Consider the following 54,918-nt stretch of genomic DNA (forward strand, 5'->3'; position numbering starts at 1 on the left):
TGCGAGACTTCCTCGCTCCATTGCCTTATCGCATCGATGCTCTCGTCGAAAGCCGAGGCGATGCCGATCGCCGTTCCCTTGCGCCCGGCGATGCGCTCCAGTTCGTCAAGCTTCTTGAGGATGGCGTCCTTCTGCAACTGCCCATCAAGCGTCAGATCACCGAAGGCATGGGGCAATTCGATCGCCTTGGCGACGATCGCAGTCTTGGACTGCGCGGACGTCCCGTCATCGAGGAAAAGCAGCCCGCGTTTGGAAATGTCGCGCAGGACCGGCTCCAATACGCCGGCATCCGACAGATAGCGGCCGCCGAGATAGTTCATGATGCCGGTATAATTGGTAATCTCGCCCATGGCCTGGTGAAGGCGGCCGAGATTGTCCTTCGCTGACATCCTGGTCAGCAGGGTCCCCGGACCTGGATCGTTTGCCGGGTAATCGAATGGTTCAAAGGGTACCTGGATCAGGATTTCGTGGCCGGCGCGACGGGCTTCCTGCATCCAGCGCTGAAGGCTGTTGCCGCTGACCGCGAAGGCGAGCGTCACCGTCGGCGGCAGGTCGCGGATCGCCCGCTGGGTGCCCGTCTGGCTGAGGCCAAGACCGCCGACGACGATCGCGATTCGGGTTCCGCGTGCGCCGGACCAGGGCCGCGCATACTGATCCATCGGCCGCTGCCCGCCAGGTCCGACAATGGGCAGCCGGCCATGGGGCGAATCTTCCAGCAGCGCATCGTTGGGCTGGGCTGCCATACGCGGGTCCTGGCCGATCCGCTGGGTGCCGATCATCACCGGTCCGCTGCCGTCGCGTGATCGCGGCGTGTACTTGGTGACGACCGAGCCGTCATCGGTGAGCGTCCGCTCGATATTGGCCCCGGAACCGGGATCGGAACGAGGCATGCCGGCGGATTGCTGCGGTGCTGCATTCTGGCCGGATCTTGCGGGAGGTTGGACTTGTTCCGGCTTGGAGGCGGGCGGCGCGTTGGAAGCAGTTTGCTTCAGGGCATCATCACCGCGCATGGCGTAGAGCGAAAGCCCCAGGATGCCGGCAACTGAAAGCATCGCCAAAACAATCGCGAGAGAAAACCTTCGCTTCCGTCGCCGAGCGGCCGGCCGGTTCTGTCCGAGCGGTGCATGGAGATCGGTGCCCAAGGTCTGTTCCGCGTTTCTTCTGCAGATACGAAGAACCGGCCAGCGCGGCGTCTTTTCAACGCGTCACGCTGGCCGGCCCGATGATGTCTTTACTTCTTGATCGTTGCGGCTGCGGCCTTGTCCGGGCTCGGCGGGAAGGACGGATCCTTCTTCACGCCGCGGAAGAGATCGAGCGCATAGTTGAGCTGGATGTCGTCCTTGGCTTCCGGCGGCACGTAGGCTGCGGAACCGGAACCTTCGTCGGTTTCGGCAGCACCCTGGATGTGGCCGCGCAGGCTGGATTCACCCTCAGCCCTGATCTTGCCCTGCAGTTCGGGCGGCAGCGGCTGGTCGACCTTGATGTCCGGCTGGATGCCGGTGCCCTGGATCGACTTGCCCGACGGCGTGTAATAGAGCGCGGTGGTCAGACGCAGCGCGCCGGCATCGCCGAGCGGGATGATTGTCTGAACCGAACCCTTGCCGAAGGAGCGCGTGCCGAGAACCGTGGCGCGGCGCAGATCCTGGAGCGCACCGGCGACGATTTCCGAAGCAGAAGCCGAGCCGCCGTTGACGAGCACGATGACCGGCTTGCCGTCGGTCAAATCGCCCGGGCTGGCGTTGAAGCGGCGGGTCTCGTCGGCATTGCGGCCACGGGTCGAAACCACTTCGCCACGTTCCAGGAAGGCGTCGGAAACGTTGATTGCCTGGTCGAGCAGGCCGCCCGGGTTGAGGCGCAGATCGAGTACGTAGCCCTTCAGCTTGTCGGCCGGGACATCCGCCTTGATCTTCTTGATCGCCTTTTCGAGGTCGTCATAGGTCTTCTCGGTAAAGGAAATGACGCGGACATAACCGACATCGCCGCCTTCGACGCGGGACTTCACGGCGCGGACCGCGATGATGTCGCGTACCACGGTGATGTCGAGCGGCTTATCGGCGCCCTGGCGGATGATCGTCAGCTTGATCGGGGTGTTGACGCCGCCGCGCATCTTCTCGACGGCTTCTTCGAGCTTCAGGCCGCGCACCGGCGCGCCGTCGATCTCGGAGATGAAATCGCCTGCCAGAATGCCGGCCTTGGAAGCGGGCGTATCGTCGATCGGCGCGATGACCTTGACGAGTTCGTTCTCCATCGTCACTTCGATGCCGAGGCCGCCGAATTCGCCACGCGTCTGCGTGCGCATGTCTTCAGCATCCTTGGCATTCATGAAGCTCGAATGGGGATCGAGCGAGGTCAGCATGCCGTTGATGGCGTTCTCGACCAGCTTTTCCTCATCCGGCGGCGTCACGTACTGGGCGCGGACCCGTTCGAACACATCGCCGAAGATCGACAGTTCCCGGTAGGTCGAAGGGCCGGCGGCCTGCGCCGGCACACCGGCCGAATAAATCACGCTCATCGCGGTCGCACCCAAGAGTGCACCGACGATGACAAGAGAAGCCCTACGAATCATTTCGTGCCCTTCCAGTTTCTTTCGAGGTCCACCACGGTTTGGAATCGACCGGTGTGCCATCTTTTCGGAATTCAATGTAAAGCGTTGGACGGTCTGTTTCCAGCGCCAATGCAGTTGCGCTTGCCACTCTTTTCTCACCCATCACCGCAATGGGCTCGCCTGCGAAAACGAACTTGCCCTGCCGTGCATTCACAACGTCCATGCCGGTCAGAACCAGATGGTATCCGTCTCCGGCATTGAGGATGATCATCTGTCCGTAACTCCGGAAGGCTCCGGCGAAAACCACCAGGCCATCAGCCGGCGCCGTCACCACGGCACCCGCATTCGAAGCAACGGTTATGCCTCTCGCCGAATGCCCCGTCCCGTCGGAATCGCCGAACCACCGCAATACATCTCCGGCAACCGGAAGCTCCAGTTTCTGCCTGAGGCTTGAAAACGCGTATGCGGGCGCAATGCGGTTTTTGTCGGGCACGCCGCTCTGGGCAAGCTGCTTTGCCTTTTCACGCTCGGCGTCGGACATCATACGCTGGCGCTCTTCCTCGGCGCGTGCCCGGTCGATCGCCTCACGCACCGAGGCGATCTCGCCCTCGAACGACTGGATAAGGTTCTCGAGCGTGGTGGCGCGGCCGGCAAGCTCCTCGGAGCGGTGGCGCTCGGCGTCGAGATCGGCCGCGTTGCGCTTGTTCAGCTTTTCGTTTTCCGCGAGCAGGAGGGCCATGCGCCGGTCCTCTTCGAGGCTCGCGGCAATGGTGTTGGAGACGGTGGTCTTCTCGGTCATCGCCAAAGCCTGCAGAGAGGCCAGAGACTGGAGGTCGGCAACGAGCTTGTCCGCCTCGTGGCGCATGCCGGGAACGACGGCGCCGAGCAGGATCGCGCTGCGAACCGAGGCGAGCGCATCATCGGGCGTCACCAGAAGTGCCGGAGGAGGATTGCGGCCCATGCGCTGCAGGGCTGCGAGCACTTCGGCCAGCACGGCGCGGCGGCCGCGCAGGGAGGTGCGGATACCGTCTTCCTTGAGCTTCAGCCCGGTTATCTTCTTCTCGCTGTCGAGGATCCTGGTTTCCAGGCTTCTTCGGCGGGCGGCCGAATCGATCAGCGCCTGGCGGACATCGGCGGTGTTCTTCCTGATGTCGGCGATGTTCTTCTCGATCGCGGCGGCCCTGTCGCCGGAAATCTTTATGCTCTTGGTCAGAACTTCGAGCTCGCCGCGGGTTTCGTTGCGCCGGCGCTGCAGGTCGGCAGTCGGATCGACTGCGGCGGCCGGCGCTGCCTGAGGGGAAACGTTCTGGGCGCGGGCGGTATTGGAGATCTGGAAGGGCGGGACCAGCGCGAAACCGAGGGCCGCCGCCAGAAGCAGCGCGCGCCGGTACGATGTGATCCTGATTGTCCGCATTCCCGCTCCGCTATTCGCCGGATCGAGAAAACTTAAGCTGATTTGCCCGACGAGGCCACAAACAACATCGTGTTTGAAGGTAAACGATCGTTTAAGCTCTGTGATAGGGATGGCCCGAAAGAATGGTAACGGCGCGGTAGAGCTGTTCGGCGATCAGGATGCGCACCAGTTGGTGCGGCCAGGTCATGGAACCGAGGTTGAGCACCATATCGGCCCGCTCACGGAGTTCGGGGTCGAGACCGTCGGCTCCGCCGATCGCCAGCATCATGTCGCGTTTGCCGTTGTCGCGGTATCGGCCGATCATGCCGGCAAAGGCTTCGCTGTCGAGCGCCTTGCCGCGTTCGTCGAGAAGAATGAGGACTGCGCCTTCGGCAAGCGCCTTTTCGAGCGCGGCCGCTTCCTCGCGCTTGCGCGTGTCGGCATTCGCCGCTCGGCTCTCCTGGACCTCGATCAGCTTCGACAATTCCAGACCCACCGCCGGGCCAGCCTTGGCAAAGCGGTCGAGATAACGGGACGCAAGATCCTTTTCCGGTCCGGTCTTCAGCCGTCCCACGGCGAAAAGGCTTATTCGCATGTCCTGATCCGTTGAATTTTACGGCCGAAAATCCCTTCCGGCGGCGGGTTGGCACCCAGCCGCATGATTTCGACCTCAGTCCGACGGTTCAGGAGTTGCCCGAACGCGTCAGTGCAGCAGCGTGCCTTCCTCGATATCCGGCGTCGCCCACATCTTTTCGATGTTGTAGAACGCGCGGATTTCCGGACGGAACACGTGGACGATGATGTCGCCGGTGTCAATGAGCACCCAGTCACCCGTCTCCTGTCCTTCGACGCGGGCGGTTCCAAGCCCCTCGTCCTTCAGATCGGAAATCAGGTGATCGCTGATGGCCATGACATGCCGGTTCGATCGTCCGGAGACAACGACCATGTAGTCTCCGAGCGCTGATTTTCCAGCAATGTTGATGGTGACGATGTCTTCAGCTTTGGAGTCCTCGAGACTTGCGAGGACCAGTTCGAGAGCACGGGCGGCAGCATCGGCGCCACGTTCCAGGCTCTGCGGGAGAACGGAGGCCGTCCTGCCCTTGGCGTGTACTGTTGTCAGGGTTTGTCCTTTCATCCGGGTAACAGCAACAGGCACTTGAAGCGAATCCGATTCACGCTCGGCCGCTGCATTTAAGGTGGCATCGAATTCTTAATCTTTCAAGAGAGCGTCCTAAAAGGTGATAGAAAGATGTAGACCCTTTTCGTCGCATTGGTGGCCCGCGTTAATCGGATTTCTGTCCGTTTGCGGCGCGGATCGCCGTCGAACTGAGGGCCGAACGCGGCCCGTGGATGAAGGTCCAGGCCGGTGCGCGTCGTTTCCAGAGCGTGCCCGCGTCATCTTCGTCCACACGGGCGTAATCGAAAGTGCGGGCCATTTTCGACGACAGGAACGAGAGTGTCGCTCCCGGCCGATCGATGACGGCGATCGGGAAGGTCGAGGCGATCGTCTGCCATTTCTGCCAGTGGTGGAAGGTCTTCAGGCTGTCGGCGCCCATCACCCAGACGAAATGCACAAGCGGGTTCCTGGCCTTCACGAAGGCCAGCGTATCGGCGGTATAGGATCCGCCGAGCGTCTTTTCGAAAGCGGTGATCTTGATGCGTGGATCGTCGATCAGCTTCTCGCTCATCGCGAGCCGGTCGTCGAGCGAAGCAAGTTCGGAGCGGCTTTTCAGCGGGTTGCCGGGGGTCACCATCCACCAGAGCTGGTCGAGACCGAGCCGGCGAAGCGCGATCTCGGCGACCAGAAGGTGACCCTCATGCGGGGGATTGAACGAACCGCCGAACAGGCCGACGGCCATGCCCCGTTCGGCATGCGGCATGACCAGATATCGGCGGTCGATCGTTTCTTCCGTCACGCGCGATCAGGGCCGGATCTGGCCGGTGCCGTGCACCCGGTATTTGAACGAGGTCAGCTGCTCCACGCCCACGGGACCGCGGGCATGCATCTTGCCGGTCGAGATGCCGATCTCGCCGCCCATGCCGAACTCGCCGCCATCGGCGAACTGGGTGGAGGCGTTGTGCAGCAGGATCGCCGAATCGAGCTCGTTGAAGAAACGAGACACGACTTCCGGATCCTGGGCGATCACCGCCTCCGTGTGGTTGGACGAATAGGTGTTTATGTGGCGGATGGCGCCGGAAATGCCGTCGACGATCGCAACCGAGATCACCGCGTCGAGATATTCGGTGCGCCAGTCCTCTTCCGTCGCAGGCTTGAAGCCGGGAAACACCTTGAGAACGGCGGCGGAAGCGCGGATTTCGCAACCGGCTTCCGTCAGCGCTTCGAGGATCGGCATCAGATGCGTGCCGATCCCGGCGCTGTCGATCAGCAAGGTTTCGGCCGCGCCACAGACGCCGGTACGGCGCATCTTGGCGTTGACGATGATCTTTTTCGCCATTTCGAGGTCTGCGGAGGCATCCACGTAGATATGGCAGAGGCCTTCGAGATGGGCGAAAACCGGCACGCGTGCCTCGTTCTGGACACGCGCGACGAGGCTCTTGCCGCCGCGCGGCACGATGACGTCAATCGCGCCGTTAAGGCCAGACAGCATGGCGCCGACGGCGGCGCGGTCGGTGGTGGGCACGATCTGGATCGCGTGTTCCGGCAGCCCCGCAGCTTTCAGGCCGGCCACGAGGCAATCGTGGATCGTTTCTGATGACCGGGCCGAATCCGATCCGCCGCGCAGGATCACGGCATTGCCGGCCTTGAGGCAGAGTGCCCCTGCATCGGCGGTGACATTCGGGCGGCTTTCATAGATGACGCCGATGACGCCGAGCGGCGTGCGGACGCGTTCGATATGGAGGCCGTTCGGGCGGTCCCAGGCGGCGATGACTTCGCCGACCGGATCCTTGAACTCGGCGATCTCGCGCAGAGCCTGCGCCATGCCGGCGATCGACTTTTCGGTCAGCGTCAGCCGGTCGATGAACGACGGCAGCAGGCCCTTGCCCTCGACGCCCTTCAGGTCGGCGGCATTGGCGGCAAGGATCCTGTCTTCTGCGGCAAGGATCGCATCCGCCATGGCGTTCAGCGCCTTGTTCTTCGCTTCGGTCGAGGCCGTCGCAAGCTGGCGGGCCGCCGACTTGGCGTTCCGGCCAATTTGGTCCATCACAGCGGCGACGTCGCCCGTTTTCGCAACCATATCAAGCATGGGCGGCATCCTCCTTGCGATCTTCTTTTTTGGCTTTCCGCTTCGCTGGCCCGGTCATCACAAGGTCGTCGCGATGGACCATGGCGGCGCGGCCGGCATAACCGAGGATCGCCTCGATTTCGCCGGACTTGCGTCCGGTGATCTGACGGGCTTCTTCGGCGTCGTAGCTCACCAGACCTCGGGCGATTTCACGCCCATCATGACCGACGATCGCGACCGTATCGCCACGATGGAAATTGCCTTCGATGCGGCGCACCCCGGCAGGTAAAAGGCTTTTACCGGTGCCGAGCGCGTTTTCGGCGCCCTCATCGACGAAGAGTTCGCCGGCCGGCTGAAGCTGCCCGGCAATCCATGTCTTTCGTGCAGTGACCGGCGTTCCCGACGGTGCGAACCAAGAGGAGCGGGTGCCCTGCTCGATGGCGCGCAAAGGGTGATCCGTCTTGCCGGAGGCGATGATCATCGCGCAACCAGCGCCGGTGGCGATCTTGCCGGCGTCGATCTTCGTGCGCATGCCTCCGCGCGACAGTTCGGACGCCGCGCCGCCGGCCATCGCCTCTATCTCCGGCGTGATCGCGGGGACGAGTTCCAGGAATTTTGCGTCGGGGTCGAGATGCGGCGGGGCGGTGTAGAGGCCGTCGATATCGGACAGGAGCACGAGCAGATCGGCGCTGGTCATGGTGGCGACGCGGGCGGCAAGGCGATCGTTATCGCCATAGCGGATTTCGGTCGTGGCGACCGTATCGTTCTCGTTGATGATCGGCACGGCGCCGATCTTCAGAAGCTGGTTGATGGTGGCGCGGGCATTCAGGTAACGGCGGCGCTCTTCCGTGTCGCCCAGCGTCAGCAGGATCTGGCCAGCCACGATGCCATCGCGGGAAAGACTTTCCGACCAGGCACGGGCAAGTGCGATCTGCCCGACGGCCGCAGCCGCCTGGCTCTCTTCGAGCTTCAGCGCGCCCGAGGGCAGGTCGAGTACGGTGCGGCCCATGGCGATCGCGCCCGAAGACACGACGAGCACGTCGATGCCTCTCGCCTTCAATGCGGCGATATCGGCGCAGATGGCGTCGAGCCATTGCGACTTCAGGCCCGTCTTGCGGTCGACGAGCAGCGCCGAGCCGATCTTGATGACGATGCGGCGATGGCTGGCGAGCGGTTTGCGGACTGCCGTCATGCGTCCTCGTCCTCATCGAAATCCTGGATGGGGGTGGAGCGATCGGGCAGCGCGGTCTCGTTGACGCCGCTTGCCTCGACGATCACGTCGCGCAGCGCGCGCAGGACCTCGGTCATACCCTTGCCGGTAACGGCGGAGATCAGGAACGGGGTCTGGCCGCTGGCCTTTTCCAATTCCTTCGCCTTTTTCTTCAGCTCCTTGTCGTCGAGCACGTCGATCTGCGACAGCGCCACGATGACCGGTTTGTCGATCAGGCCGCCGCCATAGGCTTCGAGCTCGTGCTTCACCGTCTTGTAGGACTTGCCGACCTTTTCCTCGACGGCGGAAACCAGATGCAGCAGCACGCGGGTGCGCTCGACATGGCCCAAAAACCGGTCGCCGATGCCGACGCCCTCATGGGCACCTTCGATCAGGCCCGGAATATCGGCCAGCACGAATTCCCGGCCGTCGATCGTGGCGACGCCGAGATTGGGATGCAGCGTCGTGAACGGGTAGTTGGCAATCTTCGGACGGGCGCGGGTGACGCTCGCCAGGAAGGTCGACTTGCCGGCATTCGGCATTCCGACGAGGCCGGCATCGGCAATCAGCTTCAGCCGCAGCCAGATGGTCTTTTCCTCGCCTTCGAGACCTGGGTTGGCCCAGTTCGGCGCCTGGTTGGTCGCACTCTTGAAATGAGTGTTGCCGAAACCGCCATTGCCGCCCTTGGCGAGCCGGAACCTCTGGCCTTCGCGGGTCAGGTCGATGATCAGCGTTTCGTTGTCTTCCTCGAAGATCTGGGTGCCGACCGGCACTTTCAACGTCACGTCGCCGCCATTGGCGCCGGTGCGGTTGCGGCCCATGCCATGGGTGCCGGTCTGGCCCTTGAAATGCTGCTGGAAGCGGAAATCGATGAGCGTATTGAGACCATTGACGGCCTCCACCCAGACATCGCCGCCACGCCCGCCGTCACCGCCATCAGGTCCGCCGAACTCGACGAACTTTTCCCGCCGGAACGAGACCGCGCCCGCGCCGCCGTCGCCGGAGCGGATATAGACTTTTGCCTCGTCGAGAAATTTCATCTTGTCGCCGTCAGTCTTGTGTTAGTCGGGAGGCCTGTCGCTTTAGGTAAGGCGCTCAGTGCATGTCGATAGGGGTTTCGATATCGTCGGTTGGGGCGGAGGTCAAAGAATATCATGAAGTTCGTCAGCTATAACATTCAATACGGGATCGGCATGGATGGTGTGTTCGATCCCGAACGCATCGCCGCCAGTATCGATGGCGCCGATGTGATCGCGCTTCAGGAGGTGACGCGCGGTTTTCCCAGGAATGGTCATGTCGATCTCGTAGCCCGTTTCTCGGATCTCTTTCCGGAGCATTTCCACGTCTACGGCGCGCCCTGCGACCTGTTGCTCGACGTTTCGGTCGAGAACGGCCGCCGGGTCGAGCGCCGCTCGCAGTTCGGCAACATGATCCTGTCGCGCTGGCCGATCCTTGCCACCCGCCATCTTCTCCTGCCGCGCAGCCGGACCGTCGAGATGCTCAACCTGCAGCGCGGGACGCTGGAAGCGGTCATCCTCGCCCCCGGCGGGCCGCTCAGGGTCTATTCCGTCCATCTCGATCACGTTTCTCCGGACGAACGGCTCGGCCAGATCCGCTTTCTGAAGGAGCGGGTGATGAATTTCGTCTCCGAGGGCGGTTCGCTGACCGGTGCCGCCGAAGAGGGGTTTCCCGATCTGCCGCTGCCGGAGGATTTCCTGCTGATGGGTGATTTCAACATGGAGCCGGAATCGACGGAATATATCGCCCTGGCCGGCCAGCGGGACCGTTATTACGGCCGCACCCTGCGCGCCAACGAACCCGTCGACGTGCTGGAACGCCTCGGATCGCTGACGCCGGAAAGCTATACCTGGGCGAAGCCGCCGGGTTCCGGGCCGATAAGGATGCATCTCGATCATTGCTTCGTGAATGCGGGACTGGTGCCGCGGCTGAAAAACGCCTGGATCGACAATGAGGCGTTTGGTTCCGACCATTTTCCGCTATGGGTCGAGGTCGAGTAAGGGGCCGGCGGAGTCTCCTCCGCCGGATATTTGTTATCGGGGCATCACGGTCGCGCCGGCCGACGGAAGTCCTCCGGCAAAAGCATGGTCTCGATATGCGGCACCATGCGGTTGCGGGACGTGCTGAAGAGCTGGTTCGCATCGACGATGGTGAAGCCGAGCTTCTTCTGAACGTTCAACGAGGCGAGGTTGTCCGCGAAGGCGCCGGAAAACACCTGCGCCTCCGGCATGCGCCGGAAGAAACGCTCCAGCGTCCCGGCCACCGCTTCCGTCATATAACCCCGATCCCAGTAGAGCCGGTTGAGCCAATACCCAAGATGCCACTGGCTCCGTCGCGGCTCCAGGCAGACGGCGCCGATATGGGTGTCGTCACCGGTGGTGATCGCCAGCGTCCAGTCCGGCAGGATGCCGGACGCATGCGGGACGAGCCAGTCCAGCGCGTCCTGGCGGTCATAGGGCTGCGGCACCCGCGCCAGCATGCGGCTGACCTTGAAATCGCCGAGCGATTCGGCAATCGCCGTCGCATCGGTGATCCTGTGCGGGCGAAGCACCAGCCTTTCCGTGGTGATGACCGGGCAGGGACCCGGCATCGTCGCGGTCGTGTCGGTCTTCTGGAGAACGGCGGCGTTCATCGCAATTCTCCCCAGCTTCTCAAGGACATCCAGGTCTTGCGGTCGAGCCGGAACCATTCAACGGCGACCATGCCGCCGAGCGCCAGGCAATCGATCATGCCGGTGCCTTGGAACTGGAAACCGCATTTCTGGATCACCCGCCTCGACGCGATATTGGTCACCCGGCAACGGGCATCGATATGGTCGATGTTGTTGCGGGTGCGGAAGGCCATGTCGATCAGCGCATGGGCGGCTTCCGTGGCGTAGCCCCGGTTCCAATGGGGTTCGCCCAGCCAATAGCCGAGTTCGAGCGTTCTTTCGTCCTGTTGCGGTTCGAGCGCGCAGCAACCGAGAAAGGCGCCGTTGTCTCCTCGCGTGATGGCGTAGACGCATTTGCCAATCTCGCCGGCCTTCGTGCGTCGCACGAAGTCGGCTGCGTCCTTAGCCGTATAGGGATGCGGCATACGCGACACCATGGTCGCGATATTCGCATTGTTGGCGAGATGGGCAAGTGCGTCGATGTCTTCTTCGTGGGGCGTGCGCAGAACTAACCTCTGCGACAGTAAGACGGGGCAATCGCTTCTCGACCGGTCGGGTCTTAACCGATCCTCTGGCGGCCGGGATTGGCTCGCCCTCAGTAATTCGCCTTGCATGTTCAGTCCTCCTGTTGGGGAAAAGAAAAAGGGAAGATGGTGGTGTCCCATCTTCCCTTTTTTCTGACTGAACCTTTGGGCGCTCAGCCGGGTCGATGTGACACCGGCTGCTTAAAACGCTTGCCGGCTTTATTCTGCTGCTTCGGCTTTCGGCATTACGGACACGAACACGCGACCATTGGCCTTGGTTCGGTAATTCACATTGCCGGCGGTCAGTGCAAAAATGGTGTGGTCGGTACCGATGCCGACATTGGCGCCCGGATGCCACTGCGTGCCGCGCTGGCGAACGATGATGTTGCCCGGAATGACGGCTTCGCCGCCGAACTTCTTCACGCCAAGGCGCTTGGAATTCGAATCGCGACCGTTGCGCGACGAACCGCCAGCTTTTTTATGTGCCATTGGAGTTCTCCTTTAACCTTCGAAACCCGTTGTTAAGCCAGGATGTCCGTGATGCGGACAACCGTGTGATGCTGACGATGGCCGCGAATCCGCTTGGAATTCTGACGGCGACGCTTCTTGAAGGAAAGAACCTTCTTGCCGCGGTTATGCTCGACAACTTCGGCCTTGACCGTCGCACCCGAAACGAAGGGGGCGCCGAACTTGGCATCGGCGCCAACGCCGACAACCAGGATTTCGTTGAATTCTACGACTGAACCAGCTTCGGCTTCCAGCTTTTCGATGGTGAGCACGTCGTTGGCTGCCACGCGGTACTGCTTACCGCCGGTCTTGATGACTGCGAACATTTTTTATCCTTTCATGTTCGTTTCCGGCTCTGCCTTCATAAAAGGCGGCCGTCTTTTTATCAGTCGGGCTCTAGCAGGGTTTCGAAAGAGGTGATCTTTTGAACTTGTCTGCCGGTGGAATTCGCGTGGCTGTTCCAACAACCTCCACACAAACAAAGAGGCATGGATACTTTTCCACGCCTGATCGCGAGCGGACATACGCGAGCGACAAAAAACTGTCAAGACGAAAGGATATAAAGACTTGATATTCGCCCCTTGCCAGCCCCATGTTTGCCCGCTATGAGAACGCCCGCGCTGACCAACGCGTCACACGTCTTTAAGCGGAGAGGTGGCTGAGTGGTCGAAAGCACCGCACTCGAAATGCGGCATACGGGCAACCGTATCGTGGGTTCGAATCCCACCCTCTCCGCCATTATGAACCTGGGTTGCCAGGGTTTCCTTGAATCTCATCCTTATGAACTTATTCGTCTTAGTAGGTTCCGGCCGGAATGACGGCAGGGCTTGTCTATCTGTTAGCCATTTTTCCTGACATGTTCGGTTCCAGAACCAACTCGGGCCTAATGCCTCACTGCAACCGTTCTATTTCGCCGGCGTCCAAGCTGCGCACCAAACCTACAGCCGTTGGAGCAGTTCCGTCTTTTTCGCCGTGAATTCGTTGTCGGAAAGTATGCCTTTCGAATGCAGATCAGCGAGTCGTTCGATCTTGCTGAAGATGTCGTCCGGGTCGGAGGCTGCCGGCGCGGAGGGGGCGTTCGTGTTCGGGGAGGCCATCGAGGAAGCCGCGACGTGTTCGCTCTGGCGTGCCGGCGCTTCCTGCTCCTCTTTGGGTGTCGGGGCGTGGTCGACGGCTGACACAATTTCGAGGTCCGATACGCGGACAATGCCGTGCTGAGAGGTGAAGGTCAGCGACTGGTCGCCGCTCTGCTGCTGGGAAAAGCCGCCGATACTGTGATCCTTTGTATCGTAAACCGTGATCTGCCCGTTTACGTCGATGGCGAGGCGGCGGCTCCCGGGAAAGAAGGCGTAGCGAAGGTTGTTCTGGGCGCCCGCCGATGCGGGCTGGCCGAGATATTGCGGCCACGAACTGCTATGCGAACTTGCCTGGTAGAAGAAGCTGCTTCCGTTTCCCTGGCTCTGAGATTGATAGGGCCTATCGACCTTCGGGCCGGAAAGTTCACCTGACCGGATATAAGCGGCGATCTCCGAGCAAAGCATATCCACACGGTGCTTGAGGCCATTGTTGAACATGTCGCCGATCATGATCATGCCGCCGCTTGACCATTGGCCCATGCCGCCAAGCTCGGGGTGGTTGAACTGGGCCTGGCTCGCATGGCCGGCGATCAAGGCCATCGCAAGGTGCTCGACGACGCCCGAGCTGAACCCGTGCCGCTGGGACAGGCCTTCGATAATGCTCTGTTCCTGGGGATCTCTGGTCACAAGCTGCTCTCCACTGGCCGGGTTTCCCTTATGACACCTGCGTGGCCTGGAAGATAGGCACACTATGCTCAGTGCGGGCGCAGACCGTTGCCGGGGCATGGAGCACGCGGAACACTGGCCGTTGACCGAATGTTGATCTGGTGAAATTTCTCGATCGTATTACAGCTACAGGCAAATGCGCCGGCGAGGAACTTTTTGGATGTACCGGCATTCTTCATTTTCGGCCGGAAGACGAGGCGGGTATGCGATCAGTGAGGATGACCGAAGAGTTATGGCAGCACCTGCTTTCGCTTCGCGAGGGCTCACTGCGCCAGGTCGCGCTCTCCGCCGATGGCGACGGTTCCGGTCTCTCGCTCTACAGGCCGATTGCGGCCCGCGGTGGGCCGCTGGTTCTGGCCCAGGTCGGCCAGTCTCTGGATGGCCGCGTCGCGACGCCGACCGGCGACGCCCAGGATGTGTCGGGCTGCGACGGGATTGCCCATCTGCACCGGTGCCGGGCGCTGGTGGATGCGGTGGTCGTCGGGGTCGGGACGGTCGTTGCCGACGACCCCAGTCTTTCGGTTCGTGCCGTCAGCGGCAAAAGCCCCGTGCGCGTCGTGGTGGATTGCAATGGCCGCATGCCGGAGCGAGCCAAGATGTTGCACGACGGGGGGACGCCCGTGCTCGTCTTGCAGGCTGACGACATTCCGCTCCGCAACGACCGGCACCGGATCATCCGGCTGCCGCGCCAGGCGGATGGGGGGCTCTCGCCGCGGGATATTCTCGAGGCGCTCGCGGAACGCGGCCTCACCACGGTGCTCATCGAAGGAGGCGCAACCACCATTTCCCGCTTCGTCGATGCCCAGATGATCGACCGGCTGCATATCTCGATCGCACCGATCATCATAGGCTCGGGGCCTGCCGGCATTCGCCTTTCGCCGATCGACCGGTTGTCGGAGGCTCGCCGCCCCGAGGTTCAGGTCTACAATATCGGCACGGATATCGTGTTCGACTGCAATTTCCGCGTTGAATCGCAGCAGGTGACCGTTTCAGCGGATCGCGAGGATGTCCTGATGGCCGACCTCGCATAGGCTGCCTTCGCGGTCGACCATTTTCCGCCGGAAATCGGCCCAGTCACGGATTTCGCTCTCGTCGAGCTGGCCGTATTCATAGACCGCACGCACCACACCGTCGAGAAACAGAAGCTGCAGGTCCCGATGGTCGGCAGCCATCGTCCATGGGCTTTCGGCGGTCCTCACCGTATAGCCGTTCTCCCCGAGGCAATCCGCCAGCGTCTCCCACGCCCCGGGGCCAAGCGAAGAACCCAGCCCCTTGTCGCTCAACTGGTGGGCGTTGAAACTCGCAAGCACAGCCTCGTCCAGCGGATGCGGTTTCGACCAGCGCATCCGGCCGTCATAGTTGAGCGCCGCATAGAGGCTGGCGCGCCTCTGCGCGATATGGGCGACGAAACGACGAATGAACTGCTCCGAACAGAGATCGAAGAGCGCAGATGCGGTCACGAGATTGACATCGGCGAGCGGCAGCACTCCGATCTCGTTGAGGTCGCCCTGGATGAGTTCGACAGCATCGCCATGCAACCGGCGGGCTTCGTCCAGCAGCCGGTGGTCGTGGTCGAAAAGCCGAAAGTGAGCCGGCTTTCCAAGTTTCGGGGAGAGCACGCGGAAGGTCGAGCCGGTGCCGCAACCGATATCGAGGATGGTTGCTGCCGAGGCGTTTTCGAGGGATTGGATCGCCGCTGCCAGCAAATCCGCATTCCGTGCCCCAGCATCCACGGGTTCGCGCAGCGCCAGCCAATGCTTGTCGAAGCTGCTCAAGGTACCGTTTCCAGAAAGTCGGAGATGATGACGGCGGTGTCCCGCCAGGAGGGAAGCTTGGCACCGGCGATCGCCGCGGCGTCGGCCATAGAAATACGGGTTTCGGGCTCCTCCAGCAGCCGTCGCAGAGCGGCTGCGAAAGCGTCCGGATCGTCCGGCGGCACGAGAAAGCCGGCGCTTTCCGGCACGACGTCCGGCACGGCCCCCGCCGCGCAGCCGACGATCGGCAGCCCTTGCGCGAGCGCTTCGGCAAACACCATGCCATAACCTTCATAACGGCTTGCCAGTGCAAAGATGTCTGCCCTGGCGAATTCGGAGCGTGTGTCGTCGATCTGCCCGGCGAGTTCGATGCGGTCACCGAGCCCGGATCGTGCGACCTGGCTTTCGAGTTCTGCTGCGATGCCGGGATCGAGCACTTTGCTGCCGACGATGCGGCAGGTCCATGGCAGATCGCGCAGCTTTTCGAGCGAAGAAATCAGTACGTCGTGCCCCTTGCGGTGGGTCAACGTGCCGATGCTGAGAATCAGAGGCGGATCGCCGCCACCGGCGGCCAGCGGCGCCGGGTCCATTCCCGGAATGGCGACTGCGATCCTTTCTGCGGGGACGGCGTAATTGGCGGCGAGTTCGGTGGCCGTCATATGCGAGGTGACGATAACGCCGCGGGTCTGCGCCAGAGCCGCCTTCTCCCGGGCGGCCGCTGCTGCTTGCCGTTCGTTGTCGAGCCCCGTCTCCAGCGCCAGCGGGTGATGCACGAGTGCCATGATCCTCAGGCGTTTCGCTTCGCGCCCGGCCCATTCGTCCATGGCGCCGAAGGCCAGTCCGTCGATCAGGACGAGGCTGTCGTCAGCAAGTTCGGAGAGCCTCCGTCCGGCATCGTCCAGCTCTCTTGTGTTCGGGTTCGGAAAGCCGTCGCCGAGGGAGATCAGTTCGACATTCCAGCCGAGATCGCGCAGGGCCGCGACGGCACGCCGGTCGTAGCCGTAGCCGCCCGTGCGGGTTTCAAGCTCGCCGGGATAGGCAAAGACGAGATCGCGGCTCACAGCTCGGCCTCGAACCAGCCGCGGGCGGTGTGCGATTCGTGCAGCATGACCCGCAGTTTGCGGATGCGGGCACCACCTTTACCGAGCCGGCCGTTCCGGACGGCATCGGCGATGCAGTCGAATATGTGTTTGGCGAGGAATTCCGTGGTCGTCACCTTGCCGGCGAAGATCTCCAGCGTGTCGAGGTTCTGGTAGTTGAGGGGCGCCAGCACTTCCTTCAGCACCTCGGTCGCAAGCCCGATGTCCACGGCAAGGCCGTTCTCGTCCAGATCGCTGGTGAAGAAGGCGGCGTCGACCACGAAGGTTGCTCCGTGCATGCCCTGGGCGGGGCCGAAGACCGGGCGGGCAAGACTATGCGCGATCATGATGTGATCGCGGACTTCGACGGCGAACATGCGGGATTCCTTCAATACTTGATGCGATGACAGAGCGTGGCGGCCGAGCCGATAATCCCGGCATAATCGGCGGCGATGGTTTCGAACGGTGTTTCGCCCGAAATCAGGTGGTCGAGCCGGTCGTCGGCGAGAAGCTGGAGCGCCTTGCGCATGCGTCGCCTCGTGTCCCAGCGGGCGCGTCGCCCAAGCGGCAGGGAGGCCACCTGTGAGCTGACGATGGAAAGCCGCTTGGCGTGGAAAGCGCCGCCGAGCGGAATCTCCACGTGCTTTTCGCCATACCAACTCGCTTCGACGATGCGCGCCTCGATACCGGCATGATCAAGCGCCGTTGCCAGGGCGTCTGCCGAAGCGGAGGCGTTGATCAGCACGTCGCAGTCATGGGGCACATGATCGGGAGATGAAAAACGGAGGCCGAGAACCTTGGCGGTTCCGGCGCGCTTCGGTTCTATATCCGAGATCACCACGTCCGTGCCGATGATCCGTGAGGCGAGATAGGCAACCAGAAGCCCGATCACGCCGGCCCCGAACACCGTAACCCGGTCGCCGGGTTGGATGCCTGCGTCCCAGGTGATGTTGAGCGCGGTTTCCATGTTGGCCGCGAGCACGGCGCGGTGTGGAGGCAAATCTTCCGGGAGCGGATGGGCGGCGGAAACGGGCATGCGAAAACGGTCCTGATGGGGATGCAGGCAGAAGACCGATTTGCCGGCGAGCTGCTCAGGCCCTTCTTCGACCACGCCGACGGCGGCATAGCCATATTTCACCGGGAAGGGGAACTGGCCGGCCTGGTGCGGTGCGCGCATGCGCTCGTATTCGCTTTCCGGTACCTGCCCGGAATACACCAATGATTCGGTGCCGCGGCTGATGCCGCTATAGAGCGTTCGGACGACAACCTCGCCCTCGCAGGCCGCCGGCAGCTTCTCCTGCCGAAGCGCGCAACGGCCTGCCTCCTCGATCCAGAGGGCTCGTCCCTCCTTCTGCGCCGCCGCACGCGGAGCTGTCTCACGCCTTGTCACGCCTCACACCTTTCACGCCATAACAATCCAGACCTAGAGGCTTCGACGATGACGGCAAGGGAGCCGTCCGGCGAGAGGGCGATATGGCCATCACGTTTATTTGACGGCGGTTTGGCGGATCCGGCCTTTGCTGCCCACCGTATTCTTCTCCATGTAGTGCCTGTGAGGAGAGCGTCATGAATATTTCATATCATCCCTTGGACGAGGAAGGCACGTCCGATGGCTGACTGGATGAATGCCGGGCCGCTGGATCGCCAGGCGGCACGCAGGGCTCACCGGTTGCTCTCCCTGGATGCCTATGCGGTCACCATGACCGTCGCGGCCGCGCTGGTTGCGGCCATGCATTTCCTCGGCGACTGGCTCGGCATCGATACGGCCGCGGCCTGCTGCGCCTTCATCATCTATGCGGTGATTTCCGCCATTGCGCTCGGCAATCTGCACGCGCACGGGCACGGCCGTTTCGGCGCGGCCAATATCGTGACGACAATCCGCGCCGCGCTCACGTCGGTTTTGGGCGGGATGGTGCTGGCATCGCCGCAATTCGGCATGGGTTTCGATCAGAGCGCCTTGTGGATGCTGGGGTTCGTAGTCGCTTTCGCGCTTGTTCTGGATGGTGTCGACGGCTTCCTCGCCCGGCAGGCGGGTACGTCTTCCCGGTTCGGCGCGCGATTCGACATGGAGGTCGATGCGTTGCTGATCCTCTTCCTGTCGCTCGCAGCCGTCACGCTCGGCAAGGCCGGACCTTGGGTCCTGGCGATCGGCTTGATGCGGTATGCGTATGTGGCCGCGCAGGCGGTCTTTCCGGCTCTCAAGGGCGAACTGCCTCATTCGATGCGCCGCAAGACCATCTGCGTCGTTCAGGGCGTGGCGCTCTGTCTGATGTTGTTTCCGGTCATTGCCTCGCCGGTCTCCACCGTGCTTGCAGCAGCGGCCCTCGCCTCGCTGACCTATTCCTTCGCCGTCGATGTGATCTTCCTGGTGAGTGCGAGCAGGAGCCATCATGCCGCGGCCTGATTTTTCCGCTTCCCTGGGCCTGACGCGCTCGCTGCTGATCTATTACGGCCAGCCCTGGCGGCGTTCCTCGCTGAAGCGGTTCTATGCCGGCCTCGTCCGCAAAGGCGATCTCGTTTTCGATATCGGTGCGCATGCCGGTAGCCGCAGCCGGACGCTTCTGTCGCTCGGCGCAAGGATCGTCGCGCTGGAGCCGCAGCCGTTATTTGCCGATTTCATTGCCAGATCCTTCGCCGGCGAAGAATTGACGCTGCTGCGCAAGGCGGTCGGCAGGGAGCCCGGCAGCGTCGATCTGCATATTTCCAGCCGCCACCCGACCGTGACCAGCATATCCTCGTCCTGGATTTCGAAGGTGGAGAAGACTTCCGGTTTCCGCAACGTCACCTGGGACCGGGTCCAGCGCGTGGAGATGACGACGCTCGATGCGCTGATCGGAGAATATGGCCAACCGGCCTTCTGCAAGATCGATGTGGAGGGGGCCGAAGCGGATATCGTCGCCGGGCTGCGTCATCCCATCCCGCTGATCGCCTTCGAATATATCCCGGCGACGATGGAAATCGCCGAGGAGGCGATCGGCCATTTGCGAAAAGTCGGCCCCTATCGTTTCAACCGGGTCGAGGGCGAGCGGCATCGGTTTGTCCATGACGAATGGATAACCGCCGACGCGATGCTGGCCGAGATTGCGGGCCTTGCCGATCACACGTCCTCCGGCGATATCTACGCGCGGCTGGAGGCTTGACGGTTCAACGGTTCCGTCTGCTGAAAAGCGCCGCGAGGATGAACACCAGGCCGGGTGCTGCGCCGACGAGCGCCAGGATGCCATAGAGGATGCCGGCGGCCACGCCATCGGACGCAGCGTAACCGAAGAGCGGCCAGAGCGCCGCTGCCGCCGCCTCCCTGGCGCCCCAGCCGGCAATCGTCGCCGGGATCAGCATCATCAGCAGACAGAGCGGAATCGCGGTGACCGCCGCAAGCGCCGGCAACGGCGCCCCGACGGCCGCTGACGCAAGCATGAACATGGCGATATAACTTGCGACGATGACGACGCTGAACAGCGTCTGCGCGATCCAGGCCCGGTCCCGCAGGAAGACCTGCGCCAGGGCTGCCTTCAACCGCCCGAGCTGAGGCTGGATGCGGCGCGGCGGGAAACGGAGCGCCAGCAGAAACATGATGGCGAGGCTTGCGACCGCGAGTGCGAAGCCGGAGAGAAGGTGGCGCAGGTCTTCCGGGATCGCTGCACCGCCCAGAAGCGGCCAGAGCATGACGCCGAAGGTCGCAATGAGGAAAAACACACCCTGTCCGGCGATCCGCTCGAAGAGCACGGCCTGGGCCGGCACTTTCCACCCATCATCACCGTGAGCCCGGTTGCGAACGGCGCGAACGGCATCACCTGCTACTCCCCCCGGCAGAAGCTGGTTGAGCAGGGTTCCGAGATAATAATCGCCGATCGCCTGGCCCACACCCAGATGCTGGCGAAGCCGCGCCGCCGTGAATCGCCAGCGGAGCGCGGAGAGGACGATCTGTATCTGCACCAGAAGCAGCCCTGCCGCCACATAGACCGGATTGGCCGAAACCAGGCCTGCGGCAATCCGCTCTGGATCGAAGCGCAGGATCACGGCAATGAGAAGTGCCAGGGCCGCAGATAAGCCTATAAGTTTCAGAAGACGCATGGGCCGAAGGTTTTGCAGGAACGGTAGCGCATGAACGAGTATCGGCCTTTTCGCCAGAGTGACGCCCTCAGAATAGGGCATATCGCGCAGCGCAAGGCAAATGGATCGCCAGGTCCGGGGATCACGATTTCGCTTGCCATCATGGTCGCGATTCTGGCCCTGCCTTCCAATTTCAGCGAATTCCCGGAGCTGCGGTTTCCGCTGGAGATTGTCGGGATCGCGCTGCTGGCATCGGTGTTTACGGGGATCGGTTTTTCTCTTCTGCGCTGGGCCGTCACCCTAGCGCTTGCCGCGATGCTGTTCCTGAAGCTTGCGGATATCGGCACCGGCGCTGCCTTCCAGCGGCCGTTCAATCCCTATCTGGATCTCAAGATACTTACCGACGGCTGGAATCTGCTGAGCGGAGCCATCGGCGTCACGGAGGCGGTCGGGGTCATCTGCACCGGTCTTCTCGCCTGGCTGGTCATCGCGGCCATTCTCTATTGGTCGCTTGACGGCTTCCGGCGGCTCTCAGGGGGAGCCCGGCGTAAATCCGTTCTTGTCAGCGGTGCGGTGCTATCGGTCGGACTGGTGGCGCTTTTGGTTCAGAATCCTGATCGCCGCAATCTCGGCATCGAGGCGCATGCCGCTTCCTATTTCGTCAATCGCGTCACCATGGTGGAGGAGTCGATTGCCGATCTTGCCCGGTTCGAAGACGAGTTGAAACAGGATCCGGTTTCCGCCGGCCCGCATTTCCCGGCGCTTGCCGGCACGGACATCGTGCTGGTCTTCGTCGAATCCTATGGCCGCAGCGCGATCGAGGACCCGCGTTACGCGGTGCGCACCGGCAGCCGGCTGGCCTCGGTCGAAAAGGAGATCGAGGCCGCGGGCCTGGAGGCACGCAGCGGTTGGCTCACCTCGCCAACGGTTGGCGGCATCAGCTGGCTGGCGCATGGCACGCTGCTCTCTGGCCTCTGGGTCAACAATCAGGGGCGCTACGACCGGATGATCACCAGCGAGCGGAGGAGCCTCAACAACCTCTTCCGTTCCTCCGGCTGGCGTACCACGGCGGTCATGCCGGCGATCACGCTCGACTGGCCGGAGGCCGGGTATTTCGGCTACGACAGCATCCATGCGGCCGCGGGGCTCGGATATCGCGGCAAGCCCTTCAACTGGGTGACGATGCCGGATCAGTTCACGCTCGAAGCCTTCGAGAGGCTGGAACGTCCGGTGGGGCATAAGCCGGTCATGGCGGAAATGGCGCTGATCTCCAGCCACGCGCCGTGGACGCCGCTCCCGTCATTGGTCGACTGGGACCGGATCGGCGACGGCACGATCTTTAATCCGCAGGCGGAAAGCGGCGATCCGCCTTCAGTTGTCTGGGCCGATCCCGACCGCGTCCGGTCGCAATACATCGCCTCGATCGACTACACGCTCGAAACGCTCGGCTCCTACATGGCGCGCTATGGGAAAAACACGCTGTTCATCCTGCTCGGCGACCACCAGCCGGCGTCTATCATTACCGGCGAAGGAGCCTCGCGCGACGTGCCGATGCATATCGTCACTGGCAACCCGGACCTCCTGAAACGCCTCGACGGCTGGAACTGGCAGAAGGGCATGATCCCGCAGCAGGCCATGCCGGTCTATCGCATGGACGAATTCCGCCGGAAGCTGGCCGAGAGTTTCGATTAATCCGCCGCGTCAGGCTGAGTCATCTCATCACGAATGGGTGCCGAGATAGCTCTCCATCAGCGCCGGATTGACCGCCATTTCGCTTGCCGGGCCGGAAAGTCGGACCTCGCCGAGCTCGACCAGATAACCCTCGTCGGCAATTTCGAGCGCGGCGCGGGCATTCTGCTCGACGAGCAGGATGGAGACGCCGGTCTTCCTGAGTTCCGAGACGATGTTGAGGATGTCGATGACGATCTTCGGTGCGAGGCCGAGGCTCGGCTCGTCGAGCAGAAGCAGGCGTGGCCGGCTCATCAGGGCGCGGGCGAGTGCCAGCATCTGCCGTTCGCCGCCGGAAAGCGTTCCGGCCAGCTGCTTGCGGCGTTCGGCCAGGCGCGGGAAACGCGTGTAGACGTCCTCGCGCGTCTCGGTGCGCTCGGCGGCACTGCGCAGGAAGCCGCCGAGTTCGATATTGTCCTCGACCGACATGGTGGAGAACAGTTCGCGCTTTTCGGGCACGAGGCAGAGACCGGCGGCAACGCGGCCTTCGACAGAGCGCGGCACCGGTGCACCGTCGTAGACGATCGTGCCGGAGGAGGGGACGATCCCCATAATGGCGTTGAGCAGCGTCGATTTGCCGGCGCCGTTGGCGCCGATCACCGTGACGATGCTGCCGGGCTTCATGGAAAGCGATATGCCGTGCAGCACCTCGGCGCGGCCGTAGGAAACGTGGATGCCGGAGAGTTCGAGCAGGTTCCCGCTCATGCGACACCTCCCAGATAGGCGGCGACGACCGCCGGATGTTTGCGCACATCGACCGGCTTGCCCTCGGCGATCAGGGTGCCGAAATCGAGTACCACGAGATGATCGACGAGCCCCATGACGAAGCCCATGTCATGTTCGACGAGGAGCACGCTGACGCCCTCCTCGCGCAGTTTCCTGAGGAGATTGGCGAGTTCCTGCTTTTCGCCGTGACGCAGGCCTGCCGCGGGTTCGTCCAGAAGCAGCACGGCAGGGTCGGCAGACAGGGCGCGGGCGATTTCGAGGATGCGGATCTGGCCGAGCGCCAGGTCACCGGCCGGCCGGTCGCGATAGGCGCCGAGGCCGACGCGTTCGACCTGGAAGGCAGCTTCGGCGAGCAATGTCGCCTCCTGCCTCCGCTCTAGCCGCAGGAAACTCCTGAAGACGCCGGCCGAGCCGCGCAGATGTGCGCCGAGCGCGACGTTTTCCAGTACCGACATGTCCGGCAGGATCTTTGCGTGCTGAAAGGTGCGGGCGATGCCGTGTTTGGCGACTTCGCGCGGGCTGTCGCCGGTCATCGGCTGGCCTTCGTAGAACACCGAGCCGCTGGTCAATGATGCGAGGCCGGTGATGAGATTGAAGGTCGTACTCTTGCCGGCACCATTCGGCCCGATCAGGCCGACAACCTGCCCGGCGCGCACTTCGAAGCTGACATCGTTGACCGCCACCAGGCCGCCGAAGGCTTTTCGTGCCTTTTCCACCTTGATCAGCGACGAGCCGGCCGGCGCGAGCGTACGTTTGGCAAGCTTGTCGTCGGAGGTCGGGAGGGGCCGCGCAGGCCGCTTCGGCAGGAGCTTCAATACGAAGGGCCAGAGACCCTCATGGGCAAGCTGTAGGGTCACCACCAGCAGGATGCCGAAAACGACCATTTCGAAATTGGCGGCCGTGCCGATCAGATCGGGCAGGAACCGCTGCAGCAGATCCTTCAGGATGAGCACGATGCTGGCGCCGAAGATCGCCCCCCAGACATGGCCGGAACCGCCGACCACGGCCATCAGCAGGTATTCGATGCCCATGCTGAGACCAAAGGGTGTCGGGTTCACGGAGCGCTGCATATGGGCGTAGAGCCAACCGGAGAGTGCAGCCACGATGCCGGCAAAAACGAAGACGGTGAGCTTGGCGCGGACGGTATTGACGCCGAAGGCTTCCGCCGCCTGCCCGCCGCCCCGAAGCGCCCGTATGCCGCGGCCGATCCGGGAATCGAGCAGGTTCTTCGCGCCGATCGCGACGGCGATCACGAAGAACCAGATGAGGTAGTAGATCGACCCGTCGCTCAGGAAAGGGTAGCCGGCGACTTCGATCGGCGGGATGCCTGAAATGCCGTCATAGCGGCCGAGAAGATCGATCTTGCCGAACAGGTAATAGAGCGCAAGGCCCCAGGCGATCGTGCCGAGCGGCAGGAAATGGCCCGAAAGGCGCACGGTGATGAGGCCGAGCGGCAGGGCAGTCGCCGCACCGACGATCAGCGACAATGGCAGGGTCAGCCACGGCGACAAACCGTAGTTCGTGCTCAGCACGGCCGTCGTATAGGCGCCGAAACCGCAGAAGGCAGCCTGGCCGAACGAGGTGAGACCGCCGACGCCGGTCAGCAGCACCAGGCCGATCGTCACCAGCGAGGCGAGGCCGATATTGTTGAGGATCGTCAGCCAGAAGGGCGGCACCGGCAGGAGGGGAATGATCGCCAGGAAAACGATGCCGGCGAGGCCGGGCAGCAAACGCTCGATCTTCATTGCTCACTCCTCCTCGTGGAAGCCGCCGCTCAACGACAGCCAGATCAGAACGGGAATGATGAGCCCGAAGACGATGACTTCCTTGTAGCTGCTGGCGAAGAAGGAAGAGAAAGATTCGACCAGGCCGACGCCGATCGCGGCGATCGCGGTGATCGGGAAGCTCGCAAGCCCGCCGATGATCGCCGCCACGAAGCCCTTGAGGCCGATCAGGAAGCCGGTGTCGTAATAGATCGTGGTGATCGGGCCGATCAGTACCCCGGAAACGGCCCCGATCGCTGCGGCCAGCGTGAAGGCGGTGACGCCGGTCAGATGGGTGCGGACGCCGACCAGCCGTGCACCGAGCCGGTTGACGGCGGTCGCACGCAGCGCCTTGCCGAGCAGGGTTCGTTCGAAGAACATGTAGAGACCGATGATAATCGCGATCGTCGCGCCGTAGATGCAGAGGCTCTGGGCGCTCACCATCAAGGCTCCGATCGTGTAGTTGTCGTCCGCGAGTGGCTCGGCGCGCAGGCCTTCGGCGCCGAAGAAGACCAGACCAAGCCCCATCATGGCGAGATGCACGCCAACCGAGGCAATCAGCAGGACGAGCACGGAAGCGTCGGCAAGCGGCCGGTAGGCGATCCGATAGACGTAGACACCCATGGGCGTGATGATCAGAATGGTGAGCAAAGCCTTTGCGACGGAAGGAAGCTCAAGCGGCGCGAGCACGATGGTGGCGCCATAGATCACGCCTGGAAGCACCAGGTTGAGGGCGAGGCTGCGCAAAAAGGTACCGACATCGGTGCCGCGGCGCATGCTCCAGAGATCGAACAGGAAAGCAATCGCTCCGAAGCAGGCGAGAAGCGAGGTGGTGGCTGGCACCTTTCCGCCGTCGAGAAGCGCCAGCGTCAGCGCGCCATAGGCGACGAATTCGCCCTGGGGAATGAAGATCACCCGCGTGACCGAGAAGAGCAGGACCAGCGCCAGGCCGAGCAGCGCGTAGATTGCGCCGTTGGTGACACCATCCTGGATCAGAAAGGTCGCAATCATCGCGTCCAAAGAATTTCCCCCGATAACAGAAAAGACGCTGCAAAAAGGCCCGGCGCGGACGCCGGGCCTCGTTTATTTGCCGGCTTACTTGGTGATCTCGAACTTGCCGTTCTTGGCCGTGAACAGCACGACGGCGCGGTCGTCGAGGCCGAGGTGATCGTCGGCCTTGAAGTTAAAGACGCCCTGGCTTGCCGGGAACGGACCGCCGGTCTCGATGGCGTCTCGGAGAGCTGCGCGGAATTCCGGCGTGCCGGGCTTCGCTTTCTTCAGCGCGACTGGGATGGCCTTCTTGAGGATGGCCATGGCATCGTTGATATGCGGGCCAAACTGGGTGCGGGTGCCGGGACCGAACTTCTTTTCGTAGGCCGTCACGTAGGCCATGCCTTCCGGCTTAGTCTCCGCGGTATCGGGCAGGGCTTCCGGCGCCATGGCCGGGCCGGAGGCGAAGATCGTGTTGTCGGCAGCCTTGCCGGCGATGCGCAGGAAGTCGAAGGTCACGGCGCCATGGGTCTGGTAGATCTTGCCGGCGAAGCCGCGTTCGCGCAGACCGATCTGCGGCAGTGCGGCGCCGGTGCCGGAGGCTCCGACGAAGACGGCATCCGGACGGGCGGCCACGAGTTTCAGCACCTGGCCGGAAACGGAAGTGTCGGGACGGGCATAACGCTCGTCGGCGACAACCTTCAGACCGTATTGTTCGCCGATCCCCTTGAACTGGCCCATCCAAAGGTCGCCATAGCTATCGGAGAAGCCGATATAACCGACCGTCTTGACGCCATCGGCCTTCATCTTGGCAAACAGGTTCCTGGCGATCAGGCCGGCATCCTGCGGCATCACAAAGGTCCACTTGCCTTTGGAAATGGTCGGCGGAACCGGCGAGCAGGAGAGATGCGGCGTGCTGGTCTCACCGGCAACACCGGCGACGGCGATCGAAGCGGGCGTCAGCGCGGAGCCGACGATGACATCGACCTTATCGTCGTTGACGAAGCGGCGGGCATTGGTGGTGGCAACCGAGGGGTCGCCGGCATCATCGAGAACGATGACCTTCAGCTTTTCGCCGCCCACTTCGGCCGGCCACAATTCGACGGAGTTCTTCAGCGGAATGCCGAGTGCCGCACCCGGGCCGGTCGACGATATGGTCACGCCGATCGTCACGTCAGCCAGGGCAGAGCTTGCAAATAAGGACAAGGACAGGACGGCAACAGGCGCCATTCCAGCAAAAAACCGGTTCTTCATAGGATCCTCCCAGGACAAAAGCGGGCGATCTCCTCCCGCCCTGCCATTTGTTTACAGGGAGATTGTTTCTTTGTAAACAATTCTGATAATGGTTATGTAAAGCTTACGAACGCCGGTTCGAATGCGGCCGGGATCCGCAAGCCTTATTCGGCATCGCTTCCTAACAGCCGCGCCAAACCGGCTGTTCCGTTCAGTTCCACCATATCACGGGCCAACCTGGCGCGACGTTCGATCAGTTCGAGCATGTCCATGAATGCTGCGGTCTTTTCGGGCGGCAGATCGCCGAACATGTGTTTCTCGAGGGCGTCGATGCCGGCGACCATCTTTTCATAGACCGCCGTTCCCGCTGCTGTCAGCTGGATCTGGGCCCATCGCGCATCACGGGCGTCGGCCCGGCGATCGATCAGGTCGCGGTCGACCAGTTCGCGGATCGCGCGCGACACCATCGCCTTGTCGATGGTGGTGAGCTTGCCGATTTCCATCGGCGAGATCGATTGATAGGTACCGATCGCGGACATGACCCTCCAGATGTTCAGCTTGAAACCGTTGGCCTCGCAAAGGAGGCTGACGAGCTTCATCATTTCCGCGTTGCTGCGCGCGAGCCGGTAGGGCACGACCTTGGAGAGCTTTCGGGGGGACGTGGGCCGTTCTTCCGTCATCCGATCAGGTCACCAGCGCCCGCTGCCTATATTCGGCGGTGTCCCAGAGGCGATTGGTCATGATGTCTTCGAGAATGTCCACCGCTCCCAATACCTCGGCCTCGCCGATATAGAGCGGTGTGAAGCCGAAACGGATGGCGTTCGGAGCGCGGAAATCGCCGATCACGCCGCGCGCGATCAGCGCCTGCATGATCGCGTAGCCTTCCTCGTGCAGGAAGGAAATCTGGCTGCCGCGCTTTGTCCCATCCCGCGGGGAGCCGAGCTTCAGCATCGGGCAGCGCTTTTCGACCTCCGCGACGAACAGATCGCAGAGTTTTATCGACTGGCGGCGCAGGTCCGCCATGTCGACGCCATCCCAGGCATCGAGAGCTGCGTCGAGCGCTGCAAGCCCGATAATCGGCGGCGTGCCGACCCGCATGCGGTCGATACCGCTGCCCGGCCGATAACCGAGATCGAAGGCGAAGGGCTGTTCGTGCCCCAGCCAGCCGGACAGCGCCGGCCGCACCTTGTCCGCATGGCGCGGAGCGACATAGATGAAGGCCGGCGCGCCTGGCCCGCCGTTCAGATACTTGTAAGTGCAGCCGACCGCGAAATCCGCGCCGGCACCGGAAAGATCGACCGGCAGGGCGCCGGCCGTATGGGCAAGATCCCAGACGGTGATCGCGCCGACGGCATGCGCCTTTTCGGTCAGCGCCTTCATGTCGTGCAGACGACCGGTACGATAGTCCACCTCCGTCAGCATGACCACGGCAACGGTTTCGTCGATCGCGGCTTCGACCTCTTCCGGCTCGGCGATCTTCAGCTCATGGCCCTTGCCGAGCGAGCCGATCAGGCCCTGCGCCATATAGAGATCGGATGGAAAGTTGCCGCTGTCGGAGAGCACGACCTTGCGTTCCGGCACCAGTTCCAATGCCGAGGCGAGCGCCTGATAGACCTTGATCGACAGCGTGTCGCCCATGACGACCGTGCCTTCCGCCGCCCCGATCAGCCTGGCCACCCGGTCGCCGATTCGGCGCGGCATCATCATCCATCCGGCCTTGTTCCAGCCCTTGATCAGCAGCTCGCCCCATTCGTCGGTCATCAGTTTTCCGACACGCTCCTTGGCAGCAAGCGGCAGCGGTCCGAGTGAATTGCCGTCGAGATAGATCACGCCTTCCGGCAGATAGAAGAGCGAGCGGGTCTTTTCGAAATCCGTCACCGGAACACCTTGCTGTTCGAAACCGAGTTTGAGGGGAGCCTAGCCCCCAAGCAACGCAGACTAGAAGCTCGCGAGAGACACGCAAGACGGATTTACGGCTTATGGGATTGTTTCGGAGGAGATATCCGGTCTTGCGGGCGGTGAATTGCCGCCGTAACCTTAAGCCCGAGGTTCATTCACCGGGCGATCTTTGGCGGGCTCATGAGCGGTATCACCGACCTTTCCACCTTGCTTGCGAGCCTTGAGCCGGTGCTTATCGACGGCGAGTTCGTCTACGCGACCGTGCAGTCCGAGAACCTGCACGACTATCTGGCGCTGAAGCCCATCGGAATGTTCTTGGAAACGGAAGGCCTCACGCTGATCCTGCCGAGAGATGTTGCCGACAGCGCGGAACTAACCTCAAGCGCACCGCTTCGCTGCATCACCATGATGGTGCATTCCTCGTTGGAAGCGGTCGGCATGACCGCCGCGATGGCGGCGGCGCTGACCAAAGAGGGCATCAGCGCCAATGTCGTCGCGGCCTATTACCACGACCACATCTTCGTGCCGGCGGCGGATGCGGAACGGGCGGTTGATGCTCTCAGGTTGCTTTCTGCCCGTTAGCCGCGGGCAATCGCGTGGAAAAAGGCGCCGCTGACGAGGCCGCGCCTGCCGCCGGTCGGACCGATCGGCTTGCCGCCACCGTCGGCGATCGTTGCAAACGGCTGGTCGGTTCCCGGCGAAACAACACTGGCATAGTGGAACTCATGGCCGCGGATCGTATCGCCCTTCCGGCCGAGCGGGCTGTTCTCGGCGATCTCCGCCTGACGGTAACCGAGGTTCATCCGGCGTTTGGCGAAACTGGTGCGGTGGGAGAGCAGCCCGGTCATGGCGTGCGTCACGCCGTCGGCATCCTCCAGCGTCTCGCCGAGAACCATGTAGCCGCCGCACTCGCCGTGAACGGGTTTTGTTTCCGCAAATCGCGTCAGGCCGGTCTTGAAGTTCTCGGCTGCCGCAAGCCGTCCCGCGTGCAGTTCGGGGTACCCGCCAGGCAGCCAACAGACGTCGCAGCCAACTGCCGGTGCTTCATCGGCCAGTGGCGAGAAGGGAACGATCTCCGCGCCGGCGGAGCGCCATTCGCGCATCAGATGCGGATAGAGGAAGGTAAAGGCGGCATCCTGCGCCAGTGCGATCCGCTGGCCGGGAGGACGCAGTGATTTTTCCGTCGAGCCGCTGGGAATATTGAAGGGCTTTGCGGCGGCGTAGATCGCATCGAGGTCGAGCGAGGCTTCCATGGCGTCGGCCAGGCGCTCGATATGGGCGTCCATTTCCGGATGTTCGCTCGCCTGGACGAGGCCGAGGTGCCGTTCGGGCAGAACCAGCGAGGGATCACGCAGGACGGTGCCGACGACGGGAAGCCCTGCCGCCTGGATGGCATCGCCGCACAGTTTCTTGTGCCGTTCGCTGCCGGCCCGGTTAAGCACGCAGGCGGCGATTTTCACGGTCGGATCATAATGGGCAAAACCGTAGGCGATCGCGCCGGCGGTCTGGGATTGGCCGGAAACGTCCAGCACCAGCAGCACGGGCAGGCGGAACAGCCGGGCGAGGTCGGAGGCCGCGCCGGAACGGTTTTCCTCGCTGACGATACCGTCGAACAGGCCCATGGCGCTTTCGATCAAAAGCAGTTCCGCATCTTCCGCCTGGCCGCGCGCCAGATGCCGAAGCAGGTCCGGAGCCATCGCCCAGCTGTCGAGGTTGAGGCCCGGCCGATGCGTCGCAGCCTCGTGGAAGCCGGGATCGATATAGTCCGGGCCGGTCTTGATGCCGCGCACCTTGACGCCGCGGCGCGCGAAGGCGCGCAGCAGGCCGATCGTGACGCTGGTCTTGCCGGAGCCGGAGCGCGGCGCACCGATGATGAGCGCGCGGGCCGTCATGGCTTGCTACCGGTCAACACGGCCTGCATGGAAACGATCCGGCCGATGACGATCAGAGCGGGCGCGGCGAATTTCTGCCGCTCGACTTCCACTTCCACGGTTGCGAGCGTTGCGGTGAGCGAGCGTTCGTCCGGCGTCGTTGCCGCCATGAGCACCGCGACCGGCGTTTCCGGCGATAGCCCGCCTTCGATCAGCAGCCTGGCGATCGTGCCGATCGTGCTGACGCCCATGTAGACGACGATCGGCTCGCCGGTTTTCGCCAGTGCCTTCCAGTCCAGGTCGCCGGGGCTGCCGGCCGCATGGCCGGTCGCAAGCGTGATCGCTCGGCTCATCCCGCGCATCGTCGCGGGAATGTTGGCGGACGCGAGGGCCGCCAGGGCCGAGGTCATGCCCGGCAGGATGCGAAAAGGAATGTTCTCTTTAACGAGCGCCTCCGCTTCCTCGCCGCCGCGTCCGAACACGAAGGGATCGCCGCCCTTCAGCCGCAGAACACGCCTGCCCTTGCGGGCGAGCTCGATCAGCAGTCCGGTAATGTCATCCTGGGCGACAGACGGCTTTCCGCCGCGTTTTCCGACGAAGATAAGCTCGGCGGTCGTCGCGAGCGACAGCACGCCGTCGGAGACCAGCGCGTCATGGACGATCACGTCCGCCTTGCGAAGCGCGTCGGCGACTTCCAGCGTCAGGTACCGCGGATGGCCGGGGCCGGCGCCGGCAAGCCAGACATGGCCGGGCTCGAAGACGGGTGCTGCGACGATGGTTTCGATGCTTTCATTCATATGCGGACCTTTGACCGGTGACGCTCGGCCCCGGTCGGGCTATAGAAACGGCCATGGAAGTGGATGGCAAGAACCTTCGTCGTGGCTGGACCACGGGAACCTGCGCGGCGGCGGCGAGCAAGGCGGCCTGTCTTGCCCTCCTTTCCGGAAAATTCCCCGACCTGATCGAGGTGACTTTGCCCGGCGGGCAGACGCCGTCTTTCGCGCTCGCCGTCGAAGAAACCGGCGACGGGTTTGCAAGAGCCGGTATCGTCAAGGATGCCGGCGATGACCCCGACGTCACGCATGGGGCGCTGATCAAGAGCACCGTCCGGCGTGGTGCGACTGGCAGCGGCATTATTTTCAAGGCCGGCGAAGGCGTCGGCACAGTTACCCGCGCCGGCCTGCCCTTGCCCGTCGGCGAACCGGCCATCAATCCGGTGCCGCGCAAAATGATTGCTCAGGCGATCGCCGAGGTTGCGGGCAAAGAGGCGGATTTCGAGGTCGAGATTTCCGTCGCCGATGGCGAGAAGATCGCCGAGAAGACGCTGAACGGCCGGCTCGGAATCCTGGGCGGCATATCGATCCTCGGCACGACGGGGATCGTCATTCCCTTTTCCTGCTCGGCCTGGATCCATTCCATCTGGCGCGGCATCGACGTGGCGCGTGCCGCCGGACTCACCCATGTAGCGGGCGCCACCGGCAATACGTCCGAAAAGGCAGTGCAGGCGCATCATGGATTGCATGAGATCGCGCTGATCGACATGGGCGATTTCGTCGGCGGCATGCTGAAATACCTGCGCGACCATCCGGTGCCAAGGGTGACGATCGCCGGTGGCGTCGCCAAGATGACCAAGCTCGCGCAGGGCATGCTCGACGTGCATTCCAAGCGCGGGCTTGCCGATCTCGAAGCCCTCGCCAAGCTGGCGGGGGAGGCCGGGGCGAGCGACGAGCTCGTGGCGCAGATTGCCGGCGCCAACACGGTATCCCAGGCCTTTGGGCTTGCGGGCGAAAACGGCCTGGCCTTGGGTGATCGGATTGCGGCGCTCGCCTGGAAGACCGCCGCCAAGGCGCTCAAACATCCCGGAATCGCGCTGGAAATCCTGGTTTACGATCGCGAGGGCCGGTTGGTCGGCCAGACCGGGTTTACGCCGTCCGATCATTCGGACTCCCTGTCGCCGGTCTGAGGCCAACCCGGACGGAAGCGTCGCACGTAATCGGCATTGTAGAGCTGGCTCTCGACGAAATCGGCAGCACCCAGGCCCTTGCCGACAAAGATCAGCGCCGTACGTTCGGCCGGCTCCGCGGCGAGCTTTACCTCGATATCGGCAAGCGTGCCGCGGATGATCCGTTCTTCTGGCCAGGAAGCGCGCACCACGATCGCGACGGGGCAATCCGCGCCATAAAACGGTGTCAGTTCCGTCACGATACGGCCCAGCGCATGGATGGCGAGGTGGATCGCCAGCGTCGCGCCGGTCGCGCCAAAGGCGGCCAGCGTCTCACCCTCCGGCATTTTCGAGGCCCGGCCGGAAACGCGGGTCAGCACCAGGCTCTGTGCCACTTCCGGAATGGTCAGCTCCTGTCTCAGAGCAGCGGCAGCGGCGGCGAAGGAGGGCACGCCGGGGGTCAGCGTGTAGTCGATGCCATGCTTCTCCAGCCGGCGGATCTGTTCGGCAACCGCGCTCCAGACGGAAAGATCGCCGGAATGCAGCCGCGCGACATCCTTGCCCGCCTGATGTGCCGCCACATATTCCGCCTCGATATCGTCAAGCGACAGCGAACCGGTATCGACGATCCGCGCGTCCCTCGGGCAATAGTCGAGCAGTTCCTTCGGCATGATCGAGCCGGCGTAAAGGCAGACCGGCGAGCGGGCGAGGATATCGCGGCCGCGCACGGTGATGAGGTCGGCGGCGCCCGGTCCGGCGCCGATGAAATGCACGGTCATGTGTGATCCTTCGAGCGTGCCAGCGCGCAGGTGGCGCCATCGGCGACCAGTCGCGCCACGACGAGTTCAGAAGCCTCGCCGGCAGCCGCAAGTGCCGCGGCTTCGGAAAGGCTCGGCGTGGCGGTTTGCGCGAGGCTGTGTTTCGAAACTGTTCTGGTGCGGCCTTCTGCCTGCTTCAGCGCGGCCTCATCAACAATCTGCAAGGGCAGGCGCAGCCGCTCCGCAAGTTTGATCATTCCCGGCTCATGCCGCTTGATCTCGCCGGTCGCCAGAACCGAGACGGATCCAGGCGAAATATTGGCTTCAGCGCAGGCGGCAGCCAGTGCTGAAAGCAGCGCTTCGGCAGATGTCCCCTTGCGACAGCCGAGGCCTGCGGCAATCATGGCTTTACTCCAGGTTTCGTCCAGCTCCACTGGGTGACCGGCATGGCCGGCCTCCAGCCCGACATGCCGCCGATCGGTGCCGCGCGCGAGACCTCCATGCGGATCAGTTCCCCGCCGAGCTTTGAATGGGCCGCCAAAAGAACCGCCTCCATTTCCAGCGTCACGGCATTGGCGACCAGCCGCCCGCCGGGCTTCAGCGCCTCCAGGGCCGTCTCGAAAACGCCGGGCTCGCTGCCGCCGCCGCCGATGAAGATTGCATCCGGCGGCGGCAGGCCGGCAAGCGCCGCCGGTGCTTCACCTTCGACGATGCGCAGGCCTGGCACGCCGAATGCCGAGGCATTCCGCCCGATCCGTGCTGCCCGCTGCAGATTGGCCTCGATCGCAATCGCCTTGAGGGAAGGATCGGCCAGCATCCATTCGATGCCGATCGAACCCGATCCGGCGCCGATATCCCACAGCAGTTCACCGCGGTGCGGAGCCAGTGCCGAGAGCGTCAGCGCCCGGATTTCGCGCTTGGTGATCTGCCCGTCATGTTCGAACAGCGTATCGTCCAGCCCGACAGTGCGCGGAAGGATAAAGGCTCCGGCTTCGGCCTTTACGTCGATGGCGACGACATTCAGCACATCGATATCCGGTAGCGCGAACTCATCTGCTCGCTGCGAGCGGATACGTTCCGCCGCGCCGCCCAGAGATTCCAGGACGGTTATTCGAGACGGCCCGAAACCGGTGCGGGACAGAAGCTCCGCCAGTGCCGCCGGCCCGTTCTCATCGGATGTCAGCGCGATGATCCGCCGGCCCGGATGAAGCGACGGCCGAATGAGATCGAGCGGCCGACCATGCAATGACACCGTTTCGATGTCCTGCAGCGGCCAGCCAAGCCTTGAGGCTGCCAGCGAAAAGGCCGAGGGGGCAGGATAGGCGATATATTCTTCAGGCGCCACATGGCGGGACAGCGTCGCACCGACGCCGAAGAAGAACGGATCGCCGGAGGCGAATACGCAGACCTTCTGGCCGCGCAGCGCCACCACATCGCGCATCGTCGCGTCAAACGGTGTCGGCCAAGGCCGGGCCTCGCCGGTGATCAGGGTGGCTGCCAGTTCCAGATGCCGTCTGCCGCCGAACACCACGGCCGCAGCAGCAATCGCCGCGCGCGCATTGTCGCCAAGGCCCGCCACGCCATCCTCGCCGATGCCGACGATGGACAGCCAGCGGCTTTGGTTTAAAGGTTTCTGGTCTGATTCAGGAGGCATCTTGCAACGCTCCATTCTTATCCTCGGCGGTACGGCGGAAGCTCGCGCGCTGGCCGGAAAGCTCGCGGGCGATCCGCGGTTTACCGTCGAGCTGTCGCTTGCCGGCCGCACCCGCGCGCCGGCCGAACAACCCGTGCCGGTGCGTGTCGGCGGTTTTGGCGGTGCCGAAGGGCTTGCTGCCTACCTCAGGCAAAAAGGCGTCTCGATCCTGATCGATGCGACGCATCCCTACGCAGCTCAGATTTCCCGCAATGCGGCCGAAGCTGCCGAGATTTCCGGCGTCCCGCTTGTCGCCCTGCGACGGCCCGCCTGGCTGTGGCAGCCCGGTGATCGCTGGATCGAAGTCGATAGTGTCGCCAATGCCGTCAATGCTCTGGGCGAGGTCCCACGAAAAGCATTCCTGACGCTCGGCCGGCAGGAGCTTCTGCCTTTCGAAGCCGCGCCCCAGCACCACTATCTGGTCCGCAGCGTCGATCCGGTCGAACCGCCGCTTTCTGTACCTAGCGCGGTCTATCTCACCGCGCGCGGTCCGTTCGGACAGGCGGACGAGGCCCGGCTTTTGCTGGATCATGGCATCGAGGTGATCGTCGCCAAGAACAGCGGCGGGCCGGCGAGTTACGGCAAGATCGCCGCTGCGCGCGATCTTGGCATCGAGGTCGTCCTGATCCGCCGCCCGGACCTGCCCGAAGTGCCGTCCGTCGAGACCGTCCAGGAGATGCTCACCTGGCTCGATCATGCGCCGGTGCCCTTGAAATAACGCGGGGAATAGACGATCGGGCGCTGGTTCAGCCGCTCGATCAGCCGGGTCTCCATCGTGCCGACGATCACGCAGGTCGCCATGTCGGCCATCTCGCCTGCCGCCTCGGCGAGCGACACGATTCGGATAACCTCATCCGGCCGGCCTGCCGCGCGGCCGAAGATCACGGGCACGGTGCCGGGCAGATGGGCGCGCAGAATGTCGAAGGCCTCGCCGAGCTGATGCGGGCGGGCCTTGCTGACCGGATTGTAGAAAGCCATCACAAACCCGGCCGTCGCTGCGGCGACCAGGCGTTTCTCGATCACATCCCAGGGCTTCAGATTATTCGACAGCGAGATGGCGCAGAAATCATGGCCGAGCGGCGCGCCGGCCCTGGCCGCGACGGCCAGCATGGCGGTAATGCCGGGGACGACCGAAAAATCGATCTCGCGCCATTCCGCCGGGCCCTCGTCGATCGCCTCGCAGACCGCGGCCGCCATGGCGAAAACGCCTGGGTCACCGCCCGAGACGACGCAGACCTTGCCTCCGCTTGCCGCCATTTCCAGCGCGGCGCGGGCGCGCGCCAGTTCTTCGCGGTTGTCGGATGCGTGCCGACGCTGATCGGGGCGCAGGTTTAGCCGGTCGATATACGGAAAATAGCCGAAAAAATCCTCCGCAGCCGTCACGGCTGCCAGAGCCTCGGGCGTCATCTGATCCGGGTTGCCGGGGCCGAGGCCAACGACCGAGATCGAGCCGCTCATGGCCGTGCCTTCCAGCCGGGCACGAGGACGATCGAAAAATAGGGTGCAGGGCTTTCGTCGCGCTCTTCCAGACGTTGCGCCATGCCGTTTGCCATCGTGCCGCGCTCCACGTAGAGCGATCCGGACAGCTTGCCGACCGAGGCCAGCGCCCGACGGATCTTCGGCAGGTTGCGGCCGACCTTCATGATCACCGCGCCATCGGTATTTCCGAGCCGCTCCGCCAGCTTTTCTTCGGACAACGTACCGGGCAGAACGCTCAGGATATCGTCGCCCTGGACCAGCGGCATTCCGGTCATCGACCAGCAGCCGGACATGGCAGTGACGCCGGCGACGACGTCAGCCTGGTAACGATCCGCCAGCCGCACATGCAGGTGCATGTAGGATCCGTAGAACAGCGGATCGCCTTCGCTCAGGACAGCGACGTGTCTGCCCGCATCGAGATGGGTTGCGATCGTTTCCGCAGACCGATCGAAGAAGTCGGCGATCGGGCCGCGATAATCGGCCTCGTCCTTGTGGGTCTCGACCGTGACCGGATAGACCAGCGGCAGTTCGAGCGTGCCCGGCCGGATATGGGCTTCGACGATGGCGCGACCGTTGCCGCTCGAGCCCTTCTTGCAGAAGAAGGCGATCACATCCGCCTCGTTTATGGCGCGCACCGCCTTCAGCGTCAGCAGTTCCGGATCGCCGGGTCCGGTGCCGACGCCAGTGAGCCTGCCCTTGATGAGTGCGGCGTTCACAGTCCAGCCCTCGCCAGCGCGTTGACGCAGGCAGCCGTCATCGCCGAGCCGCCCATGCGGCCGCGCACGATCGCGAAAGGAATGCCGAGCGTCGATTCCATCAGCGCTTCCTTGGATTCCGCCGCGCCGACGAAGCCGACCGGCATGCCGATGATCGCGGCCGGACGCGGCGCGCCGGCATCCAGCATTTCGAGCAGGCGGAACAGCGCAGTCGGCGCGTTGCCGATCGCGACGACTGCGCCTTCCATCTCGTCCCAGAGATCCAGCGCGGCAGCCGAGCGGGTGTTGCCGAGCGTCCTTGCGAGCTCGATCGTGCGGCTGTCGCGCAGTGTGCAGATCACCTGGTTGTGGGCCGGCAGGCGGGCGCGGGTAATGCCGTGCGACACCATCTCGGCATCGCAATAGATCGGCTTGCCGGCATGCAGCGCGCCGCGCGCCTGCGCGACGAAATCCCTGGAAAACCGGAAATGCTGAGCCGCCTCGACCAGCCCGCAGGCATGGATCATGCGGATCGCGACCTCAGCCTGTTCCGACGAAAAAGGCGAGAGGTCCGCTTCCTCACGGATGATCGCGAAGGACTTTTCGTAGATCGCGTCGCCTTCGCGAATGTAATCGTAACTGTTCATGATCTTCCTGACGTAACGGCCGCAGCAAGCCGGCGTGGTCCCAGACGGGCAAGGCAGGCGGCGGAATTTTCGCCGGCGCGCCTTTCGTCTCGGACAAGATCGGCGATGCGGCGAAGGGAGTTGTTGGTATCGGCAAACGCGACCGAGGCAAAGGGCTTGTCTGCCGCTTTTCCCTGGGCGATGAGCGAAAGGCCGGCGGCCGTCCCGCAGAGTGCAAGCGCTGACGGCTCCGGATGGGCGCAGCCCTTGGGGCAGCCGGTCACGTGCAGCTTGAACGAGCCGTCCAGCAGATCGCCGCAATCTTCCGCCGCTTTGGCGCTGAGTTCATGGGTGGCGACGGTCGCGGAACTGCAAGCGGGACTTCCGGGACAAGCGGCAATGGCCGAACGCGGATCGCTCGGCGAGGTGATGAAGCCGTTGTTGCCGGCAAAAGCGGCCAGCGCCTCGCAGGCGGTTTGGCCGGCGAAAACCAGGAGCGAATGGTCGAGAGCCGGTTTCAGGGACTGTATTCCCAGCCGCTCGGCCTCGTTGCAAAGGGCGATCAGGTCCTCGGCATTTGCCTGACCGAAGGCCGGGCCGATGCCGGCCGCGAAAAGGTCGCCGGAAAGGCGGAAGGTGCCGAAAGGCGAGGCTGTCCGGCCGGGCGCGCCGTTCGTGGACAGTCCCGCGGCGAGATCGCGGCCTCTCGCCTTGGGTCCCTTTTTGCCGAGCTTTCGAAGCAGCGCCAGAGTGGCGGAGACGGCCTCTGTTTCACGTAAAACATTGAAAACGCGGCCGGTTGTTTCGGTTCCACCCAAGAGCAGGGTCCAGCGCAGGCCTTCATCGGTGGAAACGGCAACGAGCCGGATATCGGCCAGGAGGTCGGAAAGCCTGAGCTGTCCGCCACCATCAACGACCACCGACATCTTTGGCGCGAGGTCGACAATCTCCCGCGCACCTTGCCGGATCGCCTCGGCTATCGGACGCGGGTCGGCGATCTCGGTCTTGTCGATCCCGGCCAAAGGAGGGGTTTCGACGGCCAGGCCATCGCGAAGCGGCAGGTTCAGGGCGCGGACGTCGGCGTCGAGAAGGGGGGCCGAGGCCTCGCTCAGTCCGCGGATCTGCAGGTTGCCGCGGGCGGAAATGTCGACAATGCCGTTGCCGTGGCGGCGCGCCAGCCGGCAGAGGTCGGCCAGCTGTGACGGCGTGATCGGATCGGTCAGCGCGACGCGGGCGAGAAGCCCGTCGCCGGTCATCATCGGGGAGGACAGGGCAGGGCAGGCACCGCGACGCATATCCAGCGTGCTTCGATCAAGCGAGAACGCCGTCATGCGACCTCCTCCCGGGTGAGCATTTCGAGCTCGGCATCGACCGCGTTGCGGCGGGGATGCCAGAGGCCGCGGCGGAGTGCGGAGCGGAAGCGCCCGGCCATGAAATAGGCGCCTTCGGGGTTCTGGCTCAGCAGGAAGTCGCGGACCGTTTCATCGCCGAGATAGGCGTCGTAGGTCGCTTCGATCAGCGATTGCGGAATGGCGTGGGTGGTTTCGGCAAAACCGATCAGCCGATCGACGGTTTCCACCAGTTCCGCTGCGCCGCGCGGGCCGTGGCGCATCTGGCCGGCGATGAAGCGCGGATTGACGGCGCGAGCGCGCACCACGCGGGTCACGGCCTCGGAAATCGAGCGGGCGCGGGGTTTCTGCGGGTCGGTCGTGTCGAGCGCGATCACATCCGCCTTACCGCCGAGTGCTGCCACCGCCGCCGCAAATCCGCCGATGAAGGCGACATCGGCCGAGCCGTCCAGCAGGTCGCGGCCGGGGTCGTCGCCTGTGTGCACGAGGAGATCGGCGGTCCCGATGCGGTTTGCGAACTGGCCGGGCACATGGCTGGCATCGCCCTCCGTGCCACCGAAGGAATGGCTTGTCGCGTCGAGATAGATACGGCCCAGCTCCTCGCGTTCGCCCCAAGTGCCGTCGGCGAGCTTTTCCTCGATGCCGGAGCCATAGGTGCCCGGTGCCGAACCGAAGATGCGCGGCGGTACGTGCCCAAGCGCTTGTGCCTCTTCGGCCAGGGGATTGTCGCCCGGCGCGTCCTCGCGGCCGGCGATGGCGCGCATCGCGGCGTCGAGCAAGGCGATCAGGGCGGGGAACATGTCGCGGAACAGGCCGGAAATCCTCAGCGTCACGTCGACGCGCGGGCGGCCGAGCGCTGCCGGCGGCAGGACTTCTATGCCGGTGACGCGGCCTGTCGCCGTATCCTGCACGGGTCTCGCCCCCATCAGCGCCAGAACCTGGGCGACTTCCTCGCCGCCGCTGCGCAGGGACGCGCTGCCCCAGAGATCGAAAACGAGGCTTTTCGGCCAGTCACCGTGGTCCTGGAGATAACGCCGCAGGATTTCGTCGGCGGCGCGTTTGCCGAGTTCGAAGGCAGTCGGTGTCGGCAGGGTGCGCGGGTCGCTGGCGAAGAGGTTGCGGCCCGTCGGCATCACGTCGCGGCGGCCGCGGGCCGGAGCACCGGATGGGCCGGGGCGGATATGCTTGCCGTCCAGTGCGTCGAGCAAGGCCTGGCGCTCGGTTTCGGCGCTTCGGATACGCAGGGGATCGTCCTCGCCGGGCGCGAGCTGCCCGAAGACATGCTGGCCGTCCTTGATTGCAAAATCCTTGAGATCGCAGAGGAAGGCGTCGATGCGGGTCAACGCCGTCTCCGGATCGTCCTCGTTCGAAATGCCGGCCTCGCCTGCCAGTCCGGTGTCGCGGGCGGTCTCGACGATCAGCTTGGCCAGCCGGTCGCGGCGGCGGCGATCGAGCCCGTCGGCCTGGGCATATTCGTCGACCAGCAGTTCCAGCTTCTTCTGTTCGTCTGAAAGGCCCGCGCCGGTCAGGACCGGCGGCAAATGGCCGATGGTGACGGCGGCAATCCGCCGCTTGGCGACAGCCGCCTCGCCCGGATTGGAGACGATGAACGGATAGACGATCGGCAGGCTGCCGGTAACGATCTCCGGGAAACAACCCTGTGAGAGAGCCACCGTCTTGCCGGGCAGCCACTCAAGCGTCCCATGCGCGCCGACATGAATGATGGCATGCGCGCCGAGCGTTTCGCGCATCCATTGGCCGAAGGCGAGCAGCGCGTGGCGCGGGGGCAGGTCGGGACTGTGGTAATCGGCGCGGCGATCGGCATTGCGGCCGCGATCGGGTGCGAGCGCGACGGTGATGTTACCGAAGGTCGCGGCGCGGAAACGGAAAGCGGCGTCTTCGAGGTCTTCATCCAGCTCGGCTGCGCCCCAAGCCGCTTCTGTTGCGGCCACGGAGCCGTAGCCGGCGAGCGCATGGGTAGCGGATTTGACACTCAGGCGATCAAGAAGGTCACGCGGGGTTTCGGGGATATCCGAAACATTGTAGCCGGCTACCGATAATTCGCGCAGCATCCCGAGCACGCTCTGTGGCACGTCCAGGCCGACGGCATATCCGGTGCGCCCCGGCGCACTCGGATAGTCCGGCATCAGGACGACGATCTTGCGCTGGGCGCGAGGTGCCGTCTTCAGCCGCAGGAAAGCGGCGATACGATCGGCGACCTGTTCGACCCGGTCCGGTTCCGGCTGGTTGACGAGGTTGGCGGAGCTCTCGCCCGCCTTGAAGGAGATCGCACCGGCCAATATGCGCCCGTCAAGCTCCGGCAGGACGACATGCATGGCGAGGTCGGCGGGGTTGAGGCCGCGCCGGCCTTCCGCCCAGCCTTCGCGCCGCGTGGTGGCGACGACGATCTGGAATACCGGCACGCCGGTGCGGTCGAAGATTGTTTCGCCGTTCCCGTCGGTGCCACTGGCAAAGGCGGTGGTGGAGAGGATGGCGGCGGGCTTGAGGTCCGAAATCGCGCGTTCGGCGAAGGCGATAGCATCCGCATCCTTCAGACCGCTGACGAAGATCGGCATCGGCGCAAAGCCGCGTTTCTGCAGCGCTTCGAACAGTGCATCGATCGGTGCGGCGTCATTGGCAAGCAGCATCGAGCGGTAGAACAGGATCGGCAGGCGCGGTGCATCCGGCGCAAGGCCGGCAAGAAGGTCATCGGTCTCGACGATGCCCATTCCCGGCTTGTGGTAACCGGCCTTCGGCATGAGTGCTGCCTGTGGCAGAGGTTCCGTTCTACCCTCGGCCAGGGCCGTCAGCAATTTTGCGAGGAGCCGCATATTGTCCGGCCCGCCTTCGCGGAAGCAGGACAGGATGCCGGCGAGCTGGTTTTCCGAGACCGTGGAGGCCGCGGCGAGCCGCTCGTCGCGGATGCTGCATTCGCCGGGCAGGAGGGCGAGCGCGATCTTTTTGGCGCGCGCCATTCGGGAAAGCTCCTCGACGCCGTAGGCCCAGCGGTCATAGCCGCCGAGGATGCGTACGAGGATGACTTTGGCATGCGCCGCCGTCTTTTCGATCCACAGGTCCACCGACATGGGGTGGCGGAGATCGGAGAGGTTGGTGAGGCGGAGAGTTGGAGGAATGGGGGGATTAAGCTTGCCCGAGTTGTGTTCGGTGGGGGTATCGCTCCCGCCGCTTGCAGACTTATTCCACACCGCCGCAATGCCGTTCAGGTCGCTGCCGGAAAAGGACAGCACCACTACATCGGCCGGCGACTGGTTGAGGTCGACCGGTTCGATGAGGTCGTCAAGCGACGACGATGTGGTGGCGAGTATGTGCATCCTTCCCTCGGGGCCTTCTTATGCGGCCAGCATCCTTTCGATCGCTGCGCGGTCGATGCCTTTTTCGCCGATCACGACCAGGCGGCTTGTCCGCGCTTCGCCGGGTGCCCAGGCGCGGTCGAAATAATGGTTCACGCGCGATCCTACTGCCTGAACCTGCAGGCGCATCGGCTTGTTCGCGACTTCCACGAAGCCTTTTATGCGCAGCACGTTCTCTGCTTCGGCCGTGGCGGAGATGCGGGTGGCGAGCTGTTCGGCATCGGTGACTGCGGCCAGATCGACGACGAAGCTGTCGAAATCGTCGTGATCGTGGTCCAGTTCGTCGTCGTGATGGGTCTTGCGGTTTTCGATGTCGTCCTCGACGGCGAGGCCAAGGCCGATCAGCACCGCCGGATCGATGGCGCCATTGGCGGCCGAGACGATTTTGACGGCGCGCGGCAGATGTGCGGACACGCGATCCCTGGCGGTCGCGAGGCCGGCGGCATCGAGAAGGTCGCTCTTGGTGAGCACGATCATGTCGGCGCAGGCCACCTGGTCCTCGAACACTTCCTCGACCGGATCGTCATGGTCGATCGAGCCGTCCGCGTCGCGCTGGGCTTCGAGCGCCTCATGATCGTCTGCGACACGGCCTTCGGCGAGCGCGAGCCCGTCCACCACCGCGATGACGCCATCAACCGTCACACGTGCCTTCACGTCCGGCCACTGGAACGCCTGGACGAGCGGCTTCGGCAGCGCGAGGCCGGAGGTCTCGATGAGGATGTGATCGACGCGGGGCTCCATGGCCAGGATCCGGTCGATCGCCGGCACGAAATCATCGGCCACGGTGCAGCAGATGCAGCCATTCGCAAGCTCGATGATGTTGTCTTCCGGGCAGCTTTCGATGCCGCAGCCCTTGAGCACGTCGCCGTCGATGCCGACATCGCCGAATTCGTTGACGATGATCGCAAGCCGCTTGCCCTTGAGGTTTTCAATCAGGTTGCGGATCAGCGTGGTCTTGCCGGCTCCCAGAAACCCGGTAACGACGGTGCAGGGAACGCGGTCGAACGAAACGCTCATGATGGCATGTCCTCGTGATGATCAAAGGGTGGGATGCGGGCCGTCATGCCCTTGCCGCGCAGGCAGGTGGGACGGCCGCGAAGGGGAAGGAAACCGCGCTCGTCCTCGGCCAGCATCATCGCGCCGGTGACGATATCCTCGACATTGTCGAGCGACAGATGGCCGAATACATAGGACCAGCCGCTCTTGTGGTTGAAGGCGGCGCTCGGGCTCTTTTCGCAATTGGCGAGGCAGGTGACCGGCTTGACGGCGAGCGGCTTGCCGCTTGCTGCCTCGCGTAGCGCCGCGATCAGCGCGATGCCCGGTCGGATTTCGCCGTCGGACGCGTCACGGCAATTGGTGCAGACGAAAATCGTCACATCTGCCGGGCGGGCGGTTGCCGGATCATCTGGTTGGTGGTCACTCATCGGTCAGCCGCGTTCCCGCCGGGGTCGAAAAAATCGGGGCGCGGAGCAGAAGGTCGAATTCCCTCTGCGGTGATCGAGAAACTTCCTCCGGAGCACCCCGCCCGGTGAAGCAAAATTAAACGGACGGCAGGTCTCCTGGCTCGCGGGTCGTCGCCATTTGCCTGCCTTCCCGGTTTCCCAGTGGCTTCTCGGCAATGGCTCGCCGCCTACAGTTGCGGGGGCAGCCGCGGCATTGATCCCTAGGAAAGGGGATCGCACCGCATTCTCTCTTAGCCCTCCCCGTTGCCGGAAAGGGACCATCTCCTTTCAAGTAAGCCCGGTCGCACACCCATGTCAATGCGTCGCAAAGGCGATTGCCGTGACGCCGAATTCGTCTATAGTGACTGAGCCTATGGTGCCCGGAAGGGTTTTAGAGGGAATGCGGTGCGACGGAATTCTGCCGTCCAACCCGCGGCTGCCCCCGCAACTGTAAGCGGAAAGTCTTCGACCAAAACGGCCGTTCGGCCGTCAAGCCACTGGGAAATCCGGCCAACGGGATCCTGGGAAGGCGGGAGAAGGCGTCCGATCCGCGAGCCAGGAGACCTGCCAGAGGCGGCAAAGAACGTGAACGGCCCTCGGGTGGAGGGCGAAAGGACGAGACCATGGTACCGAATTCTGCTGCAACCGCAGTCACCATTTCCGCTTCGAAGATCATTCCCCTCAGCATGACGGCCCTGCTCGGCCTGTTCATCGTCGGCTTTGTCGGCTTCTCGCATCTGGAAGTCGTCCACAATGCCGCGCATGACACGCGCCACTCGCTCGCCTTCCCCTGCCACTGAGGAGTTCTCCCAAATGTCGTTGTTTCGTAACATCGTCTTCACGGCGGTGATCGCCGGGCTTTTGTCCGGGCTGCTGCTCACCGTGATGCAGAGCTTCTCCACGGTACCGCTGATCCTGCAGGCGGAGGTGTTTGAAAATGCCGGCGGTGAGGTCGCTCACAGCCATAGCCATGACGCGGCGCCCGCAACGGCCGGTGCGGCGGCACCTGCTGCCGACCACCACCATGATGACGAAGCCTGGGCTCCGGCCGATGGCTTCGAGCGCTTCATCTATACGCTCGCCGCAGACATGCTGTCCGGCATCGGCTTCGCCCTCGTCCTGATCGCCGCTTCGGAAGCGTTCGGCGGCTTCAAGGGCTGGCGCGGTGGCTTGATGTTCGGCATTGCCGGCTTCCTCACCGTCATCCTGGCGCCGGGCCTCGGCCTGCCGCCGGAACTGCCCGGCATGCCGGCTGCTGAGCTCGGCCCGCGCCAGATCTGGTGGGTCTCGACGGCAGTCTGCACGGCAGTGGGTCTAGGCTTGCTCTTCTATACCCGCTCGGCCGTGTTCGCAGCGCTTGCGATCGTGCTTCTGATCGCCCCGCATCTCGTCGGCGCGCCGCTGCCGCCCAGCCATGAAACCGCCGTCCCGATGGATCTTTATGCCCGCTTCGTCAATGCGGTCTATGCCACCAACCTGGTGTTCTGGGCGGTGCTCGGTGCGTTGACCGGTGTGGTCCGCGAAAGATTCCGCGCTGGCGAGGAAGCTTCTGCCGGATCTCCGGCGAAGCTTGCTTCCCGGTGAAGGAGATCGACGAGGCGTCCGTCGCGCGTCATCGTGCCAAGATGGCGAACCGCAAGGCGGTTCAGGATGCGGAAGTGGCGGAGAAGACCCAGGAAAAGGGTCTTCTCATCGTCCATACCGGATCCGGCAAGGGCAAATCCACCGCCGCTTTCGGCCTGGCGCTGCGTATGCTCGGCAACAACCGCCGGGTCGGCGTGGTGCAGTTCATCAAGGGTGCCTGGTCGACGGGAGAGCAGCCGGCGCTTGCCGTCTTTGGCGACCGCGTTGTCTGGCACACGATGGGCGAGGGTTTCACTTGGGAGACCCAGGACCTGAAGCGGGATGTCGCCGCGGCGGAAAAGGCCTGGGAAAAGGCGCTCGAGCTGATGGCGGACGAGACAATCGGGCTCGTCATCCTTGACGAGCTCAACATCGCGCTCCGTTACGATTACCTGGATCTCGACAAGATCGTCGCCGCGTTGCAGGCGCGGCGGCCGGATCTGCATGTGGTCGTCACCGGCCGCAATGCCAAGCCGGCGCTGATCGAGGCGGCCGACATGGTCACCGAAATGACGCTGGTCAAGCATCACTTCAAGGCGGGCGTGAAGGCCCAGGCCGGCATCGAGTTTTAGAATATGACCGGGATCAAGCCAGCTCGGGCGCTGATGTTTCAGGGAACGGGCTCGGATGTGGGCAAGTCGCTGGTCGTGGCCGGGCTTGCCCGCGCCTACACGCTGCGCGGCCTCAAGATTATGCCGTTCAAGCCGCAGAACATGTCGAACAACGCCGCGGTCACCGCGGACGGCGGCGAAATCGGCCGGGCGCAGGCTTTGCAGGCGCGTGCCGCCGGCGCGCCGCTCAGCGTCCACATGAACCCGGTGCTCCTGAAGCCGCAGAGCGAGGTGGGTGCGCAGGTGGTGGTGCAAGGCAGGGTCGAAGGCAATGCCAAGGCAGCCGAATACCAGATGCTCAAGCCGAAACTGATGCCGCGGGTTCTGGAGAGTTTCGATATTCTCCGCAACCAGGCCGATCTCGTCCTGGTCGAAGGCGCCGGCAGTGCCTCGGAAATCAATCTGCGCCAGAACGACATCGCCAACATGGGGTTTGCGCGGGCCGCCGACGTGCCGGTGGTGCTGATCGGCGATATCGACCGGGGCGGGGTGATCGCCAGCCTTGCCGGCACCAGGCTGGTGCTCGATCCCGACGACGCGGCGATGATCCGGGGTTTTGTCGTCAACCGGTTTCGGGGCGACCCGGCTCTGTTTGCCGACGGCATGCGGATGATCGGGGATCTGACCGGCTGGCAGTCGATCGGGCTGTTGCCGCACTTTGCCGATGCGGCCCGGCTGCCGGCGGAAGATGCGCTTGGCCTCAATGCGCCTTCGGTGCGGAAGGCTGGCGCGAAGATCAAGATCGCGGTGCCGATCCTTCCGCACATCTCCAATTTCGACGATCTCGATCCGCTGGAGGCGGAGCCGGATGTCGATCTGATCCGGGTCCGGCCGGGACAGGCCATTCCCGGCGATTGCGATCTCGTGCTGCTGGTCGGTTCGAAGGCGACGATATCCGATCTGCGGGCGCTGAAGGCAGCCGGTTTCGACGTCGATATCGCGGCACATGTCCGCCGCGGCGGTCGGGTGCTCGGCCTCTGCGGCGGGTACCAGATGCTTGGAAAAACCATTTCCGATCCGGAAGGAACGGAAGGGCCGCCCGGTTTGATCGAAGGGCTAGGCCTGCTGGATGTCGAGACGGTTCTGGGGGGCGACAAGCGGCTCGAAGCCGTTTCGGGCGAAAGTTTCGACGGAATTTCGCTGTCCGGCTACGAGATGCATATCGGGCGAACCACCGGGGCCGACTGCGCGCGGCCGTTCTCAATCGTCGGCGGCAATCCGGACGGCGCGATATCCGCGGGTGGCCGGGTCTGGGGTACCTATCTTCACGGTCTGTTTTCCGACGACCGGCAGCGGACGGCCTGGCTGACGCGGCTCGGTGGTTCGGCATCAGGACTGGATTATGAAGCCGGCATCGACGCGGTGCTCGACCGGCTGGCCGCCCATATGGAAAAGCATCTCGATCTCGATGGGCTGCTCAAACTTGCCAGATGATCCACGCCAGAAGGCCGAAAAGGCCGATCAGCAGAGCGTCGGCGACGCGGGCGAGTTTCAGCGCGCGGCGAATGTCGTCGTAGTTGAGTTCGGAACGTCCGCCCTCGCCCATGAAACGCGCTTCGATCATCTGGCCGCCATAGCTGCGCGGGCCTGCGAGAGCTATGCCGAGCGCGCCGGCCATGGCCGCTTCGGGCCAGCCGGCATTCGGCGAACGGTGATGGCGGGCATCCCGCCGGACGGCCCGTATTGCGTTTCCCGGCGAGGCGCGATCGATGAAACCTGCTGCGACCACGAAAAGAAGGGCACTGAGGCGCGAGGCGGGCAGGTTGATGAGATCGTCGAAACGCGCGGCCGCCCAGCCGAAGGCTTCGTAACGCGGCGATTTGTGGCCGATCATGCTGTCGGCGGTATTGGCCGCCTTGTAACCGACGCCACCCGCAAGACCGAATATCCCCATCCAGAAGGCCGGTGCGACGACGCCGTCCGAGAAATTCTCCGCCAGGCTCTCGATCGCTGCGCGGCAGACGCCGGCTTCATCGAGCTTTTCCGGGTCGCGCCCAACGATTTTGGAGACCGCTTTCCGCCCGGCCTCCAGACCTCCGTATCGCAGCGCCGTCGCGACAGCCTCGACATGGGTTTCAAGGCTTTTCTGCGCCGGCAGGCTTGCTGCGATCAGGACCAGCAGGATCGGCCCGAGGGGGAGCATCATCAGGTCGTATTCGATCACCAGGCTGAGAAGGATGGTGATCCCGAGAAGCGCCAGAAGCGCGAAAACGCCTTTTCGCTTGCGCGTGGGAAAGTCGTCGCTTTCGCGGTTCAGATCGCGGTCCAGCCGGGATATCAGTGCGCCAATCCAGGTGACGGGATGGCCGATGTGCCGGAACAGCCAGTCCGGATAACCGAAAATGCGCTCCACGATCAGGGCGAAAAATGCGAGAAGGAACATGAACGTGGTAGGCCCTGAAATTGGCGACAGGATTGGCGATCCGATACAGCACGGCGGTAATCTTTCCCGTGCCCGGGCGCTGTTTCGCCACGCGCCGGAACCCTGGATCGACCTTTCCACCGGTATCAGCCCGCATTCCTATCCGTATTCGCCCCTGCCCGACAATGCTTTCACGCGACTGCCTGACGTCGCATCGGCGGAAAGGCTGAAGGCCCTTGCCGCTACTGCCTACAGTGCGCCGTCGGCGGCACATGTCGCGGCGGGGCCGGGAACGCAGATACTATTGCCGATGGTCGCCGATCTGATCGCGCGGAAAGGTCGCGCTGCGGTTCTTTCGCCGACCTATGCGGAGCATGCCCGAGCGGCGCGGCTGGCTGGTTTCGAGGTCATGGAAACCGCCGATCTGGATCGCTTGGCGGAAGCGGACCTCGCCGTCATCGTCAATCCCAACAACCCGACCGGCCGTATCGTCCCGCGTGCCGACCTTTTGGCGCTCGCAGCAGTCATGCGCGCGAAAGGCGGGCTGCTGGTCGTGGACGAGGCGTTCATGGACGTCTCGGAAGCATCGAGCGTCACCGATGCGGTGGATGCCGGCGGGTTGGTGGTGCTGCGGTCCTTCGGCAAGTTCTACGGCATGGCCGGCCTGCGGCTTGGCTTCGTGATTTCGCATCCGGAAACGATCACGCGGATCGAGAACCGGCTCGGCCCGTGGGCGGTGTCCGGCCCGGCATTGCACGTGGCGAACGAGGCACTCGGCGATGTCGGATGGCAGCAGGCGATGCGGCTGAGGTTGAAGGAGGATGCAGCGCGGCTGGATGCTCTGCTCGGAGCGGCCGGCATACCCGTCGCGGACGGAACGTCGCTGTTCCGCTTCATCCGCGATCCGCGCGCGCAAGCGATTTTCCGGCATCTTGGAGAGCGGGGCATTCTGGTGCGCCGGTTCGAAGAACGGCCTGACGACCTGAGGATCGGCCTTCCCGGCGACAGCGGCTGGCCACGGCTCGAAGAAGCACTAAGAGCTATTTAGCCGGCGAAGTGAATTTGTCTCGCCAAGCGGGCTGGGCGTTTGCAACGGGCAAAGCCGTCGCCTCGTAGACGCCACGGGCCACGGCGCGCGCGGTGACCAGCGTTGCCAGATGGCAGATTTCCATGAAATCCCCGGGCTCGTTCAAAGGCTTTGAACCGGTCGCCGCCGAAAAGATGGTGTCGCCGTCGAACGGCAGGTGCGCCGGCAGGATCGCCCGGGCAAGGCCGTCATGGGCGAGGATGGAAAGCCGGTGTGCCTGTGCCTTGGTGAGCACGGCATCGGTGACGATGACGCCTATGGTCGTCGAGGTCACGTTGCGGCCCTTGAGGCGCATGCGATTGTCGAAGGTCGGAGGCAGTCCAAGCCCGCCGAATTCCTTATTTTCCTCAAAAGGTGCCGCCCAGAAATACGGGCCTTCACCGATTGTCGCCGAACCCAGCGCATTGGCGGCTACGAGCGCCGCAACCCAATGACCGGAAGATGACTTGGCGCTTGCCGAGCCGATGCCGCCCTTGAAGGTCGCCGTCGTAGCTCCCGCTCCGGCTCCGGCGGTTCCGAGTGCGAATGAACCCTTGGCGGCCGCCTTGAAGGCTTCATAGCCCATTTCGCGATAGGGCGAATGCAGGCCCCAGTCCTTGTTTCCGCCGTTCAGGAGATCCATCAGGATCGCCTGCGGCACGATCGGCACGCGGACGCTGCCGACCTGGAAACCGCGGCCGATCTCGCGCAGGCCCGATTGCACGCCGCCGGCCGCATCCAGCCCGAAGGCCGAACCGCCGGACAGCACGAAAGCGTCGACCGTCTGCACGGTCATCGAAGGATCGAGCAGCGCCGTATCCCTGCCGCCCGGGGCGCCGCCGAGCACGGAGCCGGAGGCGATCGCCGGTTCGTCGAAGACAATAGCCGTGACGCCCGAACCCAGGGCAAGATCGGTGGCATGGCCGACGGCCACGCCTTCAATATCGGTCAACAGGTTCAGCGTATCGGCCATCGGTTATTCGATGTCGAACTTGACGCCCTGCGCGAGCGGCAGGGTGCGGCCGTAGTTCAGCGTGTTGGTGGCGCGGCGCATATAGACGCGCCATGCGTCGGAGCCCGATTCGCGGCCGCCGCCGGTTTCCTTCTCGCCGCCGAACGCGCCGCCGATTTCGGCGCCCGAGGGGCCGATATTGACGTTGGCGATGCCGCAATCCGAACCGCGAGCCGAGACGAAGGTCTCGGCCTCGCGCATGTCGTTGGTGAATATCGAGGAGGAAAGGCCCTGCGGCACGTCATTGTGCAGGGCGAGCGCCTCATCGAAGCTCGAATATTTCATCACATAGAGGATCGGCGCAAAGGTCTCGTCCTTGACCGGACCTGCCTGGGCCGGCATTTCGACGATCGCCGGGCGGACGTAATAGGCGTCGGCCGCCTCGTTCTGGTGAACGCGTTCACCGCCGGTCACCTTGCCGCCTTCGGCCCTGGCGGCTTCCAGCGCCTTTTGCATCTTGTCGTAAGCGGCCTTGTCGATCAGCGGGCCGACCAGATTGCCGTTTTCGAGCGGGCTGCCGATCGTCACGGACTGGTAGGCCTTGGCAAGGCGCGGCACCAGCGTTTCGTAGACGCTGTCATGCACGAAGAGGCGGCGAAGCGACGTGCAGCGCTGGCCGGCCGTGCCCATGGCGGCGAAGGCGACACCGCGGAGCGTCAGGTCGAGATCGGCGGTCGGGGCGACGATCGCGGCATTGTTGCCGCCGAGTTCGAGCAGCGAGCGGGCAAAGCGCGACGCAAGGCGCGGGCCAACGGCCCGGCCCATCGCCGTGGAGCCGGTCGCGGAAACCAGCGGGATCTTGTGGTGGTCGACCAGGACTTCGCCGATATCGCGGCCGCCGATCAACAGGGTCGAGAGGTTCTTCGGAGCTTTTCCGCCATCGGCGACGAAACGGGCGAGCGCCTTTTCGAAGATCGCCTGGGTGGCAAGCGCGGTCAGCGGCGTCTTTTCCGACGGCTTCCAGACGGTGGAATTGCCGCAGACGATCGCCAGCGCCGCATTCCAGGACCAGACGGCAACCGGGAAGTTGAAGGCGGAAATGATGCCGATGGCGCCAAGCGGATGCCAGGTTTCCATCATCCGGTGCTCGGAACGTTCGGTGGCGATCGTCAGGCCGTAGAGCTGGCGGGAAAGGCCGACGGCGAAATCGCAGATGTCGATCATTTCCTGCACTTCGCCGAGGCCTTCGGAGGTGACCTTGCCGACTTCGATGGAGACGAGCCGGCCGAGCGCGGTCTTGGCTGCGCGCAGTTCCTCGCCGAGCAGGCGGATCAGTTCACCGCGCTTCGGAGCCGGAACCAGCCGCCATTCGAGGAAGGCCGCGTGGGCAGCGTCGATCGCCTTTGCGGCGCCTGCGGCGGTTTCTTCCGGCAGTCTGCCGATCTCTTTGCCTGTGATCGGCGAACGGACGGCGAGCGTGCCGCCGGTATAGCTTTCGGCCTTGACGCCGAGATCGCTCAGAATGGTTTTCACCTCAGCGGCGAGATCGAGAGTGGCGAGCATCATGTCAGTCTCCGGATGTGTAATTTTCGTCAATCTACAAGTCGGTGGCAGTTTCGCAATCAGAACCGCTCGCCGGCAAAATGGGCGATCTGCGCGCCCGCTTCATAATAGGCTTCCTTGATAGTGCGGAAGCCGGGTTCCTGAACCTCGGTCAACGGCAGCGGCAGGTCGGTTTCCGAAACCTCGTCGAGGATATGGCGTGCCAGCAGTTTGCCGAATGTCGTGCCCGGCGCGATTCCGCGGCCATTGTAACCGGAAAAACCGAGGACGTTGCGGCCGAATTTGTGGAAACGCGGCAGGGCGTTGTCGGTCATGCCGATCTGGCCATACCATTCGGCCTCGAATTCCACATCTCCGAGCTGTGGGAAAAGCCGCTTCAGCGAGCGCCGTGCCCAGTTCTTGTGGATCCCCGTTCCGGTGCCGCGCAACGCGCCGACCGAACCGAAGACAAGCCGGCCGGCTTGGTCCATGCGGAAGGAGGAGAGGATGTCCTTCGTGTCCCAGCAGCCTTCCAGCCCAGGCAGGATCGAGCGGCGCAGGTTGTCGCTGAGCGGCATGGTGGCAAGGTTGAAATAGGGCAGGTAGACCTGTTCACGGCGTACCTGTTCCCAGGGGCCGGTGCTGTAGGCGTCGGTCGCGACGATCACCCAGTCGGCGGTGACCTGGCCGAAGGCGGTCTTGACGAATTTTCGGCCGTTGATCTCACCAGTGCCGGTGACCGCGCTGCCGGTATAAAGCTTGGCGCCGGCCCTCACGGCCGCATGGGCGAGGCCGCGGGCATAGGCGAGCGGCTGCAGGGTGCCGGCACGCATGTCGAGCAGCGATCCTGCATAGGCGGCAGAGCCGACGCGGCGCTCGGTCTCGGCCGCGTCGAGCAAGGTCACCGGGGCGCCGCGCTTCTGCCATTGGCGAGCGCGCTCCTGCAGTTCCTTCAATCCTTCGGGACCGACGGCGCAATGCAGCGTGCCGTTCTTTTCGAGCTCGCAGGCGATGGCGTGTTTCTCGATCAGCTCGCGGACAAGAGCGGGGCCGTTGCCGAGCAGATCGAGCAGGCGTTCACCGTAGATCGGACCGAGTTCCTTCGGGAAATCGTCGGGCATTACCCACATGCCGGCATTGATCAGGCCGACATTGCGGCCGGCGCCGCCGAAACCGATCTCCGCGGCTTCCAGCAGCACGACATTGGTTCCTGCCTCTGCGAGATGCAGGGCTGCCGAAAGGCCTGTGTAACCGCCGCCGACAATCACCACATCGGCAGATATCGCCTCCTCCAGCCGGGTGGTGAGCGGCGGGGCTGGGGCGGTCTTTTCCCAGAGGCCGTGAGAGCGGGGATCGTTCAGCATGATGATTGTCCGGGAGCGTTGATCGCCAACTCTTTACAGGGAGCAGTTATCGATGAATATCGACATGTTCTCAACAGATCATTCGCTGGAGGAATGACATGCTGCCACCCCGGCGCTTTCTCCCGTCATTCTCGCTGCTCTCCGCCTTCGAGGCGGCGGCGCGTACCGGCAGCGTCACGGCGGCGGCAAACGAGCTCGGCTTGACCCAGAGCGCCGTCAGCCGGCAGATTTCGGCGCTGGAAAAACAGCTCGGCGTGGCTTTGTTTTTACGCGAGCGACAGACGATCCGGTTGACGCTTGCCGGCGACGGATATGCGCGTGAAGTTCGCGAGGCGCTCAGGCGCATTTCACATGCGTCGCTCAATCTCAGGGCCAATCCTTCCGGCGGCACGCTGAACCTTGCGGTCCTGCCGTTTTTCGGCACGCGATGGCTTACCCCGCGCATCGGCCGCTTCCTGGAAGCGCATCCGGGCATGGTGGTAAATCTGATCACCCGGCTCGAGCCTTTCGACTTCCGATTCGATACGCTGGATGCCGCCATTCATTTCGGCTCTGCCCGCTGGCCGGGCGCAGCGCTTACCTTTCTCATGGATGAGGAAGTCGTGCCGGCCTGCAGCCCCGCCTTCAAGGTCAAGCATAATCTCCAGACGCCGGCCGATGTGCTCCGGGCTCCGCTTCTGCATCTCAACACGCGGCCGGATGCATGGGAATTGTGGTTTTCGAAGAACCGGATCGTTTTCGACGCACTGCACGGCATGCTGTTCGACCAATTCATGACGATGGTGGAGGCGGCAACCGCCGGACTTGGGGCGGCTCTGCTGCCGCGGTTCCTGATCGGCCGGGAGCTGGAGCAGGGCCTGCTGGTGCCAGCCGTGGAGGCCGAGAGGATGGAGACCGGGCAATACCATCTCGCCTATCCGCCCGACCGGGCCACCTATCCGCCGCTTGCCGCCTTCCGGGACTGGATCACCGATGAGATCCACCAAGCGGAGAATCGCCAGGATATGCTTGCGAACGGCGGCGGCATCGGCCAATAGTCGGACATGTCCATCATGATCGCGAAGGCGATCCGACCGACGGGAAGACGTCCATGAAACCTATTTTCGTCCAGCTCCG

Annotated in this window: 56 protein-coding genes, 1 tRNA gene and 2 riboswitches (2 of these 59 running past the window's edge); of the genes, 16 read left to right on the forward strand and 41 right to left on the reverse strand. The window is 63.7% G+C overall.

All coding sequences use genetic code 11. The features are described 5' to 3' along the window. The 9 genes from ABCW43_RS27550 to obgE all read right to left on the reverse strand — a co-directional run. A protein-coding gene (locus ABCW43_RS27550) for a divergent polysaccharide deacetylase family protein (RefSeq protein ID WP_345930476.1) crosses the window boundary here: on the reverse strand, positions 1–1,142 show its 5' portion. Its footprint begins 58 nt before the window's first position; only the first 1,142 of its 1,200 coding nucleotides appear in the window; it begins with the start codon at positions 1,140–1,142; its stop codon lies off the left edge, out of view. 89 nt (positions 1,143–1,231) lie between these two features. Then, entirely contained in the window at positions 1,232–2,566 is a 1,335-nt protein-coding gene (locus tag ABCW43_RS27555; RefSeq protein WP_345930478.1) for a S41 family peptidase, read from the reverse strand. Continuing rightward, positions 2,556–3,959 carry a murein hydrolase activator EnvC family protein gene (locus tag ABCW43_RS27560; RefSeq protein ID WP_345930480.1) on the reverse strand — a complete coding sequence of 468 codons (1,404 nt, stop codon included), beginning with the start codon at positions 3,957–3,959 and terminating at the stop codon, positions 2,556–2,558. Before ABCW43_RS27560 ends, ABCW43_RS27555 begins: the two co-directional genes overlap by 11 nt. A 91-nt stretch (positions 3,960–4,050) precedes the next feature. Then, on the reverse strand, positions 4,051–4,533 hold the full coding sequence (rlmH, locus tag ABCW43_RS27565) for a 23S rRNA (pseudouridine(1915)-N(3))-methyltransferase RlmH (RefSeq protein WP_345930482.1): 483 nt from the start codon (positions 4,531–4,533) through the stop codon (positions 4,051–4,053). Between the two features lie 108 nt (positions 4,534–4,641). Next, positions 4,642–5,073, reverse strand: coding sequence for a ribosome silencing factor (gene rsfS, locus ABCW43_RS27570; RefSeq protein ID WP_345930484.1), 432 nt, complete (start codon positions 5,071–5,073; stop codon positions 4,642–4,644). A 148-nt stretch (positions 5,074–5,221) separates the two neighbouring features. After that, positions 5,222–5,818, reverse strand: coding sequence for a nicotinate-nucleotide adenylyltransferase (locus tag ABCW43_RS27575; RefSeq protein WP_445739016.1), 597 nt, complete (start codon positions 5,816–5,818; stop codon positions 5,222–5,224). A gap of 42 nt (positions 5,819–5,860) precedes the next feature. Then, positions 5,861–7,144, reverse strand: coding sequence for a glutamate-5-semialdehyde dehydrogenase (locus ABCW43_RS27580; protein ID WP_345930488.1), 1,284 nt, complete (start codon positions 7,142–7,144; stop codon positions 5,861–5,863). Beyond that, the gene (gene proB / locus ABCW43_RS27585; RefSeq protein ID WP_345930490.1) at positions 7,137–8,315 is read right to left on the reverse strand and encodes a glutamate 5-kinase; all 1,179 of its coding nucleotides are present in this window, start codon (positions 8,313–8,315) and stop codon (positions 7,137–7,139) included. The genes ABCW43_RS27580 and proB overlap by 8 nt, the downstream gene beginning before the upstream one ends. After that, positions 8,312–9,373 (reverse strand): GTPase ObgE, encoded by a 1,062-nt coding sequence (gene obgE / locus ABCW43_RS27590; RefSeq protein ID WP_345930492.1) that lies wholly within the window; start codon positions 9,371–9,373, stop codon positions 8,312–8,314. The genes proB and obgE overlap by 4 nt, the downstream gene beginning before the upstream one ends. Before the next feature lie 114 nt (positions 9,374–9,487). On the opposite strand from obgE, the gene ABCW43_RS27595 reads away from it, so the two are divergent. Beyond that, the gene (locus ABCW43_RS27595) at positions 9,488–10,351 is read left to right on the forward strand and encodes an endonuclease/exonuclease/phosphatase family protein (protein WP_345930494.1); all 864 of its coding nucleotides are present in this window, start codon (positions 9,488–9,490) and stop codon (positions 10,349–10,351) included. Positions 10,352–10,395: 44 nt separating this feature from the next. Here ABCW43_RS27595 and ABCW43_RS27600 read toward each other — a convergent pair whose 3' ends face one another. The 4 genes from ABCW43_RS27600 to rplU form a co-directional block, all read right to left on the reverse strand. Further along, on the reverse strand, positions 10,396–10,983 hold the full coding sequence (locus tag ABCW43_RS27600) for a GNAT family N-acetyltransferase (protein WP_345930496.1): 588 nt from the start codon (positions 10,981–10,983) through the stop codon (positions 10,396–10,398). After that, the gene (locus tag ABCW43_RS27605) at positions 10,980–11,615 is read right to left on the reverse strand and encodes a GNAT family N-acetyltransferase (protein ID WP_046606681.1); all 636 of its coding nucleotides are present in this window, start codon (positions 11,613–11,615) and stop codon (positions 10,980–10,982) included. The genes ABCW43_RS27600 and ABCW43_RS27605 overlap by 4 nt, the downstream gene beginning before the upstream one ends. 129 nt (positions 11,616–11,744) lie before the next feature. Next, complete coding sequence (gene rpmA, locus ABCW43_RS27610) at positions 11,745–12,014, reverse strand: 50S ribosomal protein L27 (protein WP_345930499.1); 270 nt, start codon at positions 12,012–12,014, stop codon at positions 11,745–11,747. 32 nt (positions 12,015–12,046) lie between these two features. Further along, complete coding sequence (rplU, locus tag ABCW43_RS27615; protein ID WP_345930501.1) at positions 12,047–12,358, reverse strand: 50S ribosomal protein L21; 312 nt, start codon at positions 12,356–12,358, stop codon at positions 12,047–12,049. A 322-nt stretch (positions 12,359–12,680) separates the two neighbouring features. Here rplU and ABCW43_RS27620 point away from each other — a divergent pair. Then, positions 12,681–12,770, forward strand: a tRNA-Ser gene (locus ABCW43_RS27620). A 200-nt stretch (positions 12,771–12,970) separates the two neighbouring features. Here the strand turns inward: ABCW43_RS27620 and ABCW43_RS27625 are convergent. Next, positions 12,971–13,795 carry an SHOCT domain-containing protein gene (locus ABCW43_RS27625; protein WP_345930503.1) on the reverse strand — a complete coding sequence of 275 codons (825 nt, stop codon included), beginning with the start codon at positions 13,793–13,795 and terminating at the stop codon, positions 12,971–12,973. 242 nt (positions 13,796–14,037) lie between these two features. On the opposite strand from ABCW43_RS27625, the gene ABCW43_RS27630 reads away from it, so the two are divergent. Next, positions 14,038–14,865 carry a RibD family protein gene (locus tag ABCW43_RS27630; RefSeq protein ID WP_345930505.1) on the forward strand — a complete coding sequence of 276 codons (828 nt, stop codon included), beginning with the start codon at positions 14,038–14,040 and terminating at the stop codon, positions 14,863–14,865. Here the strand turns inward: ABCW43_RS27630 and ABCW43_RS27635 are convergent. The 4 genes from ABCW43_RS27635 to ABCW43_RS27650 are packed head-to-tail and all read right to left on the reverse strand — an operon-like array spanning position 14,824 to position 18,057. Beyond that, positions 14,824–15,609 (reverse strand): class I SAM-dependent methyltransferase, encoded by a 786-nt coding sequence (locus tag ABCW43_RS27635; protein WP_345930507.1) that lies wholly within the window; start codon positions 15,607–15,609, stop codon positions 14,824–14,826. The genes ABCW43_RS27630 and ABCW43_RS27635 overlap by 42 nt on opposite strands. After that, on the reverse strand, positions 15,606–16,649 hold the full coding sequence (locus tag ABCW43_RS27640) for a glycosyltransferase family 4 protein (protein WP_345930509.1): 1,044 nt from the start codon (positions 16,647–16,649) through the stop codon (positions 15,606–15,608). The genes ABCW43_RS27635 and ABCW43_RS27640 overlap by 4 nt, the downstream gene beginning before the upstream one ends. Beyond that, positions 16,646–17,044, reverse strand: a complete 399-nt coding sequence (locus ABCW43_RS27645) for a 6-pyruvoyl trahydropterin synthase family protein (protein WP_345930511.1) — start codon at positions 17,042–17,044, stop codon at positions 16,646–16,648. Before ABCW43_RS27645 ends, ABCW43_RS27640 begins: the two co-directional genes overlap by 4 nt. An 11-nt stretch (positions 17,045–17,055) precedes the next feature. Next, a complete protein-coding gene (locus tag ABCW43_RS27650) occupies positions 17,056–18,057 on the reverse strand; it encodes a zinc-dependent alcohol dehydrogenase (protein WP_345930513.1) in 1,002 nt (333 codons plus the stop codon). Between the two features lie 219 nt (positions 18,058–18,276). Here ABCW43_RS27650 and ABCW43_RS27655 point away from each other — a divergent pair, with 219 nt between their 5' ends. Together ABCW43_RS27655 and ABCW43_RS27660 are read left to right on the forward strand one after the other, a co-directional pair. Beyond that, positions 18,277–19,071, forward strand: coding sequence for a CDP-alcohol phosphatidyltransferase family protein (locus ABCW43_RS27655; RefSeq protein WP_345930514.1), 795 nt, complete (start codon positions 18,277–18,279; stop codon positions 19,069–19,071). Next, the gene (locus ABCW43_RS27660) at positions 19,058–19,807 is read left to right on the forward strand and encodes an FkbM family methyltransferase (protein ID WP_345930516.1); all 750 of its coding nucleotides are present in this window, start codon (positions 19,058–19,060) and stop codon (positions 19,805–19,807) included. The genes ABCW43_RS27655 and ABCW43_RS27660 overlap by 14 nt, the downstream gene beginning before the upstream one ends. A 4-nt stretch (positions 19,808–19,811) precedes the next feature. Here ABCW43_RS27660 and ABCW43_RS27665 read toward each other — a convergent pair whose 3' ends face one another. Further along, a complete protein-coding gene (locus ABCW43_RS27665) occupies positions 19,812–20,738 on the reverse strand; it encodes a lysylphosphatidylglycerol synthase transmembrane domain-containing protein (protein WP_345930518.1) in 927 nt (308 codons plus the stop codon). Between the two features lie 30 nt (positions 20,739–20,768). Between ABCW43_RS27665 and ABCW43_RS27670 the strand changes: the two genes are divergently transcribed. Continuing rightward, a complete protein-coding gene (locus tag ABCW43_RS27670; RefSeq protein ID WP_345930520.1) occupies positions 20,769–22,409 on the forward strand; it encodes a sulfatase-like hydrolase/transferase in 1,641 nt (546 codons plus the stop codon). Between the two features lie 27 nt (positions 22,410–22,436). Here ABCW43_RS27670 and ABCW43_RS27675 read toward each other — a convergent pair whose 3' ends face one another. From ABCW43_RS27675 to kynU, 6 genes are all read right to left on the reverse strand, one after another. Next, on the reverse strand, positions 22,437–23,150 hold the full coding sequence (locus tag ABCW43_RS27675) for an ABC transporter ATP-binding protein (protein WP_345930522.1): 714 nt from the start codon (positions 23,148–23,150) through the stop codon (positions 22,437–22,439). Next, on the reverse strand, positions 23,147–24,916 hold the full coding sequence (locus tag ABCW43_RS27680) for a branched-chain amino acid ABC transporter ATP-binding protein/permease (protein ID WP_345930523.1): 1,770 nt from the start codon (positions 24,914–24,916) through the stop codon (positions 23,147–23,149). The genes ABCW43_RS27675 and ABCW43_RS27680 overlap by 4 nt, the downstream gene beginning before the upstream one ends. Positions 24,917–24,919: 3 nt before the next feature. Then, on the reverse strand, positions 24,920–25,954 hold the full coding sequence (locus tag ABCW43_RS27685) for a branched-chain amino acid ABC transporter permease (protein WP_445739012.1): 1,035 nt from the start codon (positions 25,952–25,954) through the stop codon (positions 24,920–24,922). Positions 25,955–26,029: 75 nt separating this feature from the next. Then, positions 26,030–27,178, reverse strand: a complete 1,149-nt coding sequence (locus ABCW43_RS27690; RefSeq protein WP_345930527.1) for an ABC transporter substrate-binding protein — start codon at positions 27,176–27,178, stop codon at positions 26,030–26,032. Positions 27,179–27,321: 143 nt separating this feature from the next. Further along, positions 27,322–27,837 carry a MarR family winged helix-turn-helix transcriptional regulator gene (locus ABCW43_RS27695; RefSeq protein ID WP_345930529.1) on the reverse strand — a complete coding sequence of 172 codons (516 nt, stop codon included), beginning with the start codon at positions 27,835–27,837 and terminating at the stop codon, positions 27,322–27,324. A gap of 4 nt (positions 27,838–27,841) precedes the next feature. Further along, positions 27,842–29,035, reverse strand: coding sequence for a kynureninase (gene kynU, locus ABCW43_RS27700; protein WP_345930531.1), 1,194 nt, complete (start codon positions 29,033–29,035; stop codon positions 27,842–27,844). A 201-nt stretch (positions 29,036–29,236) separates the two neighbouring features. On the opposite strand from kynU, the gene ABCW43_RS27705 reads away from it, so the two are divergent. Further along, positions 29,237–29,638 (forward strand): ACT domain-containing protein, encoded by a 402-nt coding sequence (locus tag ABCW43_RS27705; RefSeq protein WP_345930533.1) that lies wholly within the window; start codon positions 29,237–29,239, stop codon positions 29,636–29,638. On the opposite strand, the gene ABCW43_RS27710 is transcribed toward ABCW43_RS27705, so the two are convergent. Then, positions 29,635–30,948, reverse strand: a complete 1,314-nt coding sequence (locus ABCW43_RS27710) for a cobyrinic acid a,c-diamide synthase CobB (RefSeq protein WP_345930535.1) — start codon at positions 30,946–30,948, stop codon at positions 29,635–29,637. The two genes, ABCW43_RS27705 and ABCW43_RS27710, sit on opposite strands and share 4 nt — an antisense overlap. After that, positions 30,945–31,724: a uroporphyrinogen-III C-methyltransferase gene (cobA, locus tag ABCW43_RS27715; protein ID WP_345930537.1), complete on the reverse strand. Its 780-nt coding sequence runs from the start codon at positions 31,722–31,724 to the stop codon at positions 30,945–30,947. Before cobA ends, ABCW43_RS27710 begins: the two co-directional genes overlap by 4 nt. 53 nt (positions 31,725–31,777) lie before the next feature. Between cobA and ABCW43_RS27720 the strand changes: the two genes are divergently transcribed. Beyond that, positions 31,778–32,890, forward strand: coding sequence for a cobalt-precorrin-5B (C(1))-methyltransferase (locus ABCW43_RS27720; RefSeq protein WP_345930539.1), 1,113 nt, complete (start codon positions 31,778–31,780; stop codon positions 32,888–32,890). On the opposite strand, the gene cobM is transcribed toward ABCW43_RS27720, so the two are convergent. Genes cobM through cbiE form a run of 3 tightly spaced genes read right to left on the reverse strand, consistent with a single transcriptional unit; the run spans position 32,863 to position 35,281 of the window. Beyond that, positions 32,863–33,648, reverse strand: a complete 786-nt coding sequence (cobM, locus tag ABCW43_RS27725) for a precorrin-4 C(11)-methyltransferase (RefSeq protein WP_345930541.1) — start codon at positions 33,646–33,648, stop codon at positions 32,863–32,865. The two genes, ABCW43_RS27720 and cobM, sit on opposite strands and share 28 nt — an antisense overlap. After that, a complete protein-coding gene (locus ABCW43_RS27730; RefSeq protein WP_345930543.1) occupies positions 33,645–34,031 on the reverse strand; it encodes a cobalamin biosynthesis protein in 387 nt (128 codons plus the stop codon). The genes cobM and ABCW43_RS27730 overlap by 4 nt, the downstream gene beginning before the upstream one ends. Next, entirely contained in the window at positions 34,028–35,281 is a 1,254-nt protein-coding gene (gene cbiE / locus ABCW43_RS27735; RefSeq protein ID WP_345930545.1) for a precorrin-6y C5,15-methyltransferase (decarboxylating) subunit CbiE, read from the reverse strand. The genes ABCW43_RS27730 and cbiE overlap by 4 nt, the downstream gene beginning before the upstream one ends. Position 35,282: 1 nt before the next feature. On the opposite strand from cbiE, the gene ABCW43_RS27740 reads away from it, so the two are divergent. Further along, positions 35,283–36,038, forward strand: coding sequence for a cobalt-precorrin-6A reductase (locus tag ABCW43_RS27740; protein ID WP_345930547.1), 756 nt, complete (start codon positions 35,283–35,285; stop codon positions 36,036–36,038). On the opposite strand, the gene ABCW43_RS27745 is transcribed toward ABCW43_RS27740, so the two are convergent. Genes ABCW43_RS27745 through ABCW43_RS27775 form a run of 7 tightly spaced genes read right to left on the reverse strand, consistent with a single transcriptional unit; the run spans position 36,014 to position 44,264 of the window. Next, positions 36,014–36,778 carry a precorrin-3B C(17)-methyltransferase gene (locus ABCW43_RS27745; RefSeq protein WP_345930549.1) on the reverse strand — a complete coding sequence of 255 codons (765 nt, stop codon included), beginning with the start codon at positions 36,776–36,778 and terminating at the stop codon, positions 36,014–36,016. The two genes, ABCW43_RS27740 and ABCW43_RS27745, sit on opposite strands and share 25 nt — an antisense overlap. After that, positions 36,775–37,515, reverse strand: coding sequence for a precorrin-2 C(20)-methyltransferase (locus ABCW43_RS27750; protein ID WP_345930551.1), 741 nt, complete (start codon positions 37,513–37,515; stop codon positions 36,775–36,777). Before ABCW43_RS27750 ends, ABCW43_RS27745 begins: the two co-directional genes overlap by 4 nt. Then, a complete protein-coding gene (locus ABCW43_RS27755) occupies positions 37,512–38,141 on the reverse strand; it encodes a precorrin-8X methylmutase (RefSeq protein WP_345930553.1) in 630 nt (209 codons plus the stop codon). Before ABCW43_RS27755 ends, ABCW43_RS27750 begins: the two co-directional genes overlap by 4 nt. After that, a complete protein-coding gene (gene cobG / locus ABCW43_RS27760; protein WP_345930555.1) occupies positions 38,138–39,451 on the reverse strand; it encodes a precorrin-3B synthase in 1,314 nt (437 codons plus the stop codon). Before cobG ends, ABCW43_RS27755 begins: the two co-directional genes overlap by 4 nt. After that, positions 39,448–42,801: a cobaltochelatase subunit CobN gene (cobN, locus tag ABCW43_RS27765; RefSeq protein WP_345930557.1), complete on the reverse strand. Its 3,354-nt coding sequence runs from the start codon at positions 42,799–42,801 to the stop codon at positions 39,448–39,450. The genes cobG and cobN overlap by 4 nt, the downstream gene beginning before the upstream one ends. Before the next feature lie 18 nt (positions 42,802–42,819). Beyond that, a complete protein-coding gene (cobW, locus tag ABCW43_RS27770) occupies positions 42,820–43,857 on the reverse strand; it encodes a cobalamin biosynthesis protein CobW (protein ID WP_345930559.1) in 1,038 nt (345 codons plus the stop codon). Further along, positions 43,854–44,264: a DUF1636 family protein gene (locus ABCW43_RS27775; protein ID WP_345930561.1), complete on the reverse strand. Its 411-nt coding sequence runs from the start codon at positions 44,262–44,264 to the stop codon at positions 43,854–43,856. Before ABCW43_RS27775 ends, cobW begins: the two co-directional genes overlap by 4 nt. A 108-nt stretch (positions 44,265–44,372) precedes the next feature. Further along, positions 44,373–44,580: riboswitch (cobalamin riboswitch) on the reverse strand. 59 nt (positions 44,581–44,639) lie between these two features. Beyond that, positions 44,640–44,868, forward strand: a riboswitch (cobalamin riboswitch). A 37-nt stretch (positions 44,869–44,905) separates the two neighbouring features. Between ABCW43_RS27775 and ABCW43_RS27780 the strand changes: the two genes are divergently transcribed. The 4 genes from ABCW43_RS27780 to ABCW43_RS27795 are packed head-to-tail and all read left to right on the forward strand — an operon-like array spanning position 44,906 to position 47,950. Further along, the gene (locus ABCW43_RS27780; RefSeq protein WP_345930563.1) at positions 44,906–45,082 is read left to right on the forward strand and encodes a CbtB domain-containing protein; all 177 of its coding nucleotides are present in this window, start codon (positions 44,906–44,908) and stop codon (positions 45,080–45,082) included. A 13-nt stretch (positions 45,083–45,095) separates the two neighbouring features. Next, positions 45,096–45,866: a CbtA family protein gene (locus ABCW43_RS27785; RefSeq protein WP_345930565.1), complete on the forward strand. Its 771-nt coding sequence runs from the start codon at positions 45,096–45,098 to the stop codon at positions 45,864–45,866. Next, positions 45,863–46,477: a cob(I)yrinic acid a,c-diamide adenosyltransferase gene (cobO, locus tag ABCW43_RS27790; RefSeq protein WP_345930567.1), complete on the forward strand. Its 615-nt coding sequence runs from the start codon at positions 45,863–45,865 to the stop codon at positions 46,475–46,477. The genes ABCW43_RS27785 and cobO overlap by 4 nt, the downstream gene beginning before the upstream one ends. Before the next feature lie 3 nt (positions 46,478–46,480). Further along, the gene (locus ABCW43_RS27795) at positions 46,481–47,950 is read left to right on the forward strand and encodes a cobyric acid synthase (RefSeq protein ID WP_345930569.1); all 1,470 of its coding nucleotides are present in this window, start codon (positions 46,481–46,483) and stop codon (positions 47,948–47,950) included. Here the strand turns inward: ABCW43_RS27795 and cbiB are convergent. Beyond that, on the reverse strand, positions 47,934–48,899 hold the full coding sequence (cbiB, locus tag ABCW43_RS27800; protein ID WP_345930571.1) for an adenosylcobinamide-phosphate synthase CbiB: 966 nt from the start codon (positions 48,897–48,899) through the stop codon (positions 47,934–47,936). The two genes, ABCW43_RS27795 and cbiB, sit on opposite strands and share 17 nt — an antisense overlap. Between cbiB and cobD the strand changes: the two genes are divergently transcribed. Then, the gene (gene cobD / locus ABCW43_RS27805; RefSeq protein ID WP_345930573.1) at positions 48,898–49,926 is read left to right on the forward strand and encodes a threonine-phosphate decarboxylase CobD; all 1,029 of its coding nucleotides are present in this window, start codon (positions 48,898–48,900) and stop codon (positions 49,924–49,926) included. The genes cbiB and cobD overlap by 2 nt on opposite strands. Here the strand turns inward: cobD and ABCW43_RS27810 are convergent. Genes ABCW43_RS27810 through ABCW43_RS27820 form a run of 3 tightly spaced genes read right to left on the reverse strand, consistent with a single transcriptional unit; the run spans position 49,919 to position 53,802 of the window. After that, positions 49,919–50,917: a P1 family peptidase gene (locus tag ABCW43_RS27810; protein ID WP_345930575.1), complete on the reverse strand. Its 999-nt coding sequence runs from the start codon at positions 50,915–50,917 to the stop codon at positions 49,919–49,921. The two genes, cobD and ABCW43_RS27810, sit on opposite strands and share 8 nt — an antisense overlap. Before the next feature lie 3 nt (positions 50,918–50,920). Further along, positions 50,921–52,462: an L-piperidine-6-carboxylate dehydrogenase gene (amaB, locus tag ABCW43_RS27815; protein ID WP_345930577.1), complete on the reverse strand. Its 1,542-nt coding sequence runs from the start codon at positions 52,460–52,462 to the stop codon at positions 50,921–50,923. Between the two features lie 56 nt (positions 52,463–52,518). Further along, positions 52,519–53,802, reverse strand: a complete 1,284-nt coding sequence (locus tag ABCW43_RS27820; RefSeq protein ID WP_345930580.1) for an NAD(P)/FAD-dependent oxidoreductase — start codon at positions 53,800–53,802, stop codon at positions 52,519–52,521. A 98-nt stretch (positions 53,803–53,900) separates the two neighbouring features. Here ABCW43_RS27820 and ABCW43_RS27825 point away from each other — a divergent pair, with 98 nt between their 5' ends. Next, positions 53,901–54,839, forward strand: a complete 939-nt coding sequence (locus ABCW43_RS27825) for a LysR family transcriptional regulator (RefSeq protein ID WP_345930582.1) — start codon at positions 53,901–53,903, stop codon at positions 54,837–54,839. Positions 54,840–54,892: 53 nt separating this feature from the next. Further along, on the forward strand, positions 54,893–54,918 hold the start of the coding sequence (locus tag ABCW43_RS27830; RefSeq protein ID WP_007765628.1) for an Lrp/AsnC ligand binding domain-containing protein. The gene runs 211 nt beyond the window's last position; only the first 26 of its 237 coding nucleotides appear in the window; the start codon lies at positions 54,893–54,895; the stop codon falls past the right edge of the window.

This window comes from Neorhizobium tunisiense, assembly GCF_039631515.1.
GTDB lineage: Bacteria > Pseudomonadota > Alphaproteobacteria > Rhizobiales > Rhizobiaceae > Neorhizobium.

Excerpts from the sequence above, each read along its gene's own strand:
- rplU (WP_345930501.1), bottom strand. The coding sequence starts at position 12,358 with ATGTTCGCAGTCATCAAGACCGGCGGTAAGCAGTACCGCGTGGCAGCC.
- ABCW43_RS27575 (WP_445739016.1), bottom strand. The coding sequence starts at position 5,818 with ATGCCGCATGCCGAACGGGGCATGGCCGTCGGCCTGTTCGGCGGTTCG.
- ABCW43_RS27705 (WP_345930533.1), top strand. The coding sequence starts at position 29,237 with ATGAGCGGTATCACCGACCTTTCCACCTTGCTTGCGAGCCTTGAGCCG.
- ABCW43_RS27680 (WP_345930523.1), bottom strand. The coding sequence starts at position 24,916 with ATGAAGATCGAGCGTTTGCTGCCCGGCCTCGCCGGCATCGTTTTCCTG.
- cobA (WP_345930537.1), bottom strand. The coding sequence starts at position 31,724 with ATGAATGAAAGCATCGAAACCATCGTCGCAGCACCCGTCTTCGAGCCC.
- ABCW43_RS27720 (WP_345930539.1), top strand. The coding sequence starts at position 31,778 with ATGGAAGTGGATGGCAAGAACCTTCGTCGTGGCTGGACCACGGGAACC.
- cobG (WP_345930555.1), bottom strand. The coding sequence starts at position 39,451 with ATGACGGCGTTCTCGCTTGATCGAAGCACGCTGGATATGCGTCGCGGT.
- ABCW43_RS27580 (WP_345930488.1), bottom strand. The coding sequence starts at position 7,144 with ATGCTTGATATGGTTGCGAAAACGGGCGACGTCGCCGCTGTGATGGAC.
- ABCW43_RS27745 (WP_345930549.1), bottom strand. The coding sequence starts at position 36,778 with ATGAGCGGCTCGATCTCGGTCGTTGGCCTCGGCCCCGGCAACCCGGAT.
- cobD (WP_345930573.1), top strand. The coding sequence starts at position 48,898 with ATGAACGTGGTAGGCCCTGAAATTGGCGACAGGATTGGCGATCCGATA.
- ABCW43_RS27710 (WP_345930535.1), bottom strand. The coding sequence starts at position 30,948 with ATGACGGCCCGCGCGCTCATCATCGGTGCGCCGCGCTCCGGCTCCGGC.
- cobM (WP_345930541.1), bottom strand. The coding sequence starts at position 33,648 with ATGACCGTGCATTTCATCGGCGCCGGACCGGGCGCCGCCGACCTCATC.
- ABCW43_RS27595 (WP_345930494.1), top strand. The coding sequence starts at position 9,488 with ATGAAGTTCGTCAGCTATAACATTCAATACGGGATCGGCATGGATGGT.
- rlmH (WP_345930482.1), bottom strand. The coding sequence starts at position 4,533 with ATGCGAATAAGCCTTTTCGCCGTGGGACGGCTGAAGACCGGACCGGAA.
- cbiE (WP_345930545.1), bottom strand. The coding sequence starts at position 35,281 with ATGCCTCCTGAATCAGACCAGAAACCTTTAAACCAAAGCCGCTGGCTG.
- ABCW43_RS27775 (WP_345930561.1), bottom strand. The coding sequence starts at position 44,264 with ATGAGTGACCACCAACCAGATGATCCGGCAACCGCCCGCCCGGCAGAT.
- ABCW43_RS27810 (WP_345930575.1), bottom strand. The coding sequence starts at position 50,917 with ATGGCCGATACGCTGAACCTGTTGACCGATATTGAAGGCGTGGCCGTC.
- amaB (WP_345930577.1), bottom strand. The coding sequence starts at position 52,462 with ATGATGCTCGCCACTCTCGATCTCGCCGCTGAGGTGAAAACCATTCTG.
- ABCW43_RS27690 (WP_345930527.1), bottom strand. The coding sequence starts at position 27,178 with ATGAAGAACCGGTTTTTTGCTGGAATGGCGCCTGTTGCCGTCCTGTCC.
- ABCW43_RS27825 (WP_345930582.1), top strand. The coding sequence starts at position 53,901 with ATGCTGCCACCCCGGCGCTTTCTCCCGTCATTCTCGCTGCTCTCCGCC.
- rsfS (WP_345930484.1), bottom strand. The coding sequence starts at position 5,073 with ATGAAAGGACAAACCCTGACAACAGTACACGCCAAGGGCAGGACGGCC.
- ABCW43_RS27755 (WP_345930553.1), bottom strand. The coding sequence starts at position 38,141 with ATGAACAGTTACGATTACATTCGCGAAGGCGACGCGATCTACGAAAAG.
- ABCW43_RS27555 (WP_345930478.1), bottom strand. The coding sequence starts at position 2,566 with ATGATTCGTAGGGCTTCTCTTGTCATCGTCGGTGCACTCTTGGGTGCG.
- ABCW43_RS27670 (WP_345930520.1), top strand. The coding sequence starts at position 20,769 with ATGAACGAGTATCGGCCTTTTCGCCAGAGTGACGCCCTCAGAATAGGG.
- ABCW43_RS27600 (WP_345930496.1), bottom strand. The coding sequence starts at position 10,983 with ATGAACGCCGCCGTTCTCCAGAAGACCGACACGACCGCGACGATGCCG.
- ABCW43_RS27795 (WP_345930569.1), top strand. The coding sequence starts at position 46,481 with ATGACCGGGATCAAGCCAGCTCGGGCGCTGATGTTTCAGGGAACGGGC.
- ABCW43_RS27730 (WP_345930543.1), bottom strand. The coding sequence starts at position 34,031 with ATGATTGCCGCAGGCCTCGGCTGTCGCAAGGGGACATCTGCCGAAGCG.
- ABCW43_RS27695 (WP_345930529.1), bottom strand. The coding sequence starts at position 27,837 with ATGACGGAAGAACGGCCCACGTCCCCCCGAAAGCTCTCCAAGGTCGTG.
- ABCW43_RS27630 (WP_345930505.1), top strand. The coding sequence starts at position 14,038 with ATGCGATCAGTGAGGATGACCGAAGAGTTATGGCAGCACCTGCTTTCG.
- ABCW43_RS27655 (WP_345930514.1), top strand. The coding sequence starts at position 18,277 with ATGGCTGACTGGATGAATGCCGGGCCGCTGGATCGCCAGGCGGCACGC.
- cobN (WP_345930557.1), bottom strand. The coding sequence starts at position 42,801 with ATGCACATACTCGCCACCACATCGTCGTCGCTTGACGACCTCATCGAA.
- ABCW43_RS27785 (WP_345930565.1), top strand. The coding sequence starts at position 45,096 with ATGTCGTTGTTTCGTAACATCGTCTTCACGGCGGTGATCGCCGGGCTT.
- obgE (WP_345930492.1), bottom strand. The coding sequence starts at position 9,373 with ATGAAATTTCTCGACGAGGCAAAAGTCTATATCCGCTCCGGCGACGGC.
- ABCW43_RS27780 (WP_345930563.1), top strand. The coding sequence starts at position 44,906 with ATGGTACCGAATTCTGCTGCAACCGCAGTCACCATTTCCGCTTCGAAG.
- ABCW43_RS27645 (WP_345930511.1), bottom strand. The coding sequence starts at position 17,044 with ATGTTCGCCGTCGAAGTCCGCGATCACATCATGATCGCGCATAGTCTT.
- proB (WP_345930490.1), bottom strand. The coding sequence starts at position 8,315 with ATGACGGCAGTCCGCAAACCGCTCGCCAGCCATCGCCGCATCGTCATC.
- rpmA (WP_345930499.1), bottom strand. The coding sequence starts at position 12,014 with ATGGCACATAAAAAAGCTGGCGGTTCGTCGCGCAACGGTCGCGATTCG.
- ABCW43_RS27675 (WP_345930522.1), bottom strand. The coding sequence starts at position 23,150 with ATGAGCGGGAACCTGCTCGAACTCTCCGGCATCCACGTTTCCTACGGC.
- ABCW43_RS27665 (WP_345930518.1), bottom strand. The coding sequence starts at position 20,738 with ATGCGTCTTCTGAAACTTATAGGCTTATCTGCGGCCCTGGCACTTCTC.
- cbiB (WP_345930571.1), bottom strand. The coding sequence starts at position 48,899 with ATGTTCCTTCTCGCATTTTTCGCCCTGATCGTGGAGCGCATTTTCGGT.
- ABCW43_RS27605 (WP_046606681.1), bottom strand. The coding sequence starts at position 11,615 with ATGCAAGGCGAATTACTGAGGGCGAGCCAATCCCGGCCGCCAGAGGAT.
- ABCW43_RS27820 (WP_345930580.1), bottom strand. The coding sequence starts at position 53,802 with ATGCTGAACGATCCCCGCTCTCACGGCCTCTGGGAAAAGACCGCCCCA.
- ABCW43_RS27560 (WP_345930480.1), bottom strand. The coding sequence starts at position 3,959 with ATGCGGACAATCAGGATCACATCGTACCGGCGCGCGCTGCTTCTGGCG.
- ABCW43_RS27660 (WP_345930516.1), top strand. The coding sequence starts at position 19,058 with ATGCCGCGGCCTGATTTTTCCGCTTCCCTGGGCCTGACGCGCTCGCTG.
- cobW (WP_345930559.1), bottom strand. The coding sequence starts at position 43,857 with ATGAGCGTTTCGTTCGACCGCGTTCCCTGCACCGTCGTTACCGGGTTT.